Genomic DNA, 57,671 nt, shown 5'->3' with positions numbered 1-57,671 from the left:
AATATAAAAGATACACTGTAATTTCTTTAAGGGGGAATCTTAAAATGGTAGCAGTAATCATCAAAGGAAATGAAGTTGCGGAGAAAAAACGAGCACAATTAACAGAAGAAGTTGTGAAGTTGAAAGAGCAAGGGATTGTACCAGGATTAGCAGTTATTTTAGTTGGAGAAGATCCAGCATCTCGTTCTTATGTAAAAGGAAAAGAAAAGGGCTGTGAACAAGTAGGAATCTATTCAGAGCTAATTGAATTTCCTGAAACCATTACGGAGGAGCGTTTGCTTGCTGAAATCGATCGCTTAAATGGCGATGACCGCATTAATGGCATATTAGTGCAATTACCTTTACCAAAACATATTGAAGAAAAAGCTATCATTGAAAGAATTTCACCAGAAAAAGATGTAGATGGATTTCATCCAATCAGCGTAGGACGTATGATGACGGGACAAGATACATTCCTTCCATGTACACCGCATGGTATTGTAGAGTTAGTAAAAGAAACAAATCTTGATATCTCAGGAAAACATGTTGTAGTAATTGGAAGAAGTAATATTGTCGGCAAGCCAGTGGGACAATTGTTCTTAAATGAAAATGCAACTGTCACATACTGTCATTCTAAGACGCAAAATATGAAAGAGTTAACGAAATTAGCTGATATTTTAATCGTAGCAGTAGGACGACCTAAAATGGTAACAGCTGATTATATGAAAGAAGGAGCAGTTGTAATCGACGTTGGTGTAAACCGTTTAGAAACAGGAAAACTTTGTGGTGATGTTGACTTTGACAACGTGTTAGATGTTGCAGGTTACATTACACCTGTGCCAAAGGGTGTTGGTCCAATGACGATCACAATGCTTCTTCATAATACTGTTGAATCGGCTAAGCGTGCAGGTGTCGTTTGTAAATAATTTGAGTCGGCTATGAGGAGAGAGAAATGGAGAAACAATATTTAACCGTTACAGCGTTAACACGCTATATAAAAACAAAAATAGAATATGATCCGCATTTACAGTCTGTTTGGTTAAAAGGTGAAATTTCCAACTTTAAAAATCATAGCCGTGGCCACATGTATTTTACATTGAAAGATGAAAATGCAAGAATCGCAGCGGTTATGTTTGCGGGTCATAATCGTAATATTAAATTCAGACCTGAAAATGGGATGAAGGTACTCGTGAAAGGGAAAATTTCTGTTTACGAGGCGAGTGGTTCTTATCAAATTTATATTCAAGACATGCAGCCTGACGGAGTCGGAAACCTGCATTTAGCTTACGAACAATTAAAGGTTCGTTTAGAGGAAGAAGGATTGTTTTCTCAAGTTTATAAAAAAACAATCCCTCCTTATGCGAAAACAATAGGTGTGATTACGTCACCAACAGGAGCAGCGATTCGTGATATTATAACAACGATTAAACGTCGTTATCCAATTGGAAATGTTATTGTGTTTCCAGTACTTGTACAGGGGGAGTCAGCAGCTCCCTCAATTGTACAAGCGATCCGTACAGCGAATGAAATGGAAGGGATAGATGTCCTAATCGTTGGGCGCGGTGGAGGTTCTATTGAGGAATTGTGGGCGTTTAACGAAGAAATGGTTGCAAGAGCTATTTTCAAGAGTGAGATCCCTATTATTTCAGCAGTAGGCCATGAAACAGACTTTACAATTGCGGATTTTGTTGCCGATTTAAGAGCACCAACACCAACTGCAGCGGCTGAGCTGGCAGCGCCTAATATTATCGAGTTACAAGAAAAGGTATTACAAAGAACTCTAAGGTTGCAAAGAGCAATGAGAGAGTTAGTACATAAAAAAGAAGAAAAACTACAAGTATTGCAAAAATCTTATGCGTTCCGTTATCCAAGACAAGTATATGAGCAAAAAGAAGAGCAATTGGATAGAGCGTTAGAACAGCTTGTGTTAGCGAAAGAGCGCTATATTGATAAAAAGGTAAATCAGTTAAAACAGCTTTCATTTTATTTAGAGAAGCACCACCCATCTCAAAAAATTATGCAAACAAAGGTAGCAGTTGAAACATTGCAAAAGCAATTGCAACGTGAAATGCAAACGTTACTCCAAACGAAAGAATTTGCCTTTGTAAGAGCTGCTCAAAAACTTGAAGCGCTAAGCCCGCTTAAAGTAATGATGAGAGGGTACGGGCTTGTATATGATGAAGAGAAGCAAGTGTTAAAAAGTGTGAAAGATGTTAGCCTTGGAGATGCTGTTTCAGTTCAATTACAAGATGGAATATTAGATTGTAGCGTATCAGGAATAGAGGAGCGTGAATTGAATAATGGAAAATAAATTAAGCTTTGAAGAGGCAATTTCGCAACTTGAGCACCTCGTTTCTAAATTAGAGCAAGGTGACGTACCTTTAGAAGAAGCAATTTCTTATTTTAAAGAGGGTATGGAATTATCTAAGCTTTGTGATGAGAAGTTGAAGAACGTACAAGAACAAATGGCAGTTATTCTTGGGGAAGATGGAGAGCTTGAACCGTTTACTGCTTTAGGAGATGAAGCATAGTGACAATTGCTTTTGATACTTTTTTGAAAGAAAGTAAAACTTTCGTAGAAGAGAAGCTTGTAAGCTATGCAAATGAATTACAATGTCCAAATGTACTTCGTGAAGCGATGGCATATTCTTTGGAAGCGGGTGGAAAGCGTCTCCGCCCGTTACTTTTATTTGCAACATTACAAGCGTTTGGTAAAGAAAAAAATCTTGGTGTAGGTGCAGCTTGTGCTCTTGAAATGATACATACATACTCGTTAGTTCATGATGATTTACCTTGTATGGATGATGATGATTTAAGAAGAGGGAAGCCCACAAATCATAAAGTATTTGGTGAAGCGATGGCAGTTTTAGCAGGAGATGGTTTGTTGACATATGCTTTTCAAGTTATTATGGCATATGAGCAAAAGGAAATCTCTGCTGAGAAAAAAGTAAGACTTGTACTTGAGCTTGCAAAGGCGGCAGGGCCAGAGGGAATGGTTGGCGGACAAGTAGCAGATATGGAAGCGGAAGGGAAACAGCTTACGATCGATGAGCTAGAGTATATTCATAAGCATAAGACTGGGAAACTACTTGAATTCGCTGTACTTGCAGGGTCGATACTTTCTAATGCCACAGAAGAACAGGAAGAAAAATTACTTGAGTTTGCAAAATATATCGGCCTAGCTTTCCAAATTCGAGATGATATTTTAGATGTGGAAGGAACCGAAGAAGAGATTGGAAAACCGATTGGTAGTGATGTTTCCAACGAAAAGAGCACATATACGACGTTATTTACTGTAGATAGAGCAAAGGATATTTTAGAAGAAACGATTGCAAAAGCAAAAGATGCTATTAGTTCCTTGCAATTACAAGATGAATATTTACTATCTATTTGCGATTTGATTGCAAAACGTAATAACTAATATAACAGCGTTTTCATTTGTTGAGTCATTCATCATTTTATGATATAAATGTAGGAAAAGGTTTTTCTTTTCTTGTTATTGGCAAAAATATATGTAGATTACATTGCCGTTATCACTTCGTGTTAGCGGCTATTTTTTTCATCGCCTAAAGAAATATGGTTTATAATAAGATTAGGGCGCAATAGACTGGTTAATAGCAGGACAAGGTGAAAAATAAAAAAAGAGAATTTCTTGTTTTGTGTAAATGTTTTTTGTAATATTTGACATGTTGACAGATTATGAAATGAAAGTGAGTGATCCATGTGGATCTAACGCAAATTCAAAACCCTAGTTTTTTGAAAGAGATGTCTATCAGTGAACTAGAGGGATTGAGTGAGGATATTCGTAAGTTTTTAATTGAAGAGCTCTCTCAAACAGGTGGACATATTGCGCCTAATTTAGGTGTAGTAGAACTCACAATTGCTCTGCATAAATTATTTGATAGTCCGAAAGATAAATTTTTATGGGATGTAGGACATCAATCCTATGTACATAAAATTTTAACTGGACGTGCAAAAGAATTCGGCACATTAAGGCAATATCAAGGTCTATGTGGTTTCCCAAAACGTTGTGAAAGTGAGCACGATGTATGGGAAACTGGCCATAGCTCGACATCATTATCTGCTGCAATGGGAATGGCTCTAGCACGTGATTTAAAGAAAACGAAAGAATATGTTATACCAATCATTGGTGATGGCGCTTTAACGGGCGGAATGGCTTTAGAGGCATTGAACCATATTGGACATGAAAAAACAGACATGATTGTTATTTTGAATGATAATGAAATGTCAATTGCGCCAAACGTTGGTGCGCTTCATAATGTGCTTGGACGTCTACGTACCGCAGGAAAATACCATTGGGTAAAAGATGAGCTAGAGTATATTTTGAAGAAAATCCCAGCTGTCGGTGGGAAAGTTGCTGCGACAGCAGAGAAAATAAAAGATAGTCTTAAATATTTACTAGTATCTGGTGTCTTTTTCGAAGAGTTAGGCTTTACATATTTAGGTCCAGTCGATGGGCATGATTATGAAAAGTTATTCGAAACGTTGCAATATGCAAAGAAAACAAAAGGCCCAGTGCTTGTTCATGTTATTACGAAAAAAGGAAAAGGTTACAAACCAGCTGAGAGTGATGTTATTGGCACTTGGCATGGAACAGGACCTTATAAAATTGAATCAGGTGACTTCGTTAAACCGAAAGAAGTTGCACCAGCATGGAGTGCTGTTGTTAGTGAAACAGTACTTAAGCTGGCGAGAACGGACGAGCGTATCGTAGCAATTACACCTGCAATGCCTGTTGGATCAAAACTTGAGAAATTCCAAAAAGAATTCCCAGATCGTATGATTGATGTAGGTATTGCAGAACAGCATGCTACAACAATGGCAGCAGGTATGGCAACGCAAGGTATGAAACCATTCTTAGCGATTTATTCAACATTTTTGCAAAGAGCATATGACCAAGTTGTTCATGATATATGCCGCCAAAATTTAAATGTTTTCATCGGAATTGATCGCTCTGGTTTAGTAGGAGCAGATGGGGAAACGCATCAAGGTGTATTTGATATCTCATTCTTACGCCACTTGCCGAATATGGTACTTATGATGCCAAAAGATGAAAATGAAGGGCAACATTTAGTATACACGGCGATGCAATATGAAGATGGACCAATCGCATTACGTTATGCGCGAGGTAATGGACTTGGCGTTCATATGGATGAAGAATTAAAGGCGATTCCAATCGGTTCATGGGAAACGTTAAAAGAAGGTACACAAGCAGCTATTTTAACATTTGGTACGACAATACCAATGGCAATGGAAGCGGCTGAGCGTCTTGAAAAGGCTGGAGTTTCAGTGAAAGTAGTGAACGCTCGCTTCATTAAACCAATGGATGAAGCATATTTACATGATCTCTTAGGAAAAAATATACCAATTTTAACGATTGAAGAAGCTTGCTTAATTGGTGGTTTTGGAACAGGAGTAGTTGAATTTGCGTCTGAGAACGGGTACCATAGTGCGTTAGTTGAACGAATGGGTATTCCAGATCGTTTCATAGAACACGGTAGTGTAACAAAATTATTAGAAGAAATCGGTTTAACGACAGATGCTGTTGTAGACCGTATTCATACAATGATTCCATCAAAACAAAAAAGGGCGTAACAAATGAGTGCGAAAAAAGAAAGAGTAGATGTACTATTAGTAGAGCGAGGGCTTATAGAAACACGTGAGAAAGCAAAACGCGCCATTATGGCCGGCCTTGTATATGCGAATGAGATGAGATTGGATAAGCCAGGGGAGAAAATCCCACAAGATACAGAGATTACGGTGAAGGGGCAAGTTATGCCGTATGTAAGCCGTGGTGGTTATAAACTTGAAAAGGCATTAGAGACATTTCATCTTGATTTACAAGATAAAGTTATGATAGATATTGGTTCATCAACTGGTGGCTTTACCGATTGTGCGCTTCAAAATGGAGCGAAATTATCTTATGCATTAGATGTAGGGTACAATCAACTTGCGTGGAAATTGCGTCAAGATGAGCGTGTTGTCGTAATGGAACGAACGAACTTCCGTTACGTAACACCAGCAGACTTAGAACGTGGTTTACCGCAATTTGCTAGTATCGATGTTTCGTTTATATCATTAAAACTTATATTGCCAGTTTTAAAAACAATGCTTATGCCGAATGGGGATGTAGCAGCGTTAATTAAACCGCAGTTTGAAGCTGGAAGAGAGCAAGTTGGTAAAAAGGGTATCGTTCGCGATCGAAAAGTACATGAGGCTGTCGTAGAAATGATTGTCGACTTTGCTATAAAAGAAGGATACGACGTAGAAGGCTTAACATTCTCACCGATTACGGGCGGGGATGGTAATATTGAATTTTTAATTCATCTGAAATGGCATGGTGAACGTGAGAAGGGCGAAAATCATTCTCCAATTTCTGTTGAGCAAGTAGTTACAGAGGCACATGATGTCCTAAAACAAAAAGGGAAAGGGGAATAACATATGTTGTTCCTCTTTTTGTTGTAATTGTATAATGATTGTAAAAACAATTGTGTACAAGTAACGAATTATAAGTTAACATAAATAAGTGAAGTATACCAATGTTTAAACTATGGTAAGAGATAGTGTGAGGTGCAAATGTATGAATAAAGGTCAGCGCCATATTAAAATCAGGGAAATTATTGCGAACAAAGAAATTGAAACACAAGATGAATTAGTTGATATTCTACGTAATGAGGGATTTAATGTAACGCAAGCGACAGTATCGCGCGATATTAAAGAATTGCACTTAGTGAAAGTGCCATTACATGATGGTCGCTATAAATATAGCTTGCCAGCAGATCAACGATTTAACCCGTTACAAAAATTAAAACGCAATCTAGTGGATTCATTTGTAAAATTAGACACGGCAGGACATATGCTTGTGCTAAAAACATTGCCTGGTAACGCTCATTCACTTGGGGCACTTATTGATCATTTAGAGTGGGATGAGATTATCGGAACCATTTGTGGTGATGATACTTGCTTAATTATTTGCCGTACACCTGAAGATACAGGTGTTGTCTCTGATCGTTTCTTAAATATGCTGTAACAAAAAATCTTGTTTGCTTTCCTCTGTAAAGTGGAAAGCGAACAGGATATTTTTATTGGTTAAAAACGTGAATTCTTAATTGTAATATAATATTTTCTTTGAATAAAATTAGGAAATAGGTGGATTGACCCGTAAAACAAATGTTTGGTACAATGGAGCGGTTAGAAAAGTAATTTATACATACAAACATATAGTATGACTATTTGAATAAAGAACTGAGAAAAGCCCTTCATAGGGGATTAGTTTATAACGAGGTGAATGGGGCATTGTTATCGGAATTATCGATTAGAAACTTTGCTATTATTGAGGCATTAAATATTTCTTTTCAAAAAGGATTAACGGTTTTAAGTGGTGAAACAGGGGCCGGAAAATCGATTATTATTGATGCGATTAGTTTACTTGTAGGTGGCCGTGGTTCAGCAGAATTTGTTCGATACGGAACAGAAAAAGCTGAGATAGAGGGGCTATTTTATGTGGAAGATGATAAGCATCCATGTATTGAAAAAGCAGAAGAGTTGGATATAGAAATAGAAGACGGCATGATTATTTTGAAGCGTGATATCGCTGCAAACGGAAAAAGTGTATGTCGTGTAAATGGAAAACTAGTTACCCTTAGTGTATTAAAAGAAATTGGAAAAACACTTGTTGATATTCATGGACAACACGAAACGCAAGACTTAATGAATGAAGAACGTCATCTATTTATGCTCGATCATTTTGATGGAGAGCGTATCGTTAAACAATTAGATATATACCAAAACGTATATGCTGACTATGAGAAATTAAAAAAACAGTTGAAATCGTTAAGTGAAAATGAACAACAAATGGCACATCGTTTAGATTTAATTCAATTTCAGCATGAAGAAATCCGTAAAGCGGATTTAAAGATAGATGAAGAAAATGACTTAACTGAAGAACGATTGCAAATTTCTAATTTCGAAAAAATTTACAAAGCATTAGGGGACGCGTATCGCTCATTAAGTGCTGACGGACAAGGGTTAGATAATGTACGAAGCGCAATGGGACAAATGGAGAGTATTACACATTTAGATGAAGTGTATCAAGAAAATCATGATTCCATTGCCAATAGTTATTATTTATTAGAAGAAGTTGCCTATCAACTAAGAGAAAAGCTCGATATGATGGAATATGATCCGAATCGCTTAGATGAAATTGAAACGCGTTTAAATGAAATTCGTATGCTAAAGAGAAAATATGGAAATACTGTAGAAGAGATTTTAGCGTATGCTGATAAAATTGAACAAGAAATTTTTACGATTGAAAATAAAGACGTTCATATTGAAACGACGAAGAAACAGTTGAAGGAATTAGAAAGTGTTATTCTGAAAGAAGCAACGTTGTTAAGTAATATGCGTCATGAACTTGCAGAGCATCTTACAAATGCCATTCATCAGGAATTAAAAGAATTATATATGGAAAAAACAAAATTTGAAGTGAGAATTATGAAGCGAGAAGGAAATGCAGAAGAGCCTCTCGTGGAGGGAGCACCGGTAAGGCTTACAGCGGATGGTTACGATCATGTGGAATTTTATATTTCAACAAATCCGGGTGAGCCGCTAAAACCACTTTCAAAGGTTGCTTCTGGCGGAGAGTTATCCCGTATTATTTTAGCTTTAAAAAGCATTTTTTCTAAGCATCAAGGTGTTGCATCTGTTATTTTTGATGAAGTGGATACTGGTGTAAGTGGCCGGGTCGCACAGGCTATTGCGGAAAAGATTTATCGAGTATCAGTAAACTCACAAGTACTTTGTATTACGCACTTACCTCAAGTAGCTTCAATGGCGGATTCGCATTTATTTATTCGAAAACAAGTAGCAAATGATCGAACAATTACATCAGTTACCGTTTTAACTATGGAGGATAAAGTAACAGAAATAGCTCGAATGATTTCTGGTGTGGAAATTACAGATTTAACGACAGAACATGCGAAAGAATTACTTACGCAAGCGCATCATTTTAAACAGACAGCAGAGGCTATCCAGTAATGGATAGCTTTTTTTCTCAAATGATGATTTCTTAATTCTTCCGGTTATAAATAAAGCATTGCAAGGAGAGATTAAAAAGTGAAGCCAAAAGGCTGAATGTGGGGTAGGAGCGAGGAGAGTGAACAAATTGAAATTAGAAAGATTTCGCAAAATAATAGGTATTTTTCTCCTTGTTTCTTTAGTTTTTATTGGGTGTTTTAAACCGCTTCGGACGTTTATTTCATCTCCGAAGCAACTTGTTGTTTTTGAAGGACAACAATCAGAAATAGCTTCATTACCAGTATTTAAAGCTTCATCTACAGATCGTCATGTGTTTACAGTAAGTTCAAATGAACAAAAACAAGGACTTATGGTAAATTCTCATCAAAATGGTGAAGCAGATATGGTGTTTCAGCTTGCTGGTTTTCCAGTGAAAAAAGTAAATGTGAGAGTATTAAAAGATTTCAAAGTTATTCCAGGTGGACAATCAATTGGTGTAAAGTTAAACACAAAAGGGGTACTTGTTGTAGGCCATCATTTAATTCAAACTGAAAAAGGGAAAGTATCTCCTGGTGAAACAGCTGGTGTGCAAATTGGAGATATGATTACTGAAATTAATGGTAAAACAATTGAAAGAATGAGTGATGTAGCACCATTTATTCATAATAGTGGGGAAACAGGCGAACCGCTTAATCTCGTTTTGCTAAGGGATGGAAAGCATATCCGCACTAAATTAACACCACAAAAAGACAGTGGAGAATCGTCTTATCGCATTGGTTTATATATTCGTGATTCGGCAGCTGGAATCGGAACAATGACATTTGTTCATCCTGATTCTATGAAATATGGGGCACTTGGTCATGTTATTTCTGATAATGATACGAAAAAGCCGATTCAAGTCGAAGATGGACAAATTATGCGTTCGACAGTTACATCAATTGAAAGAGGTAGTCATGGGAATCCAGGGGAGAAATTAGCGAGGTTCTCACCTGATCGTGAAGTGATTGGCAATATTACAATAAATAGTCCATTTGGTATTTTTGGCAAATTGAATACAAATATGACAAATGGCGTAATGGATAAAGCAATGCCTATTGCACTATCTCATCAAGTAAAAGAAGGACCAGCAAAAATATTAACGGTTATTGAGCAAGATAAAGTGGAAGCGTTTGATATTGAAGTTGTGAGTACAGTACCGCAAAAGTTTCCGGCAACAAAAGGCATGGTAATAAAAGTAACAGATAAACGTTTATTAGCGAAAACAGGTGGTATCGTACAGGGGATGAGCGGAAGTCCAATTGTACAAAATGGAAAGGTAATTGGCGCTGTTACACATGTATTTGTAAATGATCCAACATCAGGATATGGTGTTCATATTGAATGGATGTTACATGAGGCTGGAATTAACATTTATGATCAAGAAAGAAAAGCGAGCTAATTAATAATTAGCTCGTTTTTCTATTGAAAAATTCGTTGAAATTTTGTAAAAGCTCCGCAAGAGGTGTTTTTTGTTGTAAAATAAAAGGAAAGGGTTGAACGTTTCGTTGTTTTTCTATGATGGAATGTGTTGCGAAAAGGAATAAATAAACGATAAACATATTTTTTTGTGATTTTATCGGAAAGTAACAAACTTTAAAAGGGAATTTTCACACAATTGTCGAACAATTCATGTAGCCTAGAAGGATACACATGTCGGAGAATCGATTCGGTAAGGGAGGAAAAGCTGTGGAGAAAATTAAAGTATGTCTTGTGGATGATAATAAAGAATTAGTATCAATGCTAGAGAGTTATGTAGCTGCTCAAGAGGATATGGAAGTAATTGGTACTGCTTATAATGGTCAAGAGTGTTTAAATTTATTAAAAGATAAGCAGCCGGATGTACTTGTATTAGATATTATTATGCCACATTTAGATGGGTTAGCTGTACTAGAGAAAATGCGCCATATTGAAAGGTTAAGACAGCCTAGCGTAATTATGTTGACAGCGTTTGGACAAGAAGATGTGACGAAAAAAGCAGTTGACTTAGGTGCGTCATATTTCATATTAAAACCATTTGATATGGAGAATTTAACGAGTCATATTCGTCAAGTGAGCGGTAAAGCGAACGCTACTATTAAACGTCCACTGCCATCTTTCCGATCAGCAACAACAGTAGATGGAAAACCGAAAAACTTAGATGCAAGCATTACGAGTATCATTCATGAAATTGGTGTGCCTGCTCATATTAAAGGGTACATGTACTTAAGGGAAGCAATTTCTATGGTGTACAATGACATCGAATTACTTGGATCTATTACGAAAGTATTGTATCCAGATATCGCGAAGAAATATAATACAACAGCAAGCCGTGTCGAGCGTGCAATCCGTCACGCAATTGAAGTAGCATGGAGTCGTGGGAATATCGATTCTATTTCGTCCTTATTCGGTTATACAGTATCTATGTCAAAAGCAAAACCTACGAACTCTGAGTTCATCGCAATGGTTGCGGATAAGCTGAGACTTGAACATAAGGCTAGCTAATCGTTGTTGTATCAAGGTGTTAAGCGTATTTCATAACAAAATTTAATAACCAACGAATTGCGTATGTAGGCAATAAAGTACATAGGTAATTGGCGGTTAATTTAAAAACCTCTTAATTATTGGGATTTTAATTCCAAGAATTAGGAGGTTTTTTGTTGATAGAAAGCACACAATTATCATATTGAGATTTAGGTGATTTATCTCGCATTAATGGACGGTAAGACTCCTGTCTTGAAAATTGGCGGGAGATCAACTGCCTGTAACCGCCCAATTGGTTCGAATAATAATTAATGGGGACGAACAAAATCGACTGATTAAAGTTTTAGTTTATATTATATAAATCACTCCGAAAGAGTAAGATGGATGCTTGATTCTGCAAAGAAGAAGTTAAGTGGAGGTATATTTTTGATAGGATTTCCGTGTTTATTTGTTTTAAATAGCAGACAGCTTCGTTTCAACTTCTTTAAAAGGTGGGATTAAAATTTTTTCGGGTCATAAATTCCGAATATTTAGTACAGTGAAATAGCTCCACATGATATAATTCTTGTGTGAAATATTGTATGGAGAAGGGGTAGCGTGACGCAAATAAAGGTTACGCCAGAACGGCTAGAACAGTCAGCAAAGCTTGTTCTTGAAACTAAAAATAGGTTAGAACAGATACATAAAGATTTATATAACCAAACGGAATACGTAGCTGCAATGTGGAACGGTGCAACGAGTCAAAGGGTTTATCAGATGTTTAATGAAACAAAACCTCAAATGTTTAATGTGTTTCGGGAATTTGATAAGATTGCAGAAGAACTAATGCACGCTGCTGAAAAGTTTCGTAATGCTGATGAACGTTATGATGGTAATTTAGTTGATGGGAATTTATCAGATGAAAAGGTAGAAGAAGGGGCAATGTGCGGCAAACCCTCTGAAAAATCTATGCTTAGAAAAATTTGGGACGGTATATACGTTGGTTCTGGGCAAGTTATTGGGGGGATTGTAGAAGGATTTGATTCACTAGACGATACAGTAACAAAAGAAAATATTAAGTATGCTATAGGTCACCCCATAGAGACAACCTTTACTGCTTGGAATGCTGTTTCGGATTCATTTATGAATGATTTTTGGCATGGTGATGCGGAAAGTCGTACAAAATGGGGAACAAGTATTTTTATGGGACTTGGATTGGGATAGCTTGGGGATAAAGGAATAAGTAAAGTAACTACACTTTCAAAAGGTACCAATCTAACAAAATTCTCAGAAGGTATCTCGTCCGTTTCGAATCAATTACCATTAAAAGAACGATTTGCATTTGCAGGTACTAGTGGCTTTGGTAGCAATCAGATAAAAACTTTTGAAGCTTTACAAGAAGCCCGTGATATATTTATGTTTTCTGAAACTGGTGGAAGAAGTAGAGTTAAAGGTGTACAAGAAGTAATAAAAGATTATGCGGATAAAGTTCTTGATAGAGTTGAAGTGAAAAATGAGTATCCTGATTCGTATACAGCATCTAAAATATTACGTGAAGAACTTAAGGATGCAGGGATTGAACCACCCCCATATTCTAATGCAGCACATCACTTGGTTCCTTGGAAGGATAACAAAGTTATTGAAGCACAAGAATTATTAGAAGAGTTTGGAATCCACCATGACTCTGCTGCTAATGGGGTATTTTTACCATATAAAGTGAATGATTATGTAACTACTGAAGCATTACATATCGGTAGTCATTCAGCAGAATATGCAGATGAAGTGGCTAGAGTGTTAAAAGAAGTTAAAGTATACGGTGGTACTCAAGCTGATGCTATTGCAGCCCTACATGACATAAGGATACGTTTATTAGAGGGGAGTTTAAAATTAAATAAATCGAAATAATTTGTAAATATATTAAATCTCGAAGGAGAATAAAAAATGAAAATTTGGGAATTGAGAAGTTCGTTTGATGATTACCAGTCTTTCCAGCTATTGAAATATAAAGAGGATAAAAAATATTTTGAAGGGAAGTTCAACTCCACTGCAATTTTACTAGATTCATGGGGAGAAATATTTATTGAATGTATAGAAGGAGATAAACCTAGCGACTGTCCGCATTTTTGGGGGGAAACTGGTTCAATAATGATTAGTGAACAAGCAAAAAAATTATTAGAACCTTTAATAGGTGCTGATGTTGAGTTTCTTCCACTTGTTCATAATAAAACAAATGAAGTATATTATGTAGTCCATGTTTTAAATGTACTAGATGCAATTGATAGTAATAAAGCAATCTTTAAAAAATTAATCACAGGTTTAGTAATAGGATGTGAAAAATTCGCATTTATTCCTAACATTGTTCACAATGAAATGATTTTTAAAGTATATATAAATCAAAGAATCCATCCTACTTCCGTTTTTGTATCAGATGAATTTAGAAATGCAGTGTTAGAAAGTGATTTAAAAGGTTTTGAATTTATAGAGGTATGGGATTCAGAAACGGACATGTAAAAAAAGTCCTAAAATAACTGATAGGAGTTAGTAACATAGATGCAAAGGTTTCAGAAATTCTAAGAATGTTAAACAATTATGAGGGAAATGAAAAAGAAATTTTTGAACAGATTCAAGCTGAAGCAATGGTGAAATTTATATGTGGAAAAATCTGATTTTAGAAATTGAAGATATACTGAAAAGTGTTAACTTTAATCTGAACACACCAGCAACAGATACTGAAGTTCATAGATTAAGAGAACGTGTGAAAGAGAAATTTAATGTTGATTTACCGAGTGAATTTGAGGAGTTTATTAAAAACGTAAATGGTTTAGATTTTGGTGGACTAGTTATTTATGGAGTTGACCCTTCTTTACTAGAAACAGAAAGAAACGAACCGATTTGTGGATTTATAGACACGAATAAGATTTGGTATGAAAATGAATTTCAAAAAGAGTATCTTTTCTTTGGAGATTCAAGTATTGCTTGGTTTTGTAAAAACTTATCTGATGGTACTTGCTTAGAACTTGATAAACCATCTGGCACAGTGATGAAAACATATAATGATTTCAATACAATGCTTGAAGAAGCATTGAAAACAGCCCTTCTGTAATAAGGAGGTAGTAAAAATTATGTTTAACTTTTTGAAAAAACATATTGTAGCAGACGAAAGTATTAAATCTAATCAAACCCCTATTTTTTACCTTTTGCCAAAAGAAGAGATAGAGGAAGCAGAAGATTTATTAAAAATGAAATTCCCTAAAGAATTGAAAGTTTTTTATAAAGAAATTGGTTATGGTTTTTTAGAGGCATCAAGTAAGTTCTTTTTTAACAGATTTATGGACCCATTTTCTGTTGCGGATTTTCGTTTGAGACAAGATATCTATGAATATGACCCTAATATAGATGGTGTAGATGATGAAGAATCATTGGTGTTTTTTGAAGTAACAGAACTTAGCTTTTTAACAATTAAATTTAAGCAGGAAAATGAATTAGGTCAATGTCCAATTTACTCTGAGGACGTAAAAATAGCGGATTCTTTAGAGGAGTTTTTAATTAAAATGGATGAAAATCCTGACTACTATATTTAATAGATATCAAGTCTATTTTTGTAGAGTGGTGCATTATTGGTTCATCCTTTTAAGAATTGTTTTCTAGCTTATGTAATTGCGAAGACGAATAATAATTACTTATGAATAACAAAAGTAAGACTTATGTGAATTACGCATAAGTCTTTTTAATATATATAGCCTACAAGTTAAGGGGGGGTTATTGTTTTTATAGTAATTAATATGTACTATATGAAGTGTAAGGCACCATTAGTATGAGTGCTAAATGACAGAACAAGGGAAGGGGATTGCGGTTGGCACTGTTCAAACGCACTAACTTAGATAAAACAGAACTGTTGTTACTATATATTATGAAAGAATTAGAAGCGGATAAAGCACCAGTAAAGTTATCTTATAACCAGTTACAAGACTATTTAAGGGCTAAACGTAATACAACATCAAAGGCAATAAAAGAACTAAAAGAACCGGGGCTATTGTTGGTTACAGTAGGACAGGGGAAAGCTTCAAATACGTACCAACTTAGACTATAGGAATAAGGATATAGTCGTAAATCAAGAAGCTGAATAGAGGGTAACGTGAAACAGTACGTGGATATCATTGAATTCTATTGACGTTTGCCCCTGTGAATATGTATTATATTCTTATACACATTAGTAATGTAATGTTACCAATGAATTAAGAAAAACGAAACCAATAAAGGGCGTGAAATTTAACGTATTTATTGGACGAAAAGAAAATGTTAGAAACGTATATATATCAACGTTTAAAGCTTTCGGTTATACAGTATCTATGTCAAAAGCAAAACCTACGAACTCAGAGTTCATCGCAATGGTTGCGGATAAGCTGAGACTTGAACATAAGGCTAGCTGAGAATAGAAGAAGTAAGGGATTTAAGTTTTAATAAAGCTTAATAATTCTTGAAATGTATACTCGATAGTAAATTTAAAACCAATGAACTTTTTAATTAATGACCAATGAATGTTAGAATTCGTTGGTCTTTTTATTGTACATGTTCGAAGTGAAGGTTAAATTGAATCATGGTATATCCAATGAGGGATTTTAGCAAGCAAGTCATCCGTGATATAATAGAAAATAATAAAAAGTCCTGTGAAACAGGACTGTATTATTCTTCGTCTTTATTTTGTTTTTCTAATTCAACTAACTTTTGAATTAAAATGTGCTGCGGCATATGCATAAGTTGTTCAAGTGGAACACCTAGTGCTTTTGATAGGCGGACTGCAGTGTCTGGAGAAATTTGTAATGGTCTCATAGAAGTACCTCCTTTTTCGTATAGTATAGCATAAGATTGGGGGAGTGAGGATGACTCTTATATTTGCACATCGTGGTGCAGCGGGAACATACCCAGAAAATACGATGATTTCATTTGAAGCAGCTGAATCTTTTAAGGCAAATGGAATTGAGCTTGATGTTCAATTAACGAAAGACGGAAAGGTTGTCGTCATTCATGATGAAACAGTGGACCGGACAACGAATGGAAAAGGTGCGGTTCGAAATTATTTATATGAGGATTTATGTAAATTAGATGCGAGCTATAAATTTGGTGATAAAGTAGGATTTTGTAAAATACCTCTTTTAGAAGAGGTGTTACAATGGATTGAAAAAACAGAGTTGCTACTTAATATTGAACTTAAAAACAATAAAATTCCATACAGAGGTTTAGAAGAAGAAGTTATAACGCTTGTACGGAAATTTAATTTAGAAGATCGTGTTATATTTTCTTCATTTAATCACTACAGTATGAAAAGGTGTCATATGATGGCTCCTGATATTCAAACAGCGATTTTATATCGCGAAGGCCTGCATAGCCCGTGGGCATATGCAAAAAAGATGGGAGCTACTGCGGTGCATCCGAATTATCGTTACCTTCAAGATGCCATTGCTGAATTAACGATGGAAAGTGATGTAGAAGTTCGGCCCTATACAATTAATGAAGAAACACTTATGCGTAAATATTTTGATATGAACATATCGGCGATTATTACTGATTATCCTGAAACGGCAAGAACGTTATTGCAAATAAAAAAATGAGACCGCTTGTAACGGTCTCATTTTTTTATTTGTAAATAGTAGAGATTTCCTATCCTATCTTCGAAAGCGAGCTTGTACTTTATTTCGTTTACGATCTCGGTGTAAGACGAAACCACCAAAGATATAAAATCCGAGCGCGAAGCAGAGAGCCCCGATTAAAAATTGTAACCATAGTATAGAGAGTGGAGGAAATAAAATCCCGAATACGGTATCTCTCATTAACTTAATGCCAAACACAGCTAATGAAATAGGGATGAGTGCTAATAATAGAGCAAGGTAACGCTGCATATAAACGCTCCTTTTCAGATTATTTTGTTTATTTTAATGATGTTATATGAAAAGGGGGTTTGTCAAGAGGGGGCTGAACGAGTAAGATAAGGGTGTGAAAAATTTTGCAGAGATACTCCGAGAGGAAGTGTAATATATGAAACAAAAAGTTTTAATTGTTGGTGCAGGTGAAGGTGGTAGTACACTGCTGCGTCTGTTACAGAGTTCGAATATATTTCAAATTATAGGGATTATTGATATAAATCCGATAGCAAAAGGGTTACAGATGGCAAAGGAATACGGGATTGCAATTGGAGAGAGTGTGACTCCATTTCTTTCTATGCACATTGATGTAATGTTTGATATGACAGGTGACGATGATTTACATAAAGATTTATTAAAGAAAAAGCATAAAGATACTCTTCTTATACCAGGTGATATTGCAAAGATTGTTACGAGATTAGCACATGAGAAGGAAGATTTAATTGGAAAGTTAGAAGAGCAAACGCAGCAAGGTGATTTGATTTTAAATTCTACGCATGACGGTATGATTGTGATTGATCGAGAGGGACAAGTTCGCCTATTTAATAAAAGTGCAGAGCGTATTATCGGGTATAAAAAAGAAGATGCGGTAGGGAAATATATTTTAGAAGTTATTCCGACTAGTAAGTTGCTTCGTATTATACGTACGAAACAAATAGAAGTAAATTATGAATTGACGCTTGAGAATGGAAAGAAAATTATTACAACCCGTATTCCAATATTAAAAGAGGGAGGAGAAGTGCAAGGGGCATTTGCGATTTTTAAAGATATAACAGAGGTTGTAGATCTTGCGGAAGAAGTTACAGATTTAAAGGAGATTCAAACGTTACTTGAGGCGATTATTAACTCGTCTGAGGAAGCTATTTCGGTCGTGGATGAAAAAGGTCGAGGATTAGTAATTAACCCTGCATATACGAAATTAACAGGTTTAACAGAAGAGGACATTATTGGAAAGCCGGCTACAACCGATATTGTAGAAGGTGAAAGTATGCATATGAAAGTTCTTCGAACACGTAGGGCGGTACGAGGAATACATATGAAGATTGGCCAAAAAAAGCGAGACGTAATTGTAAACGTAGCACCGGTCATTGTAGATGGAATATTAAAAGGAAGCGTTGGTGTAATTCGTGATGTATCAGAAATTCAAAAGTTAACAAATGAATTGAATCGAGCGAGGCAAATTATTCGAACGTTAGAAGCAAAATATTCATTTGATGACATTGTCGGAAATTCAGATGAAACAACGGCTGCTATTGAACAGGCGAAACTGGGGGCGAATACACCAGCAACAGTGTTGTTACGCGGGGAGTCGGGGACAGGTAAAGAATTGTTTGCGCATGCTATCCATAATGGAAGTAATCGGAAATATAATAAGTTTGTTCGTGTAAACTGTGCGGCTATTTCGGAGACGTTGTTAGAAAGTGAATTGTTTGGTTATGAGGAAGGGGCGTTTTCTGGCGCGAAAAGAGGGGGAAAACGTGGATTCTTTGAGGAAGCGAATAACGGCAGCATCTTTTTAGATGAAATAGGGGAACTATCTGCAAATACGCAAGCGAAACTCCTTCGCGTTTTGCAAGAGAAAGAAATTGTAAAAGTTGGTGGAACGAAAGCAATTCCTATCAATGTCAGAGTAATTGCAGCGACGCACGTGAATTTAGAAAAAGCCATTCTAGAAGGGAAGTTTAGGGAGGATTTATATTATCGATTAAATAAAATTCCAATTCAAATCCCATCTCTTCGTCAGCGTAAAGGGGATATACCGGCAATCGCAGACAGGTTAATTCAAAAAATTAACCAAGATTATGGCCGAAATATAGAGGGACTCACTAATTCGGCTATTTCATATTTACAATCATATGAATGGCCAGGAAATGTGAGGGAACTTGAAAATATTTTGGGGAGAGCTATAATCTTTATGAATTATAACGAGACCTCTATAGATGTACAACATTTACCGCCATTACATAACGAAGAGCAGGTGGAGTCAAAGCAAGCTCATTTATTACCTGAGTTAGAAGAAAAGCCACTTGAGCATTTAGTGACGGAGTTTGAAGGGAATATCATTCATGAATATTTAGAGAGATTTGGTGGAAATAAAACACAAACAGCCAGAGCGTTAGGGATTTCGGTTCGAAATTTATATTACAAGCTAGAAAAATATGAGTGTGCAAAAAATAGCATGCAATAAATTGCGTACCATGCAATTTATTGCATGGTATACAAAAAGTGACAAAATAAGACAGAATCTTTTGTTATTTTCCAAAGTATTGATTTTACTGTGTTTTGAATGCGTTTTCATTATTGGTAAGACCACTTTAAAAAGTTGGCACGGTATTTGCTTAATAAAAAGACGAGGGACGACGGAAAGGGTTGATTACAAAATATGAAGTTAGAACACTTAATTGATCAAGCGGCAGGCCAGCCTAAAAAAACTGTGGCTGTAGCAGTAGCTGAAGATCATGAAGTAATTGAAGCTGTAGCGAAAGCAATTACATTACAGCTAGCTCAATTTCGTCTATATGGAAATCAAGAAAAAATAATGGGGATGCTACAAGAACATAGTTTACAAACTTCAGAACATATTGAAGTGATTGCAACACAGTCAAGTGCTGAGGCTGCAGAACTTTCTGTTAAAGCTGTAAGAAATGGCGAAGCAGATGTGCTTATGAAGGGGAACATCCCAACAGCAAATATTTTGAAAGCTGTATTAAATAAAGAGTGGGGACTTCGTAAAGGTAGCGTACTTTCACACGTTGCAGCATTTGAAGTTCCAAACTACAATCGTCTCATTTTTGTTACAGATGCAGCAATGAACATTGCACCTGATGTAACACAAAAAGCTGCTATTATACAAAATACTGTAGAAGTTGCCCGGGCAATAGGAATTGATTTGCCGAAGGTAGCCCCAATTGCAGCGGTAGAGGTTGTGAATCCTGCGATGCAAGCGACAATTGATGCAGCGATGTTAACTCAAATGAATCGCCGCGGGCAAATTAAAAATTGTGTCGTTGATGGACCACTTGCTTTAGATAATGCAGTATCACAAATTGCAGCAGAACATAAAGGCATAGTAAGTGACGTAGCAGGTAAGGCAGACATTTTACTCGTCCCAACAATTGAAGCTGGAAATGTGCTATATAAATCACTCGTATACTTTGCGGATGCAAAAGTAGGAGCAATGATTGCTGGCGCAAAAGCACCGATTGTTTTAACATCTCGTGCTGATTCAGCAGAAACAAAAGTATATTCATTAGCATTGGCAGTTGCCACTGCTTCAAAATAAACCAAATAGGGTAAAACATTAGGGGGAAACGACAATGGCATTAGAAATCTTCGAATACTTAGAAAAATATGATTATGAGCAAGTAGTATTTTGTCAAGATAAAGAATCAGGTTTAAAAGCAATCATTGCAATTCATGATACAACACTTGGACCTGCTCTTGGTGGAACAAGAATGTGGACATATGATTCTGAAGAAGCGGCGATTGAAGATGCATTGCGTCTTGCAAAAGGGATGACATATAAAAACGCAGCAGCTGGTTTAAACTTAGGTGGTGCGAAAACAGTAATTATCGGTGATCCACGTAAAGATAAGAGCGAAGCAATGTTCCGTGCATTAGGTCGTTATATTCAAGGACTAAACGGACGTTACATTACAGCTGAAGATGTTGGTACAACAGTAGATGATATGGATATTATCCACGAAGAAACTGACTTTGTAACAGGTATTTCACCATCATTCGGTTCTTCTGGTAACCCATCTCCAGTAACTGCATACGGTGTTTATCGTGGTATGAAAGCTGCTGCGAAAGAGGCTTTCGGTACTGATAATTTAGAAGGAAAAGTAATTGCTGTTCAAGGTGTTGGTAACGTAGCATATCACCTATGCAAACATTTACACGCTGAAGGTGCAAAACTAATCGTTACAGATATTAATAAAGAAGCTGTACAACGTGCAGTAGAAGAATTCGGTGCAACAGCAGTTGAGCCAAATGAAATTTACGGTGTTGAATGTGATATTTACGCACCATGTGCATTAGGCGCAACAGTTAATGACGAAACTATTCCACAACTTAAAGCAAAAGTAATTGCAGGTTCTGCAAATAACCAATTAAAAGAAGATCGTCACGGCGACATCATTCATGAAATGGGTATTGTATACGCACCAGACTATGTAATTAATGCAGGTGGCGTAATTAACGTAGCAGACGAGTTATATGGATACAATAGAGAACGTGCATTAAAACGCGTAGAATCAATTTATGACACAATTGCAAAAGTAATCGAAATTTCAAAACGCGATGGCATTGCAACTTATGTAGCAGCTGATCGTCTAGCTGAAGAGCGCATTGCAAGCTTGAAAAACTCTCGTAGCACATACTTACGCAACGGTCACGACATTATTAGCCGTCGCTAATCATTCATATATTACTTTTACAAAAGGTGTGGTTACCTCTTATGAGGTTTCCACCTCCTTTTGAATTTATTAGTGGAGGTAGCAACAGTGTCTGTAAATCGAATTCTTGTTATTAATCCGGGTAGTACATCCACAAAAATTGGTGTTTTTGATAATGAAAGACCCGTTTTAGAAGAAACTATTCGTCATGACGAAGAACAGATTGGAAAATATAAGCGAATTATCGACCAATATGAGTTTCGTAAAGAAACGATCTTAGAAGTTCTACATTCTCACGGTATTAACATTTCAAAATTAAACGCAGTTTGTGGCCGTGGGGGATTACTTCGTCCAATCGAAGGCGGAACATACACAGTAAACGATGCGATGTTAGAAGATTTAAAAAATGGTTTTAGCGGTCATCACGCTTCAAACCTTGGGGGCATTTTAGCATATGAAATAGCTTCTGGATTAAATATTCCGGCATTCATTGTAGACCCTGTCGTTGTAGATGAAATGGAGCCTATTGCTCGTATAAGTGGTATTGCTGGTATGGAACGCAAAAGTATTTTCCATGCATTAAATCAAAAAGCAGTTGCTCGTAAAGTAGCTGAACAGTTAAATCACAAATATGAGGATTTAAATTTATTAGTTACACATATGGGCGGCGGTATTACAGTTGGTGCTCATAAAAAAGGAAGAGTAATCGATGTAAATAACGGTTTAAACGGAGAAGGCCCATTTAGTCCAGAGCGCGCTGGTACAGTACCAGTAGGGCAACTAGTAGAAATGTGTTTCTCTGGTGAGTATTACCGAGATGAAATGATTAAAAAACTTGTCGGACAAGGTGGACTTGTAAGTCTTATCGGTACAAATGATGCGATTAAAGTAGAACAAATGGTTGAAAAAGGTGATCCTGAAGCAACTCTTATTTATAAAGCTATGGCATATCAAGTTGCAAAAGAGATTGGCGGAGCTAGCGCTGTACTTCACGGGAAAATCGATGCAATTGTATTAACTGGTGGACTTGCTTACAGTAAAATCCTTGTTGATGAAATAAAAGAACGAGTAGACTGGATTGCAGATGTTATCGTACATCCAGGAGAAGATGAATTACAAGCATTAGCAGAAGGGGCACTTCGTGTACTACGTGAAGAAGAAGCTCCAAAAGAATATATTGTACGTGAAAAAGAAACGGTAGCTAGGGGTTGAGATAATGGCAAAAGAATATGATTTAGTCATCGTTGGCGGCGGTACTGGTGGATATGTTGCTGCAATTCGTGCATCACAACTAGGGTTAAAAACTGCACTTGTTGAAAAAGAAAATCTTGGTGGTACTTGTTTACACAAAGGATGTATTCCTAGTAAAGCCCTTTTACGTAGTGCGGAAGTATACGCAACTGCTAAAAAAAGCGAAGAGTTCGGAGTTATTGCAAGTAATGTAGAACTAAACTTTGCGAAAGTACAAGAGCGTAAAGAGAAGATTGTAACGCAACTTCATAAAGGTGTTCAGCACTTAATGAAACAAGGTAAAATTGATGTGTTTGAAGGTATTGGCCGTATTCTTGGCCCATCTATTTTCTCTCCGATGCCAGGGACAATTTCAGTTGAACTTGCAAGTGGAGAAGAGAATGAAATGTTAATTCCAAAAAATGTACTTATTGCAACAGGTTCTCGTCCGAATTCATTACCAGGTTTAGAATTAGACGGAGAGTATGTAATGTCTTCCGATCATGCCCTAAAAATGGAAACGCTTCCTAGCTCGATTATTATCGTTGGTGGCGGTGTAATTGGTATTGAGTGGGCATCTATGCTTGCTGACTTCGGTGTAGAAGTTACAGTATTAGAGTATGCGAAAACGATACTACCACTAGAAGACCAAGACGTTTCAAAAGAAATGCAACGTCTATTCAAGAAAAAAGGTATTAAAGTGGTAACTGGTGCAAAAGTATTACCAGAAACATTGGTAAAAGATAATGGAGTAACAATTCAAGCTGAACATAACGGTGAGAATAAAGAATTTAAAGCAGAAAAAATGCTTGTATCTGTAGGACGACAAGCCAATACGCAAAATATTGGTTTAGAGAATACGGATATCGTTGTGGAAAAAGGATACATTCAAACAAATGAGTTTTATCAAACGAAAGAATCTCATATTTACGCAATCGGTGATGTAATCGGTGGCTTACAGCTTGCTCACGTTGCTTCTCATGAAGGAATTGTTGCAGTAGAACATATTGCTGGTAAAGAAGTTACACCAATTGATTATTCTATGGTATCAAAATGCGTATATAGCAGTCCGGAAGTTGCTTCTGTCGGTTTAACAGAACAAGAAGCGAAAGAAAAAGGCTATAAGCTAAAAGTAGGTAAGTTCTCATTCCGTGCAATCGGAAAAGCGCTTGTATACGGCGAATCAGATGGTTTCGTAAAACTTGTAGTTGATGAAAAAACAAATGATATTCTCGGTGTTCATATGATTGGACCGCATGTAACAGATATGATTTCTGAAGCGGGTCTTGCAAGAGTACTTGATGCAACACCTTGGGAAGTAGCACATACAATTCATCCGCATCCATCATTATCTGAGGCGATTGGTGAAGCAGCATTAGCTGTAGATGGAAAAGCGTTACACGCATAAAAATGTGGATTTAGGAGGTTATGAAAAATGGCAGAAGTAAAAGAAAAGCGCCATGAAGAGCTTGGCTTAAGTGATGAGCAAGTATTAGAAATGTTCCGTACGATGTTACTTGCACGTAAAATTGACGAACGTATGTGGTTATTAAACCGTGCTGGTAAAATTCCATTCGTAATTTCTTGCCAAGGACAAGAGGCAGCACAAGTTGGAGCAGCATTTGCTCTTGATAGAGAGAAAGATTATGCATTACCATACTACCGTGATATGGGTGTTGTACTAGCGTTTGGTATGACAGCGAAAGAACTGATGCTATCTGGTTTCGCGAAAGCTGGAGATCCAAACTCTGGTGGTCGTCAAATGCCTGGTCACTTCGGTCAAAAGAAAAATCGTATTGTGACAGGTTCATCTCCAGTAACAACGCAAGTACCACATGCAGTTGGTATTGCATTAGCTGGAAAAATGGAAAAGAAAGATTTAGTAACGTTTGTTACATTCGGTGAAGGTTCTTCCAACCAAGGTGATTTCCATGAAGGTGCAAACTTTGCTGGCGTACACAAGTTACCTGTTATTTTTATGTGTGAAAATAATAAATACGCGATCTCTATTCCAGTTGAAAAACAATTAGCATGTAAAAATGTATCAGACCGTGCAATTGGATACGGTATGCCTGGATATACAGTAGACGGAAACGATCCGCTTGCAGTATATAAAGCTGTAAAAGAAGCAGCAGACCGTGGCCGCCGTGGTGAAGGTCCAACTTTAATTGAAACAGTATCATATCGTTTAACAGCACATTCAAGTGACGATGATGATCGTGTTTATCGTGATAAAGAAGAAGTAGAAGAAGCGAAGAAAAATGATTCAATTGTAACATTTGCTGCTTATTTAAAAGAGGTTGGCGTGTTAACTGAGGAATCTGAAAAACAAATGTTAGACGAAATTATGCATATCGTAAACGAAGCAACAGAATATGCAGAAAATGCTCCGTATGCAGCACCTGAAGATGCATTGAAGCACGTATACGCAGAATAGGGGGGAACGTTTCATGGCTGTAATGTCTTATATTGATGCTATTACATTAGCAATGCGCGAGGAAATGGAACGCGATGAGAAAGTATTCGTTTTAGGTGAAGATGTTGGTAAAAAAGGTGGCGTATTTAAAGCGACACACGGATTATATGATCAATTTGGTGAAGATCGTGCGCTAGATACACCACTTGCAGAATCTGCAATCGCTGGGGTCGCAATTGGTGCAGCAATGTATGGAATGCGTCCAATCGCTGAAATGCAGTTTGCGGATTTCATCATGCCAGCAGTAAACCAAATTGTTTCTGAGGCAGCAAAAATTCGTTACCGTTCTAATAATGATTGGACTTGTCCAATTACAGTTCGTGCGCCATTTGGCGGCGGTGTTCACGGTGCATTGTATCATTCGCAATCTGTAGAAGCGATGTTTGCAAACCAACCTGGTTTAAAAATCGTTATCCCTTCTACACCATATGATGCAAAAGGCTTACTAAAAGCTGCAATTCGTGATGAAGATCCAGTATTATTCTTTGAGCATAAACGTGCATATCGCTTAATTAAAGGTGAAGTGCCAGAAGATGATTACGTATTACCAATCGGAAAAGCAGATGTAAAACGTGAAGGTGATGATATTACTGTTATCACATACGGATTATGTGTTCATTTTGCTCTTCAAGCGGCTGAAAAGTTAGCGCAAGATGGCATCTCTGCACACATTCTTGATTTACGTACTGTATATCCATTAGATAAAGAAGCAATCATTGAAGCAGCTTCTAAAACAGGTAAAGTTCTTCTTGTAACAGAAGACAATAAAGAAGGAAGTATTATGAGTGAAGTGGCAGCAATTATTGCTGAAAACTGTCTGTTTGATTTAGATGCACCAATCGCACGTCTTGCAGGTCCAGACGTTCCAGCAATGCCATATGCACCAACAATGGAAAAATTCTTTATGGTAAATCCAGATAAAGTTGAAAAAGCAATGCGCGAGCTTGCGGAATTTTAATCGGGGGGACTATACATGGCTGTAGAAAATATTACAATGCCTCAGCTCGGGGAGAGCGTTACAGAGGGTACAATTAGTAAATGGCTTGTTAATGTTGGCGATCACGTAAACAAATATGATCCGCTTGCAGAAGTAATGACTGATAAAGTAAACGCTGAAGTACCATCTTCTTTCACTGGTATTGTGAAAGAGTTAATTGCTGCTGAAGGTGATACGTTAGCTGTAGGTGAAGTAGTTTGTGTGATTCAAGTAGAAGGCGCAGATGAAGTAGCAGCAACAGCTGTTGAGGAAAAAACAAAAGAAGAATCAAAGGCAGAAGTAGCTACGCCTGAAAAAGCACCGAAAGCAAAACAACCAACTGATGGAAAACCTCGTTTTTCACCAGCTGTGTTAAAACTTGCGGGTGAGCATAACGTTGATTTAGATCTAGTAGAGGGTACGGGAGCAAACGGCCGTATCACTCGTAAAGATATTTTAAAGCTAGTGGAATCTGGAAATATTCCGCAAGCAGGTGCGGCGAAGAAAGAGGAAACGGTAGCAGCTGTAGTAGAAGCGCGTCCAGAAGCACCAAAAGCAGCGCCAGTAGCGCAAAAAGTAGAATCTGCGAAACCAGTTTCTGTACCAACAATGCCTGGCGATATCGAAATTCCAGTAACAGGTGTGCGTAAAGCAATCGCAGCGAACATGTTACGTAGTAAACACGAAGCGCCACACGCTTGGATGATGATTGAAGTAGATGTGACAAACCTTGTGTCATACCGTAATTCAATTAAAGGTGATTTCAAAAAGCGTGAAGGCTTTAACTTAACGTTCTTTGCTTTCTTCGTAAAAGCAGTAGCACAAGCGTTAAAAGAATACCCTCAAATTAATTCAATGTGGGCTGGCGATAAAATCGTTCAGAAGAAAGATATTAACCTTTCTATCGCTGTTGCAACAGAGGACGAACTATTTGTACCAGTAATTAAACATGCGGACGAGAAGACAATTAAAGGCATCGCTCGTGAAATTACAGAACTTGCAGGAAAAGTACGTACGAAATCGTTAAAAGCGGACGAAATGCAAGGCGGAACATTTACAATTAATAACACAGGATCATTCGGTTCTGTTCAATCTATGGGTATTATTAATTACCCACAAGCGGCTATTTTACAAGTTGAATCAATTGTAAAACGCCCAGTAATTATGGATAATGGCATGTTTGGTGCTCGTGACATGGTTAACTTATGTTTATCACTTGATCACCGTGTACTAGATGGCTTAATTTGTGGTAAGTTCTTAGGACGTGTAAAAGAAATTTTAGAAAATACGTCAGAACATAATACATCTGTATATTAAATAAAAAGCTCGCTTATGCGAGCTTTTTATTATCTTATTTCTTCATCTACATCCTACTATATGTATAATACCTTTCCCATTAATCTTACAATGAACGATTATGTATTAGGAATTTATGAAAATACATTGCTGATATATGGTATATGGATATAAAATAAGAAAAGAATAATTTTTTTGGCAAATCTTACTGACGAAACTGTAGTATAATATATTGTATTGTATGAAAAAGAGAGTTATTCTATATAAGTGTTTTATAGATAATGTGTAATCAGTCGTCAAAACATGAGGAATGTTGACTCCTGGTTTTTTATTTTGCTGTAACAATGTTTCAGGAGGATGTCATGAAAAGAAGTACCGAGTTTCTAAAAAGTTTAGATGTAAAATTAATTTTAATTTTGTTAGCATTATGTGTTACAAGTATAGCTGCTATATATAGCAGTCAACAAACTGGCCAATATGGAGAGGCAAACTTTGCGATGAAACAAGGTTTGAACTACATAATTGGGGTTGTATTGTTATTGCTTGTTGCAAGCATCGACTTAGATCAATTACAAAAATTGTCTTGGCCACTTTATATCGTTGGATTTGCTTCACTTATTCTTTTGAAAATACTACCGGTTTCCAATTTCACACCTGAAAAATTAGGTGCAAAAAGATGGTTTGTATTTCCACTAGTTGGACAAATTCAGCCATCTGAGTTTTTCAAAATTTCATTGCTTCTCGTAGTAGCAAGTATAGCAGTGAAACATAATGCGCAGTATATGGCAAGGACATTTCAAACGGACTTAAAATTAGTAGGTAAAATTATGCTAGTATCCCTCCCGCCTATGGCTGTTGTATATAGCCAACCGGATACGGGGATGGTGTTCTTATACGCTGCTGCCATTGCATGTATTTTATTTATGTCAGGTATTCAGAAGAAATTGATAGCGTTATGTACAGTTATTCCAGTCACCATACTATCCACGTTAATATTTATTTACGTAAGGTATGAGGATTTCTTCTTTAATAAGTTAGTTACGCTACTAAAACCGCACCAACAATCACGTATTTTAGGTTGGTTAGATCCATTTGAACATACAGATCAAGGTTATCAAACACAGCAATCAATTTTAGCTGTAGGTAGTGGCGGTATGGAAGGGAAAGGGTTTGGCGAAGGGAATGTTTATATCCCTGAGAAGCATACAGACTTTATTTTCGCTACAATTGCCGAAGAAGGTGGATTTATCGTAGCAGCGTTAGTTGTATTCTTGTTCCTCTTACTACTATATAGAACAATTATTATCGGTTATTCTGCTGATAATTTATTCGGTACATTATTATGTGCTGGATCGATTGGGATATTAACGGTTCAAATATTCCAAAATATCGGTATGATTGTTGGATTAATGCCTGTAAAAGGGATTGCATTACCTTTCTTATCGTATGGGGGAAGTTCCTTGTTCTCGAATATGATTATGATGGGTCTCATATTATCGGTACGAAAAACGTATAAAAAGTATATGTTTTCCGTTAAGTAAAAAAAGCTGGTTCGTTTTTAAACGAACCAGCTTTTTTACATATATACTCATAAACGTTGCAAACTAAAACAGACTCGCAGTTTGGGATGTAAGGAGTGCAAAGTGATGCATATGCATATTTTTGAAGGAGCACGGCATCTTTCTAATAGTGAATGGGTTATTCGGGCTATTATAGCATACATATTTTTAATATTAGTTGCGAAAGCAATGGGGCAAAGGTCCATCGCACAACTTCGCTTTTTAGATGTTGTATTGGTGTTATTGCTTGGCGGGAATATTTCTAACGCATTGTCTGATGAAAAAGTAGGATTAATGGGCTCGATGATTACAACGTTTATACTCGTTGTACTTCATATTATAAGTTCAGTTTTAATGTTGAAATGGGATAGATGGAGACGCTTTTTAGAGCCAGCACCTATCATTCTTATACACAATGGCTCCATTGATTTTAGCAATTTGAAAAAAGCGAGAATTACGGTGGAATATTTATTTTCAGAACTTCGTATGCGAAATGTGAGCGATATTCAAACGATCAAATTAGCATTATGGGAAGCGAACGGTGTCGTTTCTATATTTCGGTATCCAGAATATGAGGCAGTTTCCCGACTTGATCTAAAAGTGGCAGGAAAAAAATCTCCAGTTTCTTTTATATTAGTAAAGGATGGGAGCATTCAGCAAGATGTTCTTGCTTTATTAGGGAAAACAGAAGAATGGGCGAGAGAATTTCTAGAGAAAAACGCAGAAGTTGAATCCATTTTGTTAGCTACAGTTGATGAAACACATAAAATAAATATTTTGTTAAAAAAATGAAAAATATACGCATTTTGTCGTTTCATACATATGATACAATAGTGTGGACAACGAAAAAGGAGGGATACGATGGGATATGTAGAAGAATTACGGAAAATAGTTGGTCATCGCCCTTTAATTTTAGTTGGTGCTGTTGTACTCGTTATAAATGAAAATAGATATGTATTATTACAACAAAGAACAGAGCCTTACGGAAAATGGGGGCTGCCTGGCGGATTAATGGAGCTTAGTGAATCACCAGAAGAAACTGCTTTTCGTGAAGTATACGAAGAAACAGGAATAAAGGTGAAGAACCTACGATTAATCAATGTGTTTTCTGGAGCGAACTATTTTACAAAATTAGCAAACGGTGATGAATTTCAATCTGTAACGACCGCTTATTATACGGACGAATACGATGGAGATTTTGTTATGAACAAAGAAGAAGCGGTTCAGCTTAAATTCTTCCCTCTAACAGAACTACCTGACTATATTGTTGGGTCGCATAAAAAAATGATTAGTGAATATATGAAGATTATGGAAAAAAAGATATAATAATAGTGAAAGAAATACAAAAACACAGTTCTGGTTGGTAGTCCAGACGCATGATTTCATGTCAGTAACCTTCCCCTCCGGGATGTCCCGTATTTCTAATTTTTTTAGGGGGGGCTGTCAATGGATTTGACAGTATATCACGATGGCCAATTTTTTGTTGGAATCATTACATGTAAAGAAAAAGGGAAGTTGTATGGAGCGAGGTATATTTTTGGAACGGAACCTTCAGACGAAGAAGTGCTTATATTTGTGAACGGTTCAATGTTAGCGTATTTTCAGCACTTTGCAAAATGTGGCGTGGAAGTGAAAGAAAAACAGCGTCCCAAAAATATAAAGCGGATCATACGACAAGCAGCAAAAGAAGTAAATGTAAACCGCTTTACTAAGGCGCAAGAGGCAATTAGCTTATCTTATGAACTGCATAAACAAGAAAAGAAAGTGCAATCTAAGGAGAAGCGAGAGGCTGAAAAACAAAGAAGACGTTTAATCAAAGTACAAAAAGCAAAGCAAAAACATCGTGGTCATTAAGAAAAGGTGTTAGAGCAAGAGCTCTAACACCTTTTCTATGCTGAAATACAAGTAAACTTACTTGTATTTCATAAACATTAACTGGTAAGATACAAATAGGTAGTTTTAGAGGAGGGAAAAGATTGATTAATTTTAACTTTTTTATGAATGATGTTGTCCGCCAAGCGCGTGAAGAGATTGTCTCTGCTGGATATACAGAATTGACGACGCCAGAAGCAGTAGACGAAGCGTTTAAAAGAAATGGAACAACACTTGTAATGGTAAACTCTGTATGTGGTTGTGCAGGCGGTATTGCTCGTCCTGCTGCTGCGCATTCCGTACATTATGATAAACGACCTAACCATCTTGTAACGGTGTTTGCAGGTCAAGATAAAGAAGCGACAGCAAGAGCTCGTGAATATTTCGAAGGGTACCCACCATCTTCTCCATCATTTGCTTTATTAAAAGATGGAAAAATTGTAACAATGGTAGAACGTCATGAAATTGAAGGTCATGAACCGATGCAAGTTATTGCAAAACTACAATCTTATTTCGAAGAGAATTGCGAAGAACTATAAAAATAAGCAAAAAGGCGGTACGTCCACACTCAAGTGGATGTGCCGCCTTTTTTATTTAGTATTAAAACTTATGGGATATGCATAGTTATGTTTTTTATACAGTATTTTATACATACAAAATGGTATTTGTACTGATAATTTATTTATTTTTATTTTATATATTGCATAAAAATAAAAGTGCTGATACAATACAAACATCGAATAAATATTCTATTAAACTTTTAAATATACATTATTAGGGGGAAGAAAGATGAAGAAGTTATTATCAATATCATTTGCACTTATTTTAATTGTAAGTATGTTCAGTGCTTGTAGTAATGGGGAAGAAAAGGTTACTGGGAAAAATAAGAAAGTACTGGTTATGGGGACTTCAGCAGATTATAAACCATATGAATACGTAGAAGCTTCAAAAAGTGATGAAATTATTGGCTTTGATGTTGATGTTGCTAAATATATCGGAAAAGAACTTGGTTATGAAGTGAAAGTGAAAGATATGGATTTTGGTGGTTTATTAGCATCTCTTAGCTCAGGAAAAGTTGATTTCGTAATGGCAGGTATGACGCCAACTGCAGAGCGTAAAAATAATGTTGATTTCACAGATATTTATTTTGTTGCGAAAAACATGGTTGTTTCTAAAAAGGACTCTAACATTAAATCTGTAGAGGATTTAAAAGGGAAAAAAGTAGGGGTACAAACAGGATCTATTCAAGAAGAGAAAGCTGCAGAATTTAAAAAACAAGTAGATTTCAAAGTTGAGGGACGTGACCGTATACCAGAAATCGTACAAGAAATTAAAGCTGGTCGTTTTGACGCTGCAATTATAGAAGACACAGTTGCTAAAAATTATTTAGAGAAAATGAAAGATTTACAAGGAATTGAAATTAAAGAAGCGCCAGAAGAAGTTGGAGCAGCAATTGCCCTTCCGAAAAATAGTGATAAAACAGCTGAATTTAATAAAGTAATTAAAAAAATGCAAGAAAATGGAGAAATGGATAAATTAGTGAAGAAATGGTTTGGCAGCGAAAAATAAGCTGCCTTTCACTTTTCTGTGAGGGGAATGAAAAGAATGAACTTAGATTTTTCGGCGATTACGCCTTCGATACCGTATATATTAAAAGGCTTAGAAGTTACTTTGAAAATTGTAGCAGTATCAGCTTTAGCAGGGTTTATTTTAGGAACGCTATTAGCACTTTGCAAAATTGCTAGAATACGAGCATTAAATATAGCGGCAGATCTTTATACATCAATTTTCCGTGGTACACCACTTGTATTGCAATTAATGATTATTTATTTCGGTGTCCCGCAAATAATTGGTTATGAAATACCAGCATTCGTAGCAGCTGTACTTGCATTTAGCTTAAATTCAGGTGCATATATGTCAGAAGTAATCCGTGCTGGCATTCAAGCGGTTGATAAAGGACAAACAGAAGCGGCGATGGCTTTAGGAATTCCATACGGAAAAATGATGCGAAATATCATTTTTCCTCAAGCTTTAAAAAATATATTACCGGCACTTGTAAACGAGTTTGCGACACTTACGAAAGAATCGGCTGTAGTAACAGTAATAGGCGCAACGGATTTAATGCGCCGTGCTTACATCGTAGGCGGGGAGACATTTAAATATCTTGAACCATTACTTTTTGTTGGACTCATTTATTATATGCTAGTCATTATTCTTACATTAGTCGGTAAGGCAATTGAAGGGAGAATGAAGAAAAGTGATTAAAATTGAAAACCTTCATAAATCATTTGGAAAAAACGAAGTATTAAAAGGAATTACAACAACGATTGGAAAAGGGGAAGTAGTAGCAATTATTGGACCGTCTGGATCAGGGAAATCAACATTTTTACGTTGTATGAATGTGTTAGAAGCACCGACAAATGGTCACATTTGGATTGGAGCGGAAGAAGTAACGAATCCGAAAACGAATATTATGCACGTCCGTGAAAATGTCGGAATGGTATTTCAGCATTTCCACCTATTTCCTCACATGACTGTATTAGAAAATATTACGTATGCTCCTATCAATGTAAAAGGAGTAACGAAACAAGAAGCTGAAAAGAAAGCCGAAAAACTTTTAGAAAAGGTCGGCTTATTAGATAAAAAAGATACGTATCCGAATCGTCTTTCTGGCGGACAAAAGCAACGTGTAGCAATTGCAAGAGCGTTAGCAATGGAACCAGAAGTAATGTTATTTGATGAACCGACATCAGCACTAGATCCAGAGATGGTAAAAGAAGTGTTAGAAGTTATGAAATCATTAGTTACGACAGGAATGACAATGGCAATTGTTACACATGAAATGGGATTTGCAAAAGAAGTAGCAGATCGTGTTCTCTTTTTAGATGGTGGAAAACTTGTAGAAGATAGTGCGCCAGCACAATTTTTTGCAGCACCGAAAAGTGAGCGTGCGCAACAATTTTTACAAAAAATATTGTAATATGTAAAGGATACGTGAATAATAAGTAGAAAAGGATGACATTGTGTCATCCTTTTTTTATACTAACTGTAAATACGTTTATACATATAGGAGCAATGCTATGTTCAAAATTGGATACCGTACAGTAAAAACAGCAATAGGGACAGGCGCAGCCGTTTTTATTGCTCAGTTATTAGGATTAGAATTTTATAGTTCAGCGGGTATTTTAGTTATATTATGTGTACAAAATACGAAACGTAAATCACTTCAAGTATCGTTACATCGTTTTTTAGCTTGTGTATTATCAATGGTGTTCGCATTTTGTATTTTTGAAACAATTGGATATACACCACTAGCAATTAGCCTATTATTACTTACATTTATTCCGACTGCAGTTATGCTTAAAATTCAAGAAGGTATTGTCACGAGTTCAGTTATTGTGATGCATCTATATTCATTGAAACAAATTACATGGCTTATTGTTGGAAATGAAATTGCGATATTAACGATAGGGATTAGCGTGGCTCTCTTAGTGAATATGTATATGCCAAGTAGTGAAAATAAGCTAAAAGAGTATCAAGGTAAAATAGAAAGTAATTTTAAAACGATTTTGTTTGAAATGGTTGTGTATTTACGAAATCGAGAAAGTAGTTGGAGCGGGGCAGAACTTATTGAAACTGAACAGATGCTAAATGAAGCTAGAGATTTATCGTTTAAGAAACTTGAGAATGCATTTATGCGAGAAGATGACTATTACTATCGCTATTTCAATATGCGCATGCAACAATTCGAAATTTTAGAGCGAATGATTCCGTTAGCAGCTTCTTTATCGTGGACATATGAACAAGCTGACATGATTGCGGATGTGGTTGAAAACATTAGTAATGCTATTAGCCCTCAGAGTACCGGGGTTATTTCTTTAAGACAGCTTCAAGAAATGAGAGAATTATTTAGAGAGATGCCATTGCCGGCTACACGTGAAGAATTTGAGATACGTGCGAAACTTGTTCAACTTGTATACGAAATGGAACAATATTTACTCATTAAAAGTCGTTTTAAGGGAAAGGATAATATAAAAGAACTTATATAGAAGGTAGGAATTATTTATGCCGTATCTTCTCTCTTTCCTATTATGTCTTTCTTTATCGCCTATTTGGCCCCTTGGTGATAATCCACGTGCCGGTGATCCTTTTATTATTGTAAATAAAGCGACGAATAAACTAGCTTATATTGACGATGGGAAGATTCAAAAGGTTTTTCCAGTCGCGACAGGAAAAACAAATGAATTAACCCCAGAGGGAACTTTTGATATTGTAATGAAAGCAAAGGATCCGTATTATATTGCAAAAGATATTCCAGGGGGATCACCGAAAAATCCACTTGGATCTAGGTGGATGGGATTTAATGCACGAGGAACTGATGGGAGTAAGTATGGAATACATGGAACAAACCAACCGAGTTCAATTGGAAAGTATATTTCACAAGGGTGTATAAGAATGAAGAAAAATGATGTGGAGTATTTATTTGATCGTATTCCAATTGGAACGAAAGTGTGGATTGTAAAATCGAAAAAGTCATTTCAGCAATTGGCAAAAGAAAAAGGAGCCATTGCATATGAAAAAGCCAACGAAAAAGTTGGTTTTTTCTATTGTAATAAGTTGTCTTGACATGTGTACATAACCATGCGTTAATGAGAGTATAGAAAGATCAAATTAGATAAAGGAGTTGCTCATATGTACTTGAATCCAAAACTTTCGTATATGCAGTTTTTTATGGGATTTCTATTTATTATTACATTCATATTGGCAACTTTTAATATATGTTCTTATCTTGTAGCGATTGTATGTATGGCATTACTTAATCTTACTTTTGTTATTGGGGCATTTCAGCAGAAACAATATACAAGTTTTGTGATAGCACTTGTAATGTCATTTTTCTTTAGTATTGTAGCGATTGTGCTTTACATAAAATAAACCATCTCGATTTCGAGATGGTTTATTTTATTATGTGTAAAAAGTAAAAAAAGGACGAACAGATCGTCCTTTTTACCAAAACATACTTGCGCCAGCAAGTAATGTTGTTACAAGCATAGAAATTAGCATTACATAAATCATAACTTTTTGAGCTTTTTTATGCATCGTTAAACCTCCTTGCAAATCAGTACAATATCATTGTAACGAGAAATGATATTGTGGACAAGGGGGAGAGAAATGACAAAATTCGAGAAGTGTGTGTAAAGTATAACAGGAAATTTGTATGTACGTAGAGAATATATAAGAATGATAGGGTATAAGTTTTTTGTTATGCAAGCTGAAGAATGGAGATACGATGATGAAAATATATGAAACAAATCGTTTACATTTAAGGGAAATTGATGAGTCGTATGCTGAAAAAGTTCTTCAATATTACGACAGAAATCGTGAATTTTTAAAAGCCTGGGAAGAGTATAGACCGGATGATTTTTTTACGTTAGATTATCAAAAGAAAAAGTTACAAAAGGATAGAAAAGAGATCGCAGAAGGTAAAATCATCAGGCTTTGGATTTTTAAAAAAGGTGATGATACGAAAATAATTGGATGTATTTCATTTAATTTAATTGTTCGTGGAATTTACCAATCTTGTGTACTCGGCTATAAATTAGATAAGGAAGAGTTAAACAAAGGTTATACGACAGAAGCGCTTAGAAAAGCGATTCAAGTTGCTTTTGAGGAATTTCAATTACATCGTATAGAAGCACCGATTATGCCACGAAATTTAGCATCTATACAAGTCGTGACGAAGATAGGTTTTCAGTATGAGGGCGTGTCTAGGAAGATGTTAATGGTTAATGGAGTGTGGGAAGATCATATGCGCTGGGTATTGTTAAATGAGTAATAGAAAGCAGATGGTTATCTAGACATATAAACCGTCTGTTTTTTGTCTTGTATTTCGAAACTTTTGCGAAATTCTGTTATAATTAATAGTGTTACATACATAATGGTAGTGCAGGAGGCGCAGTCTTATGATTAATCAAGAACGTTTAGTAAACGAATTTATGGAGTTAGTACAAGTAGATTCTGAAACGAAATTTGAAGCAGAAATTTGCAAAGTATTAACAAAGAAATTTACAGATTTAGGTGTAGAAGTATTTGAAGATGACACAATGGCTGTTACTGGGCATGGTGCAGGTAACTTAATTTGTACATTACCAGCAACAAAAGATGGTGTTGATACAATTTACTTTACTTCTCATATGGATACAGTAGTTCCTGGTAATGGAATTAAGCCTTCTATTAAAGATGGATATATCGTATCAGATGGTACTACGATTTTAGGTGCAGATGATAAAGCAGGATTAGCATCCATGTTCGAAGCAATCCGTGTTTTAAAAGAGAAGAATATCCCTCATGGTACAATTGAATTTATTATTACAGTTGGAGAAGAATCTGGTCTTGTTGGTGCAAAAGCATTAGATCGTGAGCGCATTACTGCGAAATACGGTTACGCATTAGATAGCGATGGAAAAGTTGGTGAAATCGTTGTTGCAGCTCCAACACAAGCGAAAGTGAATGCGATTATTCGCGGGAAAACAGCTCATGCTGGTGTAGCACCAGAAAAAGGTGTATCTGCAATTACTATCGCAGCGAAAGCAATTGCGAAAATGCCACTTGGCCGTATTGATTCTGAAACAACTGCAAATATTGGACGTTTTGAAGGTGGTACACAAACGAATATCGTTTGCGATCACGTACAAATCTTTGCAGAAGCGCGTTCTTTAATCAATGAAAAAATGGAAGCGCAAGTTGCGAAAATGAAAGAAGCATTTGAAACAACTGCAAAAGAAATGGGCGGTCATGCAGACGTTGAAGTAAACGTTATGTATCCAGGATTTAAATTTGCTGATGGCGATCACGTTGTAGAAGTTGCAAAACGTGCAGCTGAAAAAATTGGTCGTACACCTTCTCTTCACCAAAGTGGTGGCGGAAGTGATGCAAACGTAATTGCAGGACACGGTATTCCAACAGTTAACTTAGCAGTTGGTTATGAAGAAATTCATACAACAAACGAAAAGATTCCTGTTGAAGAATTAGCAAAAACAGCAGAATTAGTTGTTGCAATTATTGAAGAAGTAGCGAAGTAATGTAATAGAAAAAGCGTGTAAATCACAACTGATTTACACGCTTTTTATTTTGATTCGATTGCTTTTACAAGGCGGATAAGCCAATACAAGAAAATCCATGGCAGTATGTAAGTTGTTACTACATGGACTAGGCGAGGGAGAAAACCAGCTATGTTCATATCAAAAATAGGAAGAAGTAAATAATTGATTGCGACGATTAGTATAATTACGAGAAACGTATAATTGAGTTTATCAGTCGATTTCATAATAATCACCCCTGATTACAAATATATCCACTTTATTTAAATTATAGCAATAAATATGATAGAAAAGAACAAGTAATAATTATAATTATTGTGCAAAATTTGATATAATAAAAGAACGAACGTTCTGATTAGGGGGGTGAGTACTATGCGAGAAATGTATCCCAAAAAAGGTCGTGTTATTTTACATGTAGATATGAATTGTTTTTTCGCATCTGTTGAAATTGCTCATGACCCATCATTACAGGGGAAGCCGTTAGCAGTTGCTGGAAATGAAAAAGAAAGAAAAGGAATTATCATCACATGTAGTTATGAGGCGAGAGAATATGGAATACGTACAACGATGCCACTTTGGGAAGCGAAAAGGTTATGTCCACAATTAGTTGTAAGGCGTCCTAATTTTACATTATATCGTGAAGCTTCATTTCAAATGTTTCAAATCCTTTCCCGTTTTACGGAAAAAATACAACCAGTATCAATAGATGAGGGATATTTAGATATTACAGATTGTTACGCACTCGGTTCGCCTCTTGAAATAGCAAAGATGATTCAGCAAGCGTTATTAACAGAGTTACAGTTGCCGTGTAGCATCGGAATTGCTCCAAACCTTTTCCTAGCAAAAACAGCTTCTGATATGAAAAAGCCTCTCGGTATTACCGTGCTCCGAAAACGAGATATTCCAGAAATGATTTGGCCGCTTCCGGTTGGAGCGATGCATGGAATTGGAGAAAAAACAGCTGAGAAATTAAAAGATATTCATATACAAACAATTGAACAGTTAGCAAAAGGAAATGAACATATCATTCGCGCTAAAATTGGAAAGCATGGTGTTGATTTACAAAGGCGGGCAAAAGGTATGGATGATAGGCAAGTTGATCCGAGTCAAATGGGTCAACATAAAAGTGTTGGTAACTCGATGACTTTTTCAAAGGATATGGATGAAGAGAAAGAATTACTTGATATGTTAGAAAGGCTATCAAAATCAGTGAGTAAAAGATTACAAAAGCGAACTCTTGTCAGTTATAATATTCAAATTATGATTAAATATCATGATAGGCGGACAGTAACGAGGAGTAAGCAATTGAAAAATGCCATTTGGGAAGAACGAGATATTTTTCAAGCAGCCTCTCGTTTATGGAAGCAACATTGGGACGGTGATTCCGTTCGTTTATTAGGTGTTACAGCTACTGAAATAGAGTGGAAGACTGAATCGGTGAAACAATTAGATTTGTTTTCATTTGAAGAAGATGCGAAAGAAGAGCCGCTACTTGCTGTTATTGATCAAATTAATGATAAGTATGGAATGCCGCTTTTACAACGAGGTAGTCAATTATTACGTAAGCAAGAAAAGTCTTTTCAGCAAAAATTAGAAAGTAAGTTTATGTAGAAGGTGTCATGAAGCTGTACATATCATGACACCTTTCATTTTTAACTTGCTTCTAAATCTAATGAAGTTTTCCAACCAGCTGCAGTAACGCCAGATTCTAATAGCATTCTGCTCACTATTTTTTCAATTAAGACTGCTGTATTTGTGCTGCAGTGTAATGTCGCTTGTATACACACTTTTTGATTAGAATCTACGTCCTCACTATACAATTCTTTTAAACCAATGCCTTCAGAACTTACCATATGCATAAGTAAAAAACGAATATGGGCTTCATGTTCTTCTGAACAAGTGAGAGAAAGTAAGTAGTTCGTTTGTTCAGGTGATTCTTCTTTTGATTTCTGATTCATAAAGAGAGCGATTGGGCGAAGTAGTATGTTTGCTAGTAAAACACCAGCTGCACCTAATATAGCTGCAATGAGGAAACCAGCGCCTGTAAGAGTACCAACAGCAGCTGCGCACCATAGGGTAGCCGCAGTATTAAGCCCCCTAATACTAAAACCATCGCGGATAATAACGCCGCCTCCTAAAAAACCAATCCCACTGACGACTTGAGAGGCAATACGTGAAGGGCTAGCATCGTGATCAATCATGACGGATAATAAAACAAATATACAGGCACCAAGTGATACGAGAGCATTTGTCCGTAGCCCAGCCATCCTATGTCTCCATTGTCGTTCCATTCCGATGCAAGCACCTACAATAATTGCAATAAATAATCTTAGTACAATGTCATACCATACCATCATGGTCACCTCCATACATATAAGTCCAAGTTATGTTTTTGAGAATGAGCGGGAAGCACCCGCTCATTCTCATTTTTATAACCAGCTATGAAACTTTTTAATATAAAGTTTTTTCAGGAATTGTGTTAAGAAAGCATAGCCTAATAGTATTCCTACTAACCAAGGGAAATAGCTAAGTGGTAATGCTTGTAATCCAACGGCTGCTCCAAGTGGTGAGAATGGAATATAAATTCCGATTATCATAATACAAGCGGTTAATAAAAGAACCGGTACTGATGCGGTACTTTGAATAAATGGAATCTTCTGTGTTCTTATCATGTGAACAATTAAAGTTTGTGTTAGCAATCCAACGACAAACCAACCAGATTGGAATAATGATTGTTCGCTAGCTGTATTTGCACCGAAGACGTTCCACATGACCACATAGGTGATGATATCAAATATGGAACTAATGGGACCGATGCAAATAATGAAGTTCCGTAAATTTGCAGTATCCCATTTTCTTGGTTTTTCTAAAAACTCTTTATCCATTTTGTCCCATGGGATAGACAGTTGTGAAATATCATAAAGTAAGTTTTGAATTAAAAGGTGAATGGCAAGCATCGGCAAGAAAGGAATGAAGGCACTTGCTACTAACACACTAAATACATTTCCGAAGTTAGAGCTCGCTGTCATTTTAATGTATTTCAAAATATTACCGAATGTAGTGCGTCCTTCTAAAATACCTGCTTCTAATATCATTAAACTTTTTTCAAGTAGAATAATATCGGAAGACTCTTTTGCAATATCAGTTGCAGTATCAACAGATATGCCAACGTCAGCTTCCCGTAACGCTACGGCGTCGTTAATGCCATCTCCCATATAACCTACAGTGTGTCCGTTTCCTTGTAATACTCGTATAATGCGGGATTTTTGCATTGGATTTAGTTTAGCAAAAACAGTTGTTTCTTCGGCTAGCTTTGCTAATGCTTTATCAGGTAAAGCATCGATTTCGTAACCAAGGATAGGCTCGCCAATATTTAATCCAACTTCTTTACATACCTTTTTTGTCACGATTTCGTTATCACCAGTTAAAATTTTTACTTGTACACCATGTTTTTGTAATGCTTGAATGGCAGTAGCGGCAGATGGTTTCGGCGGATCTAAAAAGCCAATATATCCAGCGAGAATCATATCATTTTCATCTTGTACGGCGTACTCTTTATTATTTGTTGATCTATTTTTTTTATAAGCTACAGCAATAACGCGCATACCTTCACTATTCAAAGTTTCACTTAGTTGTTTTACATGTAAGCGCATGTCATCGGTAAGAGAAGCAATTTTGCCATCTATTTCAGTGTAGTTGCAAATAGATAAAATTTCTTCTACAGCCCCTTTACAGACCATTGTATGTTCACCTGAATTGTTTTTTACAATGACGGACATACGCCGACGAGCAAAGTCAAATGGAATTTCATCTAGCTTTTGAAAAACAGATGGATCAAATTTTTGATTTTCTTCTGTATGTTTTATAACGGCTTTATCTATTAAATTTTTCAATCCTGTTTGATAGAAGCTATTTAAATAGGCAAAGTGTAATACACGATTACATGTATTACCATTAGGATCTAAGTGGCGAACAAGTACAACTTTATCTTCTGTTAAAGTTCCTGTTTTATCGGTACAAAGAATGTTCATAGCACCTAAGTTTTGAATAGAATTCAGCTGTTTTACAATTACTTTCTGTTTAGACATGTTAACGGCACCTTTAGCTAAATTAGCAGTCACAATCATTGGTAACATTTCAGGTGTTAGACCAACTGCGATTGCAATAGCGAAGAAGAAAGCTTCTTGCCAATCCCCTTTTGTGAATCCGTTAATGAGAAGAACGATAGGTGCCATAATAAGCATGAATGTAATTAAAAGCCAGCTTACTTTGTTTACACCTTTATCAAAGCTTGTTTCTACGCGCTTACCGATTACTTTATTTGCTAAAGAGCCAAAATACGTATCGGTACTTGTGGAGATGACAACCGCTCTTGCACTACCACTTACAATATTTGTCCCCATGAAGCAAAGATTTTCCATATCGAGTGGATTGTAATTTTTTTTCGTGCTTTTCGGTAATAGATGTTTATTTTCTGTATGGTAGCAGTTTTCGTATTTTTCTACAGGAAGTGCTTCTCCTGTTAAAGAAGATTGGTTCACAAATAAATCTTTAGCCGATAAAATACGCACATCAGCTGGAACAATGTCTCCGGCTGAAAGTGAAATAATATCGCCAGGTACAAGTTCCTCAATTGGAATTTCCGTTGTATCAGTTTGCTTTAAAATTTTTACATTTTTTGTTTCGTGTACAAATCCATCTATTCTAAAGACACTCGCCGTTGTTCGAACCATAGCCTTTAACTGCTCTGCAGCTTTTTGAGAACGAAATTCTTGTAAAAAGCGAATCGTTGCACTTAGCATTACCATTACAGATACGACAATCGTTCCTTGTATGTCATCTGTGAAAAAAGAAAGTGCGCCGAGAGCTAATAAAACAAAAATAAATGGATTTTTAAATGCCAGCAGAAATTGAATGTACCACGGTGATGTTTTATTATGAGCTATTTCATTAAGGCCATATAAAGAAAGTCTACGAGACGCTTCTTCTTTAGAGAGTCCATTTTCTGTTGTTTCTAAAAGTCGTAACGCTTTGTTTGCATCCTGCGTTGCGACTTCCACTAATAATTTGTGATTTGTTTTCATACAATCTTGATCGTATGAATGTTTCGTTTCTTGTTTTTGTAAATTTAACATCGGTAGTTCCTCCTTTTTCATGAAGGAGGAAACAAGCTGTTACTCGACTATTTAAAATTAGGAGGAACAGTTTCTTTCCTACCTACATGATGAAATATTAACGTAAAACATATGGGTATCTGGGCCGAATCATCAATTGCCAACTGTTCCTCACCTCCGTACAATTTAGTAGTTTCTGAATATGCTATGTTTGTTTCATAGTAAGGTGCATATATACGTAAAAAGACCTTTACTCAAAACGAGTAAAGGTCTGAATTCGTAGTTAAAAGAGTCCACGACAAAGACTGTTAGTAAATATAGATTAAAACAGTTTTGTGTATGACAAAATATACGCACCTCTCCCTCGTTGAGTTTTAGCACTGTATAGCATAGGTACTGAAACCAGCTACGTTAAAAAAGGCCTTCATTCCGACCTTTCCTGTTGACCCATTGGCGTCTCTCGACATTTTTGGGCAGCAGCGTTTCTCTATACAGGAGCCTCACCTAACAGAGACCATATTCAATTACACGTTGAATGTTAGCACTGAAATTTTGTAGTGTCAATATATTTTTTGAAAACTCAAATAGATTTATCTTGGCTATATAGTAGGAAATAAGAGGGGGTTTTTGGAAATAATTTTGGAAAATAAATACCGTAATAAACATAAAAAAAGCACTGATTACAGTGCTTTTTTTATAGATTATGAGATTGTAACATTTTCAAAAATAACAATTTCTGAACGATTTGTTGTTGAAACACGTTGTGCATAATATGTTAAAGCTGAAGAAATATATGTTGGTAACGAATCATTTGTATGTGTTGTTGTATATTCATGGATTAATTCTTTCAAAGTCGTCCATTCTAATTGTGCTGGGTGATCAGACACGAAAGAACTTACCCAGCGATCAAATGAAGATGAAAAATCAGTTTGTAAACGAAATGCTTCTTTCATAATAAAACGCTCCCTTAAAATGTAGTATAATCATTTTAACATAAAACACGAACGATTGCTAAGTTTTTTAAGTATAACGTTCGTGATATATAGTTGTCTAGATGATTGGTTATGTAAATTCGATTTGCCATTTGAAATAACATTCCGTAAGATGAAAGATAGATTATATAAAGAGCTGGAGGAAAGAAAGTGGAATTTGTATTTTTAGGAACTGGTGCAGGTGTTCCTTCAAAAGGAAGGAATGTTTCGGCAATTGCTTTGCAATTGTTAGAAGAACGAGGACAGACTTGGTTATTTGATTGTGGTGAGGCGACGCAACATCAAATATTACATACATCAGTACGTCCACGCCGCATTGAAAAAATATTTATTACGCATTTACATGGGGATCATATTTTTGGTTTGCCTGGTTTATTAGGAAGTCGTTCGTTTCAAGGAGGGACTACACCTTTAACAGTGTATGGACCAAAAGGAATTAAACAGTTTATTGAAGTCGCATTATCAGTAAGCACGACACATGTAAAATACCCGCTTGAAATTGTTGAGATAACAGAAGAAGGTACTGTGTTTGAAGATAATGAATTTCATGTGGAAACGAAAAGGTTGTCACACGGTATTGAATGTTTTGGATATCGGATTATAGAGAAAGATATACAAGGCGCCCTTTTAGTTGATAAATTGCTGGAGATGGGCGTGAAACCAGGTCCACTCTTTAAACGTTTAAAAGATGGAGAAGTGGTTGAATTGGAAAATGGTACGATACTAAACGGAAAAGATTTTATCGGCCCACCTCAAAAGGGAAGAATTATTACCATTTTAGGTGATACGAGATATTGTGAAGCGAGTAGAAAGCTAGCACAAGACGCTGACGTACTTGTTCATGAAGCAACTTTTGCAGCAGAAGATGAACAACAAGCTTATGATTATTTTCATTCCACATCTAAGCAAGCTGCAAGTATTGCACTTCAGGCAAATGTAAAACGATTAATATTGACTCATATTAGTTCTCGTTATCAAGGAGATACATATAAGGAATTATTGAAAGAGGCAAGAGAGCTATTTTCTAATACAGAAATAGCTACAGATTTAAAATCATTTCCAGTGGACAGATAATAATGTTGTGAAAAAATGGTGACGAAAGGTTGCCATTTTTTTATTTCTAAAAAAAAATAAAAATAAAACTGTTATCATTTTATGCTTATATAGGATGAAACAGAAAATTTTAATGATGTAAAGATATAAGATGAAACTACATAGTATCGAGTGTTTAGAAAAACTGTTATATAAGTCGGACGACATACAAGTAGTACAAATAGCAAAAATGGATTTTTATTCAGAACTTTTAAAATTTATTAAAAGTAAGCGTTTTATTAAAAACAAGCTATAATGAGGACAGATTATAATTTACTGTAGGCTACATGTGTTTGAGACGTTTATCATAACAAGTGAAGTTGAATAAATTGTGAGAGAGCAACATGGAAATTATAATAGGAAGGACATTACTATTATTTGTATGAAGCCTTTTTCACTTTTTAGCTTTAAGGCATCAAAAGGTATGAAAGCAATGGGTGTTTCACTTGTTTATGCTATGCTTGTAAGGGGTTCTGTGTTAAACTTTGGATTGCTACAAGACTTTACTGTAGATTATCTTATATTATGTGTAAATGAAGGTAATGCTAAGTTTCTTATTTCATATTATAACTGGTATTATTTCAGGATATATCGCTTCACTGTTATTCAAAAACGATCCAATTCGTATAGCGGAACAAATTCGTAGTACAACTGGAAAAGCAACCGATTTGGTAGCTTAATAGAATAGTAAAAAATTTTTTCATAGAGGTTTAGGGGGAGTTATGATGAAGTATCGCTCAGTATTTGATATTATCGGTCCAGTTATGATTGGTCCATCAAGTTCACATACAGCAGGCGCAGCAAGAATGGGGCAAGTTGCTCGCCAGCTGTTTCGTCATGAACCAGAAAGAGTAAGCATTTCATTATATGGATCATTTGCAAAGACGTATCGTGGGCATGGTACAGATGTAGCGCTAATAGGTGGGATATTAGGGTTTGAAACAGATGACTTACGTATTCCAGAGGCGCTAGAGATAGCAAAAGAGCGCGAAATTGAAGTGGAATTTATTGAAGAGGATGCCAATGCACCTCACCCAAATACAGCGAGAATTCGTTTGTATAAAGGTGAAGAAGAAATTGAAGTTGTTGCTTGCTCAATTGGTGGCGGTAAAATTGAAGTTGTAGAATTAAACGGATTCGATCTTCAATTATCAGGCACGAGTCCAGCACTACTTATTGTAAATAACGATCGCTTCGGTGCTATTGCAGCAGTAGCTTCAATCCTTGCGAAACACGAGATTAACATTAGTACAATGAGTGTTTCTCGTAAGGAAAAAGGAAGAAGAGCGCTTATGGTCATTGAAACAGATGAAATATTAGCAGATGAAGTGATTGAAGAAATAAAAGCGCAACAAAATATTTGTCAAGTAACTATTATGGAATAATTGCAGGGGGGACACACCATGTTTCGGAACGCAGCGGAACTAGTGGCGCAAGCTAAAGAACAAAATGTAAAAATCGCAGAAATTATGATTCAATGTGAAATGGAAACAAGAAGTATTTCACGTGAAGAAGTAATTGCTGGTATGGAAAAGAACTTAGTCGTGATGGAGCAAGCGGTAGAACGTGGTATTCGCGGAGTGAAATCACCAACTGGTTTAACTGGTGGAGATGCTGTAAAAGTTCAGGCGTATATGAAGAGTGGAAAAGGCTTATCTGGAGATACGATTTTGGACGCAGTGAGTAAAGCTGTTGCAACAAATGAAGTAAACGCAGCGATGGGAATTATTTGTGCAACACCAACAGCAGGGTCTGCTGGAACAGTGCCAGGTGTACTATTTGCACTAAGAGAAAAATTGCAGCCTACACGTGAAGAAATGATTGAATTCTTATTTACAGCGGGAGCTTTCGGTATGGTTGTTGCAAATAACGCTTGTATTTCTGGTGCAGCGGGAGGATGCCAAGCTGAAGTTGGTTCAGCAAGTGGAATGGCAGCTGCAGCTGCAGTTGAAATGGCTGGTGGAACACAAGAACAAGCAGCTACAGCGATGGCAATTTCATTAAAGAACATGCTTGGTTTAGTATGCGATCCTGTTGCAGGACTTGTAGAAGTACCTTGCGTAAAACGTAATGCAGCAGGAGCTGCAAATGCGATGATTTCAGCTGATTTAGCATTAGCTGGTGTAACGAGTACTATTCCATGTGATGAAGTAATTGAGGCGATGTTTAGAATCGGACAAACGATGCCAGTAGCACTTCGTGAAACAGCTGAAGGTGGACTTGCAGCAACACCGACTGGTCGTCGTCTACAAGAAGAGATTTTTGGGAAGACGAATAACTAAAAATATATGTTTATAAAAAATGGAGCTCAAGTAAGATTGAGCTCCATTTTTTATTTTTCTTTTGTTAATTGTTCTAACGTTTTCCCAAGATTATGTGATCGTTGCGCTGCCTGTGTAATACAGGAAATAAGCGCTTGTTGAAATTGGTGTTCTTGTAATATTTCAATGCCCGCTTCGGTCGTTCCACCAGGAGAGGTAATTTCCTTTCGCAAAATAGACGGGTGTTTTTCACTTGCTTTTAGCATTTCAGCAGCACCAATCATCGTTTGGAGAATAAGTGACTTTGCAACATCTTCTTTTAAACCGATTTTTTTTGCAGCTTCTTCCATCGCTTCTACTACGTAATAAATATAAGCAGGCCCGCTTCCGGATAATGCAGTGACAGCATGCATATCTTCTTCCTCTACAACAGAGACGAGACCAATCGTTTCAAATAAAGCTATGGCAGTTTGAATATGTTCTTTTGTTGCATGTTTAGAAGGCGAGATAGCAGTAGCTGATTTTAAAATAGCTGCAGATGTATTTGGCATGGCACGAATAATCGGAACGTCCTTTTGCAGTAGATTTCTAATTGAATGAGTAGAAACACCTGCTAATAACGAAATAATGAGCAGGTTATTATGTATGTCTTCTTTAAAAGGGGTAAGGGCTTCTGCAACATCTTTTGGCTTCATTGCTAGAAAAAGAATATTTGTATTAGTAAGTAGTTCTTTTTTATTATGTGTACCTTTGACACCGTATTTGTTATGTAGCTCCTGTAACCTTGTCTCATTAGAACGATTACTTACAGTAATTTGTTCGCCTTTCACAACATTTGCATGTAACAAGCCACCAATAATCGCTTCAGCAATAGAGCCCGCACCGAGAAAGGAAATGTTTTGAATAGACATGATGTTCCTCCTTTAATTTTGGTTAGAAATTCTTATAAATGTACATACATTCGTTTTTTTCTAGGAAACACCTCTTTTTATCTGAAAATAATGACAAATATATAAGGAAGTTGTAAACTGAAGAAGTATTCATTTTTGAACCGGAAAGAGACAGGGGGGCTAAGCATGACGGCGATTCACCGAATGGAGATTCCTGTGCCATTTGCAGTTGAAACTGTGAATGTGTTTTTAGTTGAGGGGGAGACATTAACATTAATTGATACAGGGACGAATACAGAAGAGGCAAGAAATGCGTTAGAAAGTCAGTTAGGTACATTAGGATATACGATAGAAGATATTAAAACAGTAGTTATTACGCATCATCATGCAGATCATTGTGGGCTTTTAAATATATTTTCTGAGAAGACGAACATTATTGGACACCCTTGGAATGAGCCGTGGATCACGCAAAATCCAGAATTTTTAAAGCGATATCATGATTTTTTTAGAGAGACGGCTTTACAATTTGGTGTTCCAGCAGCATTTTTGAAAGACGAGGCGTTATTGACGACAAGGACATTGAAATATTCTTGTAATAGATCGTTAACGCATACTGTGAGAGAGGGAGATCGTATTGATTCAATGCCTGGTTTTACAGTAATTGAAACACCGGGTCATGCTTCCACTCATATTTCATTATATAGAGAATCTGATGGAATACTAATTGGAGGGGATGCTCTCATTAGTCATATTTCTTCGAATCCAATATTAGAACCACCATATGAAGGACAAACAGAAAGGGCGCGCCCGTTATTACAATATAATCAAACGTTAAAGCGTTTAAGTGAAATGAATATTTCACGCATTTTATCAGGACATGGAGAAGATGTTCTAAATGTGAAACAACTTATTGAAACGAGATTACAAAAGCAAGAAACACGTGCATTTAAAGTGCTTGAGTTATTAAAGGAAAAACCAATGACAGCATTTGAAGTATGTGTAAAACTATTTCCGGTATTATATAAGGAACAATTACCGCTTACTATTTCAGAAACGGTTGGACAATTAGACTTTTTAGCATATAATCAACAAGTGATGATTGATGAATCTTCGCAACAATTGATTTATTATGTAAAGTAGGTGACAGCAATGACGGGACGTTTACAAAATAAAGTAATCGTCATTACAGGTGCTTCTAGTGGAATTGGAGAGCAAGTTGCAATGCAAGTTGCAGAGCAGGGAGCGACTCCAGTATTAATGGCTAGAACAGAAGAGAAATTAAAAGCGCTAGCAGACAAAATTAAAGAAACTTATAATACGCCTTGCTATTATTATGTATTAGATGTAAGTGAAGAGATGGGGGTAAAATCTGTTTTTTCAAAAGTGTTACAAGAGGTAGGACGTATTGATATATTAGTAAACAATGCGGGATTTGGTATTTTTAAAACGTTTGAAGATGCGTCAATGGATGAAGTGAAAGATATGTTCCAAGTAAATGTATTTGGATTAGTAGCTTGTACGAAAGCAGTACTACCTTATATGGTAAAAAGAAACGAAGGACATATTATTAATATTGCATCACTTGCTGGGAAAATTGCAACGCCGAAATCGAGTGCGTATGCAGCGACGAAACATGCAGTATTAGGATTTACGAATAGTTTACGCATGGAGTTGTCTAGTACGAATGTTTTCGTAACAGCGATTAATCCAGGTCCGATAGATACAAACTTTTTTGAAATAGCTGATCAATCCGGTACATATGTGAAAAATATGGGACGATACATGTTAAAACCAACATATGTAGCAGAGCAAATTGTAAAATCGATGCAAACGAAAAAGCGTGAAGTAAACTTACCGAAATGGATGGGCATTGGTCCGAAACTGTATGCCTTATTCCCAGGTTTATTTGAGCGCGTAGCAGGTAAATCATTAAGTAAAAAATAGGAGATTTCCATATGGAAATCTCCTATTTTTTTATCCCGCTTTAATGGGCAGTAAGACCCCCACCTCAAAATGCAGCGAAAGCAAAGAAGTTAGGTGGGGGTCGGGCTGCCCATAAAAGTCCGATTGGTGAGGGCTGATAATCAGTGGGTGATGAAGAAAACCCCCACTGATTAAAGTTTCACTTTATTTTCCAGTCACATAATCGTAAACGATATCCTCAACTGCCTCGTATACATCAATTTTAGTATTTGAATGAATAATCGTTTGAATATGTTTAACAAGCATTTCCTGATCCTCATTTGACATAGGACTACATTGATATTGCTGAAAACTTTTTATAATCATTTTCTCAATTAATTTTTCATTCATGTTTTCCCCGCCTGTATGTACGTATGTATTGTTTTATTGTACTTGAAGTGAAATGAAAAAACTACTATGCAATATTTATGTATAAAAATTCGGTTGCGCATATTATTTTTCTAGTAAAATTAAGTTTTTTAAGTTTATAAAATTTATAAATATTTAATTGACTCTATAAATATACAATATTATAATCATACTTAATTTAAAGAATCGATATGAGGAGGAGCATATGAAGGTCGCGATTATTGGAGCAACTGGGTATGGAGGTATTGAATTAATTCGGTTATTAGAGCAACATCCATATTTTTCGATAGCATCTCTCCATTCTTTTTCACAAGTTGGCGAGTGTATAACAAATGTATATCCGCATTTTCAAAATGTTCTTGTTCATACGTTACAAGAAATTGATGTGGAGGAAATAGAGAAGGAAGCAGAAATTGTATTTTTAGCAACCCCAGCAGGAGTATCAGCAGAGTTAACTCCCAAATTATTAGCAGTAGGCTTAAAAGTAATTGACCTATCTGGAGACTTTCGTATGAAAGATCCTTTCATATATGAACAGTGGTATAAAAGGGCAGCTGCAAAAGAAGGAGTCCTTAGGGAAGCTGTATATGGGTTAAGTGAATGGAAAAGGTCCGAAATTCAAAAGGCAAATTTAATTGCAAATCCAGGATGTTTTGCTACAGCTGCATTATTAGCGATATTACCGTTAGTTCGTAGCGGCATAATTGAAGAAGATTCCATTATCATTGATGCGAAATCAGGAGTATCTGGAGCAGGCAAAACGCCAACAACGATGACTCACTTTCCTGAGTTATACGATAACTTGCGTATTTATAAAGTAAATGAGCATCAACACGTTCCTGAGATTGAGCAAATGCTCGCGGAATGGAATAGAGAAACGAAGCCAATCACGTTTAGTACACATTTAATACCGATATCACGTGGGATTATGGTTACACTTTATGCGAAAGTAAAACGAGAAATGGAAATAGAACAACTTCAAAAATTATATGAAGAAACGTATGAACAATCGCCTTTCATTCGAATTCGTCTGCAAGGAGAGTTTCCAAGTCCGAAAGAAGTGAGGGGCTCAAATTATTGTGATATGGGGATAGCTTACGATGAAAGAACAGGAAGAGTGACAGTCGTTTCTGTTATAGACAATATGGTGAAAGGTGCGGCTGGGCAAGCAATTCAAAATGCAAACATAATAGCGGGACTAGAAGAAACAACAGGTTTACAACATATGCCGCTTTATCTATAAGGGGGACATGATGATTAAAGTAGCGTCTATTACAAAAGTAGAAAATGGTTCGATTGTAACTCCAAAAGGTTTCTCGGCCATTGGCACTGCAATTGGTTTGAAAAAAGAGAAAAAGGATTTAGGGGCAATCGTTTGTGATACACCAGCATCATGTGCTGCTGTTTATACAACAAATCAAATACAAGCAGCTCCCTTGCAAGTAACGAAGGATAGTATAACGACTGAGGGGAAATTACAAGCTATTATCGTCAATAGTGGAAATGCAAATGCTTGTACGGGAATGAAAGGATTACAAGATGCTTATGAGATGCGTGCATTAGGGGCGAAACATTTTGGAATGAAAGACAATTACGTTGCAGTAGCTTCAACAGGTGTAATTGGTGTTCCGCTGCCGATGGATATAATCCGAAATGGGATTGCTACTCTTATCCCGGCGAAGGAAGAAAGGGAAGCTCATTCTTTTTCTGAAGCGATCTTAACGACGGATCTTATAACGAAAGAAACTTGTTATGAAATGGTGATTGATGGGAAGAAAGTGCTGATTGCTGGTGTTGCGAAAGGTTCAGGGATGATTCATCCAAATATGGCAACGATGCTAAGTTTTATTACGACAGACGCTCATATAGAGCATGACGTATTACAAACAGCATTATCACAAATCACGAATCATACATTCAATCAAATTACGGTAGATGGAGATACTTCTACGAATGATATGGTCATCGTTATGGCAAGTGGATTATCAGAAACGAAACCAATTGATATGGAACATGCAGATTGGGAAACTTTCGTAGTTGCTTTACAGAAGGTATGTGAAGATTTAGCGAAAAAAATTGCACAAGATGGTGAAGGTGCTACGAAGTTAATAGAAGTAAATGTGTTAGGAGCTCGAACGAATGAAGAGGCAAAGAAAATTGCAAAGCAAATAGTCGGTTCGAGTCTTGTGAAAACAGCAATACATGGTGAAGATCCAAACTGGGGGCGAATTATTAGTACCATTGGACAAAGTGAAGTCGCGATTAACCCAAATACAATTGATATTACTCTTCAATCTATTGCGGTGCTGAAAAATAGTGAACCTCAAATGTTTTCTGAAGAGGAAATGAAAATGAGGTTACAAGAACATGAAATTATGATTGATGTGTATTTACATTTAGGAGAAGAGACCGGATCAGCTTGGGGCTGTGACTTAAGCTATGAATATGTGAAAATAAACGCTTGTTATCGTACATAAGGAGAGGGAAGATGAGCGATTATATTGTAGTGAAATGCGGCGGTAGTATGTTGGATCAATTAAATGATGTGTTTTTTGATTGCATAAAGAAATTACAACAGAAGTATAAAGTAGTGATTGTTCATGGTGGTGGCCCAGAAATTGATGCCCAATTAAAAGATTGTAACATCAACGCAGAAAAAAGAGATGGATTACGAGTAACACCAAAAGAAGTTATGGATGTTGTTCAAATGGTGCTATGCGGAAGTACGAATAAAAAACTCGTAATGAATTTACAAAAGCATAATTTACTTGCAGTAGGTTGTTCAGGATGTGACGGCAATCTACTTCAAGTTCAACCTGTCAGCGAGGAGATAGGATATGTGGGAGAAGTAAGTTATGTCGAAACGGCCTTACTAAAAGGATTAATAAATATGAATTATATTCCTGTTATTGCTCCGGTCGGCATAAATGATAATGAGATTTATAACATAAATGCAGATACCGCCGCAGCTGGAATTGCAGCCGCATTATCTGCAAAAGAACTCATTTTTATTACAGATGTAGATGGGGTATTACATGAAGGAAAGTTAGTAAAGAAAACCGACGAATTTGAGATTGTTAATTTTATAGAAAACGGTGTTATTACCGGTGGGATGATTCCGAAAGTACAGGCTGCACTAGCATCATTAAAAATGGGAGTGCAAAAGGTTAGTATCGTAAATGGGACGAAGGATTTTACCGAGGTTACAGGTGAGTGTATTGGAACAACGGTAACGAGGGGCGTGAGTATTGCATGATAAGTCATCTTTTTCAAACGTATGGGAGAAGAAAGATTGAGTTTGTAAAGGGGGAAGGAACGAAAGTCATTGATAATAACAGTAAGCAATATTTAGATTTCACATCAGGAATTGGTGTATGTAATTTAGGACATTGTCATCCTACTGTTATGAAAGCTGTACAAGAGCAACTGCATGAAATATGGCATATATCTAACCTGTTTACAAACAGCTTACAAGAAGAAGTCGCGTCATTATTAACAGAAAACATAGCATTAGATTATGTGTTCTTCTGTAATAGCGGGGCAGAGGCGAATGAAGCTGCTTTGAAGCTAGCCCGTAAGCATACTGAAAAATCTCTCGTCGTAACATGCGAGCAATCTTTTCACGGTAGAACATTCGGAACGATGAGTGCGACGGGACAAAATAAAGTGAAAGAAGGGTTTGGTCCGCTCCTTCCCTCTTTTTTACATACGCCTTTTAACGATATAAAGGCATTAGAGGAAGTAATGAATGAAGAAGTTGCGGCAGTAATGATAGAAGTTGTTCAAGGAGAGGGAGGAGTCATACCTGCTGATCTATCTTTTTTGAAAGCGATTGAAGCATTATGTAAGAAGTTCGGGTCCTTATTTATTATAGACGAAGTCCAAACAGGAATCGGAAGAACAGGGACATTATTTGCTTACGAACAAATGGGAATAACACCTCATATCGTTACTACTGCTAAGGCGCTTGGAAATGGCATTCCAGTTGGAGCAATGATTGGCCGGAAAGAACTTGGAATATCGTTTCCTGCAGGGTCACATGGTTCAACGTTTGGTGGAAATTATATTGCAATGGCTGCGGCGAAAGAAGTATTGCAAATAACTAAGAAACCATCGTTTTTAAAAGAAGTAAAGGAAAAGGGCGAGTACGTATTACAGAAGTTGCAAGAGGAATTACAACATGTCGAATGTATTCAAAATATACGTGGTAAGGGGCTTATGGTTGGAATTGAATGTACGCATGAAGTTGCAAGTTGTATAGAACAACTAGAAAAAGAGGGACTTCTCGTATTACAAGCAGGGCCTAATGTTATAAGACTATTACCGCCACTCATTGTAACGAATGAAGAGTTAGAACAGGCAGTATATATGATAAAAAAAGTAGTTTGTACAAAAAACGTATCAATTATATAAGGGGGAAGTTTCATGTCAATTGTACAAGTACCGAAATTAAATACGAAAGATCTTTTAACATTAGAAGAACTAACGCAAGAAGAAATTATTTCTTTAATTGAGTTCGCTATATATTTAAAAAAGAATAAGCAAGAGCCTTTACTACAAGGGAAAATATTAGGCCTTATCTTTGATAAGCACTCGACTCGTACTCGTGTATCTTTTGAAGCAGGAATGGTACAGCTCGGGGGACATGGTATGTTTTTAAGTGGAAAAGAGATGCAAATGGGCAGAGGAGAAACTGTTTCAGATACTGCGAAAGTATTATCGCAGTATATTGACGGGATCATGATACGTACATTCTCACACGCGGATGTAGAAGAGCTTGCAAAAGAATCGAGCATTCCTGTTATTAACGGTTTAACTGACGATCATCATCCTTGTCAAGCATTGGCAGACTTAATGACAATATACGAAGAAACAAATACATTTAAAGGAATAAAATTGGCCTACGTAGGTGACGGAAATAATGTATGTCATTCATTGTTGTTAGCGAGTGCAAAAGTTGGAATGTATATGACTGTTGCAACACCTGTAGGGTATGAACCGAATGAGGAAATTGTAAAAAAAGCGTTAACGATTGCTGAAGAAACAGGAGCGAAAATTGAAATTTTGCATAACCCTGAACTAGCGGTGAATGAAGCAGATTTCATTTATACTGACGTTTGGATGAGCATGGGGCAAGAGGGCGAAGAAGAGAAATATACGTTGTTTCAACCATACCAAATCAATACCGAACTTGTTAAGCATGCGAAGCAAACATATCGTTTCTTGCACTGTTTACCTGCCCATCGTGAAGAAGAAGTAACAGGCGAAATTATAGATGGGCCAAAATCTATCGTATTTGAGCAAGCCGGTAATCGATTGCATGCGCAAAAAGCATTATTAGTAAGTTTATTTAAAAATGTAGAAGAACTTTCCTAAATGATGTACACCTCCAGTTGTGAGACACAAATAACAATTGGAGGTGTATTTTTTTTATTGAAATGTCATATGTATATTTAGTTAACCATTTCGATATCATCTATAATAAAAGAGAAAATGAAATTTGTTTTTCGGAGTGGGTAAGGGCATACTAGGTATAAAAATATAGTTAAAGAGATGATGAGAGTGAAAACAACTAAGAAAACATATTCGTTTTTTCAGCGGATGTGGAGAATATTAAAGTTTCAATATTATAAGTTGCTTCGATCACCAGAAGGAGCGAAGAAAGTATCGTTAGGTTTTGCGATTGGTTTTGGTTTAGAGATGTTGGTTATATATACAGCATCGCTCGTCTATTTAATATTTTATCCAATCGTCAGGTTAGCAAAGGGATCTTTTCCTGCCGCGGTGATTGGCAATATTATTGGAAAAATATCGTTTCTCCCAGTAGTTTTATTTCCGCTTGCGTATGCGCTAGGGAAAATGATTTATCCATTTCATGTGCAAAAAATACATCATGAACCCTTTACGATATCGGACTTGTTTTCAAGTCACATTTTTACGATATTAAAGAGCTTATTACAGAGTGAAGTGTATGTGTTAATTGGAATGACGATTTTAGGGGTTGTGTTTGGTGTAGTTTCATATTTCGTTGTGCATTATTTATATGAAAAGAACCGTAAGTTACGTTTGAAGAACAGAAAGAAAAGAGTGAGAGAACCACTCATGCAAATATAAAGAGTGTCACACTCATTTTCTCCTTTGAATATGTTTAAGAAAAAGGAGGAGAGAATGAATGTATTATTATTACGTACCGCAAGTATATCCATATGTAAATTATTATCCGGTTTATGATACGAGTAGGCAATATGAATTATATCGACAACAACAACTACCGCAAATACCATCGCAACAACCTACGCAAGATCAAAAACCATATTTAACGACATGGCCATATTCAAATGTATACTATGGTAATTATTACGAATCATAAAGCTGCTTCTATTTAGAAGCAGCTTTATGCGTTTGTTTTCAAAATTAAATTTTGAATGGTTTGAAGAGAGTGAATGAGTTTTTCACGTTCTTCCTCAGATAACGTTTGGAAATTTTCTTTTAATTTGTCTAAAATGAATTGTTGATACTGATTTACTAACAATTTCCCTTCAGCTGTCAGGGAAATTAAAATGACCCGTCGATCTTTTTCGCTATAATGACGCTCTATTAGTTCTTCTTGGATCAGTTTGTTTAATAGAGGTGTCATGTTAGGCCGTGAAATCGCTAGCCGCTTGCCGATTTCGGAA

General features: G+C 36.4%; 61 protein-coding genes, 2 pseudogenes and 1 riboswitch (2 of these 64 cut by a window edge). Of the genes and pseudogenes, 53 read left to right on the top strand and 10 right to left on the bottom strand.

Annotation, left to right across the window (positions count from 1 at the left end):
* The 17 genes and pseudogenes from nusB to ACTFSI_RS03225 all read left to right on the top strand — a co-directional run.
* Positions 1-21: the end of a N utilization substance protein NusB gene (gene nusB / locus ACTFSI_RS03305; protein ID WP_000830249.1), read on the top strand. The gene continues 372 nt to the left of window position 1, outside the view; 21 of the gene's 393 nt are visible here — the last part of the coding sequence; its start codon lies beyond the left edge, outside the window; its stop codon occupies positions 19-21.
* Positions 22-44: 23 nt separating this feature from the next.
* Positions 45-905, top strand: a complete 861-nt coding sequence (folD, locus tag ACTFSI_RS03300; protein ID WP_000226728.1) for a bifunctional methylenetetrahydrofolate dehydrogenase/methenyltetrahydrofolate cyclohydrolase FolD — start codon at positions 45-47, stop codon at positions 903-905.
* Positions 906-931: 26 nt separating this feature from the next.
* Positions 932-2,290 (top strand): exodeoxyribonuclease VII large subunit, encoded by a 1,359-nt coding sequence (gene xseA / locus ACTFSI_RS03295; protein ID WP_000415266.1) that lies wholly within the window; start codon positions 932-934, stop codon positions 2,288-2,290.
* A complete protein-coding gene (xseB, locus tag ACTFSI_RS03290; protein WP_000428423.1) occupies positions 2,280-2,510 on the top strand; it encodes an exodeoxyribonuclease VII small subunit in 231 nt (76 codons plus the stop codon). The genes xseA and xseB overlap by 11 nt, the downstream gene beginning before the upstream one ends.
* Positions 2,510-3,400, top strand: coding sequence for a (2E,6E)-farnesyl diphosphate synthase (gene ispA / locus ACTFSI_RS03285; protein WP_000150362.1), 891 nt, complete (start codon positions 2,510-2,512; stop codon positions 3,398-3,400). Before xseB ends, ispA begins: the two co-directional genes overlap by 1 nt.
* Before the next feature lie 302 nt (positions 3,401-3,702).
* Complete coding sequence (gene dxs / locus ACTFSI_RS03280) at positions 3,703-5,595, top strand: 1-deoxy-D-xylulose-5-phosphate synthase (RefSeq protein WP_000366459.1); 1,893 nt, start codon at positions 3,703-3,705, stop codon at positions 5,593-5,595.
* Positions 5,596-5,598: 3 nt separating this feature from the next.
* Positions 5,599-6,438, top strand: a complete 840-nt coding sequence (locus tag ACTFSI_RS03275) for a TlyA family RNA methyltransferase (RefSeq protein WP_001274741.1) — start codon at positions 5,599-5,601, stop codon at positions 6,436-6,438.
* A 142-nt stretch (positions 6,439-6,580) separates the two neighbouring features.
* On the top strand, positions 6,581-7,030 hold the full coding sequence (gene argR, locus ACTFSI_RS03270) for an arginine repressor ArgR (protein WP_001032581.1): 450 nt from the start codon (positions 6,581-6,583) through the stop codon (positions 7,028-7,030).
* A gap of 266 nt (positions 7,031-7,296) precedes the next feature.
* Complete coding sequence (gene recN, locus ACTFSI_RS03265) at positions 7,297-9,036, top strand: DNA repair protein RecN (protein WP_000947749.1); 1,740 nt, start codon at positions 7,297-7,299, stop codon at positions 9,034-9,036.
* 118 nt (positions 9,037-9,154) lie between these two features.
* A complete protein-coding gene (gene spoIVB / locus ACTFSI_RS03260) occupies positions 9,155-10,453 on the top strand; it encodes a SpoIVB peptidase (protein WP_440045235.1) in 1,299 nt (432 codons plus the stop codon).
* Between the two features lie 287 nt (positions 10,454-10,740).
* Positions 10,741-11,535, top strand: a complete 795-nt coding sequence (gene spo0A, locus ACTFSI_RS03255; RefSeq protein WP_014297988.1) for a sporulation transcription factor Spo0A — start codon at positions 10,741-10,743, stop codon at positions 11,533-11,535.
* 576 nt (positions 11,536-12,111) lie between these two features.
* Positions 12,112-13,398 (top strand): annotated as a pseudogene (locus ACTFSI_RS03250) (WXG100 family type VII secretion target).
* 36 nt (positions 13,399-13,434) lie between these two features.
* Positions 13,435-14,004, top strand: coding sequence for an imm11 family protein (locus tag ACTFSI_RS03245; RefSeq protein ID WP_070806819.1), 570 nt, complete (start codon positions 13,435-13,437; stop codon positions 14,002-14,004).
* 139 nt (positions 14,005-14,143) lie between these two features.
* Entirely contained in the window at positions 14,144-14,596 is a 453-nt protein-coding gene (locus tag ACTFSI_RS03240; RefSeq protein ID WP_000265782.1) for a YrhA family protein, read from the top strand.
* A 19-nt stretch (positions 14,597-14,615) separates the two neighbouring features.
* Positions 14,616-15,074, top strand: a complete 459-nt coding sequence (locus ACTFSI_RS03235) for an SMI1/KNR4 family protein (RefSeq protein WP_440045234.1) — start codon at positions 14,616-14,618, stop codon at positions 15,072-15,074.
* Between the two features lie 272 nt (positions 15,075-15,346).
* Entirely contained in the window at positions 15,347-15,583 is a 237-nt protein-coding gene (locus ACTFSI_RS03230) for a GntR family transcriptional regulator (protein ID WP_440045233.1), read from the top strand.
* Between the two features lie 241 nt (positions 15,584-15,824).
* A pseudogene (locus ACTFSI_RS03225) lies at positions 15,825-15,923 on the top strand (sporulation initiation factor Spo0A C-terminal domain-containing protein); the annotation flags it as partial.
* 253 nt (positions 15,924-16,176) lie between these two features.
* On the opposite strand, the gene ACTFSI_RS03220 reads toward ACTFSI_RS03225, so the two are convergent.
* Positions 16,177-16,323, bottom strand: coding sequence for a YycC family protein (locus ACTFSI_RS03220; protein ID WP_001247671.1), 147 nt, complete (start codon positions 16,321-16,323; stop codon positions 16,177-16,179).
* Positions 16,324-16,373: 50 nt separating this feature from the next.
* Here ACTFSI_RS03220 and ACTFSI_RS03215 point away from each other — a divergent pair, with 50 nt between their 5' ends.
* Positions 16,374-17,102 (top strand): glycerophosphodiester phosphodiesterase, encoded by a 729-nt coding sequence (locus tag ACTFSI_RS03215; protein WP_440045232.1) that lies wholly within the window; start codon positions 16,374-16,376, stop codon positions 17,100-17,102.
* Between the two features lie 54 nt (positions 17,103-17,156).
* Here the strand turns inward: ACTFSI_RS03215 and ACTFSI_RS03210 are convergent, their stop codons facing one another.
* The gene (locus ACTFSI_RS03210; protein WP_001190187.1) at positions 17,157-17,390 is read right to left on the bottom strand and encodes a DUF2627 domain-containing protein; all 234 of its coding nucleotides are present in this window, start codon (positions 17,388-17,390) and stop codon (positions 17,157-17,159) included.
* A gap of 136 nt (positions 17,391-17,526) precedes the next feature.
* Here ACTFSI_RS03210 and ACTFSI_RS03205 point away from each other — a divergent pair, with 136 nt between their 5' ends.
* The 19 genes from ACTFSI_RS03205 to ACTFSI_RS03115 all read left to right on the top strand — a co-directional run bounded on the left by ACTFSI_RS03205 (position 17,527) and on the right by ACTFSI_RS03115 (position 36,149).
* A complete protein-coding gene (locus ACTFSI_RS03205) occupies positions 17,527-19,599 on the top strand; it encodes a sigma-54 interaction domain-containing protein (RefSeq protein ID WP_277616087.1) in 2,073 nt (690 codons plus the stop codon).
* A gap of 195 nt (positions 19,600-19,794) precedes the next feature.
* On the top strand, positions 19,795-20,694 hold the full coding sequence (gene yqiS, locus ACTFSI_RS03200) for a phosphate butyryltransferase (protein WP_000763079.1): 900 nt from the start codon (positions 19,795-19,797) through the stop codon (positions 20,692-20,694).
* 34 nt (positions 20,695-20,728) lie between these two features.
* Positions 20,729-21,829, top strand: coding sequence for a leucine dehydrogenase (locus tag ACTFSI_RS03195; protein ID WP_001162675.1), 1,101 nt, complete (start codon positions 20,729-20,731; stop codon positions 21,827-21,829).
* Between the two features lie 87 nt (positions 21,830-21,916).
* On the top strand, positions 21,917-23,020 hold the full coding sequence (buk, locus tag ACTFSI_RS03190) for a butyrate kinase (RefSeq protein WP_000115774.1): 1,104 nt from the start codon (positions 21,917-21,919) through the stop codon (positions 23,018-23,020).
* Between the two features lie 4 nt (positions 23,021-23,024).
* Entirely contained in the window at positions 23,025-24,446 is a 1,422-nt protein-coding gene (lpdA, locus tag ACTFSI_RS03185) for a dihydrolipoyl dehydrogenase (protein WP_440045231.1), read from the top strand.
* Positions 24,447-24,473: 27 nt separating this feature from the next.
* Complete coding sequence (gene bfmBAA, locus ACTFSI_RS03180; protein ID WP_000852555.1) at positions 24,474-25,475, top strand: 3-methyl-2-oxobutanoate dehydrogenase subunit alpha; 1,002 nt, start codon at positions 24,474-24,476, stop codon at positions 25,473-25,475.
* A gap of 13 nt (positions 25,476-25,488) precedes the next feature.
* Positions 25,489-26,472: a 3-methyl-2-oxobutanoate dehydrogenase subunit beta gene (gene bfmBAB / locus ACTFSI_RS03175; protein ID WP_000290076.1), complete on the top strand. Its 984-nt coding sequence runs from the start codon at positions 25,489-25,491 to the stop codon at positions 26,470-26,472.
* A gap of 15 nt (positions 26,473-26,487) precedes the next feature.
* Positions 26,488-27,807: a dihydrolipoamide acetyltransferase family protein gene (locus ACTFSI_RS03170; RefSeq protein ID WP_000257636.1), complete on the top strand. Its 1,320-nt coding sequence runs from the start codon at positions 26,488-26,490 to the stop codon at positions 27,805-27,807.
* Positions 27,808-28,148: 341 nt separating this feature from the next.
* Positions 28,149-29,327 carry an FtsW/RodA/SpoVE family cell cycle protein gene (locus ACTFSI_RS03165; RefSeq protein WP_000831200.1) on the top strand — a complete coding sequence of 393 codons (1,179 nt, stop codon included), beginning with the start codon at positions 28,149-28,151 and terminating at the stop codon, positions 29,325-29,327.
* Between the two features lie 105 nt (positions 29,328-29,432).
* Entirely contained in the window at positions 29,433-30,137 is a 705-nt protein-coding gene (locus ACTFSI_RS03160) for a DUF421 domain-containing protein (RefSeq protein WP_044793833.1), read from the top strand.
* Between the two features lie 69 nt (positions 30,138-30,206).
* Entirely contained in the window at positions 30,207-30,671 is a 465-nt protein-coding gene (locus ACTFSI_RS03155) for an NUDIX hydrolase (RefSeq protein ID WP_014481752.1), read from the top strand.
* 120 nt (positions 30,672-30,791) lie between these two features.
* Complete coding sequence (locus ACTFSI_RS03150) at positions 30,792-31,199, top strand: YjdF family protein (RefSeq protein WP_000366594.1); 408 nt, start codon at positions 30,792-30,794, stop codon at positions 31,197-31,199.
* A gap of 143 nt (positions 31,200-31,342) precedes the next feature.
* Entirely contained in the window at positions 31,343-31,756 is a 414-nt protein-coding gene (locus tag ACTFSI_RS03145; RefSeq protein WP_001998211.1) for a BrxA/BrxB family bacilliredoxin, read from the top strand.
* A 250-nt stretch (positions 31,757-32,006) separates the two neighbouring features.
* Positions 32,007-32,786, top strand: a complete 780-nt coding sequence (locus tag ACTFSI_RS03140) for a transporter substrate-binding domain-containing protein (protein WP_000735480.1) — start codon at positions 32,007-32,009, stop codon at positions 32,784-32,786.
* A 36-nt stretch (positions 32,787-32,822) separates the two neighbouring features.
* On the top strand, positions 32,823-33,482 hold the full coding sequence (locus ACTFSI_RS03135) for an amino acid ABC transporter permease (protein ID WP_001046919.1): 660 nt from the start codon (positions 32,823-32,825) through the stop codon (positions 33,480-33,482).
* The gene (locus ACTFSI_RS03130; RefSeq protein WP_044793835.1) at positions 33,475-34,197 is read left to right on the top strand and encodes an amino acid ABC transporter ATP-binding protein; all 723 of its coding nucleotides are present in this window, start codon (positions 33,475-33,477) and stop codon (positions 34,195-34,197) included. Before ACTFSI_RS03135 ends, ACTFSI_RS03130 begins: the two co-directional genes overlap by 8 nt.
* Before the next feature lie 100 nt (positions 34,198-34,297).
* Positions 34,298-35,266, top strand: a complete 969-nt coding sequence (locus ACTFSI_RS03125; RefSeq protein WP_000472677.1) for an aromatic acid exporter family protein — start codon at positions 34,298-34,300, stop codon at positions 35,264-35,266.
* Between the two features lie 16 nt (positions 35,267-35,282).
* Positions 35,283-35,843, top strand: a complete 561-nt coding sequence (locus ACTFSI_RS03120) for a L,D-transpeptidase (RefSeq protein WP_001146556.1) — start codon at positions 35,283-35,285, stop codon at positions 35,841-35,843.
* Positions 35,844-35,909: 66 nt separating this feature from the next.
* Positions 35,910-36,149, top strand: a complete 240-nt coding sequence (locus ACTFSI_RS03115; RefSeq protein ID WP_000281163.1) for a DUF3894 domain-containing protein — start codon at positions 35,910-35,912, stop codon at positions 36,147-36,149.
* Between the two features lie 72 nt (positions 36,150-36,221).
* Here the strand turns inward: ACTFSI_RS03115 and prli42 are convergent, their stop codons facing one another.
* Positions 36,222-36,314, bottom strand: a complete 93-nt coding sequence (prli42, locus tag ACTFSI_RS03110) for a stressosome-associated protein Prli42 (protein WP_000549038.1) — start codon at positions 36,312-36,314, stop codon at positions 36,222-36,224.
* A 190-nt stretch (positions 36,315-36,504) separates the two neighbouring features.
* Between prli42 and ACTFSI_RS03105 the strand changes: the two genes are divergently transcribed.
* Complete coding sequence (locus ACTFSI_RS03105) at positions 36,505-37,050, top strand: GNAT family N-acetyltransferase (RefSeq protein ID WP_001993297.1); 546 nt, start codon at positions 36,505-36,507, stop codon at positions 37,048-37,050.
* A 127-nt stretch (positions 37,051-37,177) separates the two neighbouring features.
* Positions 37,178-38,296 carry a tripeptidase T gene (locus tag ACTFSI_RS03100; protein ID WP_000609808.1) on the top strand — a complete coding sequence of 373 codons (1,119 nt, stop codon included), beginning with the start codon at positions 37,178-37,180 and terminating at the stop codon, positions 38,294-38,296.
* 44 nt (positions 38,297-38,340) lie between these two features.
* Here the strand turns inward: ACTFSI_RS03100 and ACTFSI_RS03095 are convergent, their stop codons facing one another.
* A complete protein-coding gene (locus ACTFSI_RS03095) occupies positions 38,341-38,541 on the bottom strand; it encodes a hypothetical protein (protein ID WP_000842873.1) in 201 nt (66 codons plus the stop codon).
* A gap of 145 nt (positions 38,542-38,686) precedes the next feature.
* On the opposite strand from ACTFSI_RS03095, the gene ACTFSI_RS03090 reads away from it, so the two are divergent.
* The gene (locus ACTFSI_RS03090; protein ID WP_440045230.1) at positions 38,687-39,925 is read left to right on the top strand and encodes a DNA polymerase IV; all 1,239 of its coding nucleotides are present in this window, start codon (positions 38,687-38,689) and stop codon (positions 39,923-39,925) included.
* Between the two features lie 41 nt (positions 39,926-39,966).
* On the opposite strand, the gene ACTFSI_RS03085 is transcribed toward ACTFSI_RS03090, so the two are convergent.
* The 3 genes from ACTFSI_RS03085 to ACTFSI_RS03075 all read right to left on the bottom strand — a co-directional run bounded on the left by ACTFSI_RS03085 (position 39,967) and on the right by ACTFSI_RS03075 (position 44,381).
* Positions 39,967-40,668, bottom strand: a complete 702-nt coding sequence (locus ACTFSI_RS03085; protein ID WP_000262358.1) for an MgtC/SapB family protein — start codon at positions 40,666-40,668, stop codon at positions 39,967-39,969.
* Positions 40,669-40,743: 75 nt separating this feature from the next.
* Entirely contained in the window at positions 40,744-43,449 is a 2,706-nt protein-coding gene (gene mgtA, locus ACTFSI_RS03080; RefSeq protein WP_000933488.1) for a magnesium-translocating P-type ATPase, read from the bottom strand.
* Positions 43,450-43,779: 330 nt separating this feature from the next.
* Positions 43,780-43,947: riboswitch (M-box (ykoK) riboswitch) on the bottom strand.
* Positions 43,948-44,129: 182 nt separating this feature from the next.
* The gene (locus tag ACTFSI_RS03075; RefSeq protein WP_000656494.1) at positions 44,130-44,381 is read right to left on the bottom strand and encodes a DUF3932 family protein; all 252 of its coding nucleotides are present in this window, start codon (positions 44,379-44,381) and stop codon (positions 44,130-44,132) included.
* 189 nt (positions 44,382-44,570) lie between these two features.
* Between ACTFSI_RS03075 and rnz the strand changes: the two genes are divergently transcribed.
* The 4 genes from rnz to sdaAA all read left to right on the top strand — a co-directional run bounded on the left by rnz (position 44,571) and on the right by sdaAA (position 47,794).
* On the top strand, positions 44,571-45,494 hold the full coding sequence (rnz, locus tag ACTFSI_RS03070; RefSeq protein WP_000397444.1) for a ribonuclease Z: 924 nt from the start codon (positions 44,571-44,573) through the stop codon (positions 45,492-45,494).
* A gap of 560 nt (positions 45,495-46,054) precedes the next feature.
* Positions 46,055-46,192 carry a hypothetical protein gene (locus tag ACTFSI_RS03065; RefSeq protein ID WP_154214285.1) on the top strand — a complete coding sequence of 46 codons (138 nt, stop codon included), beginning with the start codon at positions 46,055-46,057 and terminating at the stop codon, positions 46,190-46,192.
* A gap of 45 nt (positions 46,193-46,237) precedes the next feature.
* Entirely contained in the window at positions 46,238-46,897 is a 660-nt protein-coding gene (gene sdaAB, locus ACTFSI_RS03060; RefSeq protein ID WP_000877446.1) for an L-serine ammonia-lyase, iron-sulfur-dependent subunit beta, read from the top strand.
* 18 nt (positions 46,898-46,915) lie between these two features.
* The gene (gene sdaAA / locus ACTFSI_RS03055) at positions 46,916-47,794 is read left to right on the top strand and encodes an L-serine ammonia-lyase, iron-sulfur-dependent, subunit alpha (protein ID WP_000489463.1); all 879 of its coding nucleotides are present in this window, start codon (positions 46,916-46,918) and stop codon (positions 47,792-47,794) included.
* A gap of 50 nt (positions 47,795-47,844) precedes the next feature.
* Here the strand turns inward: sdaAA and proI are convergent, their stop codons facing one another.
* Entirely contained in the window at positions 47,845-48,684 is an 840-nt protein-coding gene (gene proI, locus ACTFSI_RS03050) for a pyrroline-5-carboxylate reductase ProI (RefSeq protein WP_138321128.1), read from the bottom strand.
* Between the two features lie 165 nt (positions 48,685-48,849).
* Between proI and ACTFSI_RS03045 the strand changes: the two genes are divergently transcribed.
* Entirely contained in the window at positions 48,850-49,803 is a 954-nt protein-coding gene (locus ACTFSI_RS03045) for an MBL fold metallo-hydrolase (protein WP_440045229.1), read from the top strand.
* Between the two features lie 9 nt (positions 49,804-49,812).
* Positions 49,813-50,607 carry an SDR family NAD(P)-dependent oxidoreductase gene (locus tag ACTFSI_RS03040; protein WP_000147803.1) on the top strand — a complete coding sequence of 265 codons (795 nt, stop codon included), beginning with the start codon at positions 49,813-49,815 and terminating at the stop codon, positions 50,605-50,607.
* A gap of 183 nt (positions 50,608-50,790) precedes the next feature.
* Here ACTFSI_RS03040 and ACTFSI_RS03035 read toward each other — a convergent pair whose 3' ends face one another.
* Positions 50,791-50,976, bottom strand: a complete 186-nt coding sequence (locus ACTFSI_RS03035) for a YqzH family protein (protein WP_001003230.1) — start codon at positions 50,974-50,976, stop codon at positions 50,791-50,793.
* Positions 50,977-51,199: 223 nt separating this feature from the next.
* Here ACTFSI_RS03035 and argC point away from each other — a divergent pair, with 223 nt between their 5' ends.
* From argC to ACTFSI_RS03000, 7 genes are all read left to right on the top strand, one after another.
* A complete protein-coding gene (argC, locus tag ACTFSI_RS03030; RefSeq protein WP_000861224.1) occupies positions 51,200-52,237 on the top strand; it encodes an N-acetyl-gamma-glutamyl-phosphate reductase in 1,038 nt (345 codons plus the stop codon).
* A 10-nt stretch (positions 52,238-52,247) separates the two neighbouring features.
* Positions 52,248-53,471, top strand: coding sequence for a bifunctional glutamate N-acetyltransferase/amino-acid acetyltransferase ArgJ (argJ, locus tag ACTFSI_RS03025; RefSeq protein ID WP_138321130.1), 1,224 nt, complete (start codon positions 52,248-52,250; stop codon positions 53,469-53,471).
* An 11-nt stretch (positions 53,472-53,482) separates the two neighbouring features.
* Positions 53,483-54,250 (top strand): acetylglutamate kinase, encoded by a 768-nt coding sequence (gene argB / locus ACTFSI_RS03020; RefSeq protein ID WP_001286781.1) that lies wholly within the window; start codon positions 53,483-53,485, stop codon positions 54,248-54,250.
* On the top strand, positions 54,247-55,407 hold the full coding sequence (gene argD / locus ACTFSI_RS03015; protein ID WP_440045228.1) for an acetylornithine transaminase: 1,161 nt from the start codon (positions 54,247-54,249) through the stop codon (positions 55,405-55,407). The genes argB and argD overlap by 4 nt, the downstream gene beginning before the upstream one ends.
* Positions 55,408-55,419: 12 nt before the next feature.
* Positions 55,420-56,370 carry an ornithine carbamoyltransferase gene (gene argF / locus ACTFSI_RS03010; RefSeq protein ID WP_440045227.1) on the top strand — a complete coding sequence of 317 codons (951 nt, stop codon included), beginning with the start codon at positions 55,420-55,422 and terminating at the stop codon, positions 56,368-56,370.
* 177 nt (positions 56,371-56,547) lie between these two features.
* A complete protein-coding gene (locus tag ACTFSI_RS03005; protein ID WP_002028428.1) occupies positions 56,548-57,108 on the top strand; it encodes a DUF2062 domain-containing protein in 561 nt (186 codons plus the stop codon).
* A 58-nt stretch (positions 57,109-57,166) separates the two neighbouring features.
* Positions 57,167-57,364: a hypothetical protein gene (locus ACTFSI_RS03000; RefSeq protein ID WP_000291952.1), complete on the top strand. Its 198-nt coding sequence runs from the start codon at positions 57,167-57,169 to the stop codon at positions 57,362-57,364.
* A 24-nt stretch (positions 57,365-57,388) separates the two neighbouring features.
* Here the strand turns inward: ACTFSI_RS03000 and ACTFSI_RS02995 are convergent, their stop codons facing one another.
* On the bottom strand, positions 57,389-57,671 hold the 3' portion of the coding sequence (locus ACTFSI_RS02995; RefSeq protein ID WP_000445817.1) for a MarR family winged helix-turn-helix transcriptional regulator. It continues 164 nt past the right edge of the window; 283 of the gene's 447 nt are visible here — the last part of the coding sequence; its start codon lies beyond the right edge, outside the window; its stop codon occupies positions 57,389-57,391.

The sequence above is a fragment of the Bacillus cereus group sp. MYBK101-2 genome, assembly GCF_051918845.1.
GTDB classification, from domain to species: domain Bacteria; phylum Bacillota; class Bacilli; order Bacillales; family Bacillaceae_G; genus Bacillus_A; species Bacillus_A paranthracis.
This window is presented reverse-complemented; position numbering and strand designations above follow the sequence as displayed.

Excerpts from the sequence above, each read along its gene's own strand:
- folD (WP_000226728.1), top strand. The coding sequence starts at position 45 with ATGGTAGCAGTAATCATCAAAGGAAATGAAGTTGCGGAGAAAAAACGA.
- xseA (WP_000415266.1), top strand. The coding sequence starts at position 932 with ATGGAGAAACAATATTTAACCGTTACAGCGTTAACACGCTATATAAAA.
- xseB (WP_000428423.1), top strand. The coding sequence starts at position 2,280 with ATGGAAAATAAATTAAGCTTTGAAGAGGCAATTTCGCAACTTGAGCAC.
- ACTFSI_RS03275 (WP_001274741.1), top strand. The coding sequence starts at position 5,599 with ATGAGTGCGAAAAAAGAAAGAGTAGATGTACTATTAGTAGAGCGAGGG.
- argR (WP_001032581.1), top strand. The coding sequence starts at position 6,581 with ATGAATAAAGGTCAGCGCCATATTAAAATCAGGGAAATTATTGCGAAC.
- ACTFSI_RS03245 (WP_070806819.1), top strand. The coding sequence starts at position 13,435 with ATGAAAATTTGGGAATTGAGAAGTTCGTTTGATGATTACCAGTCTTTC.
- ACTFSI_RS03240 (WP_000265782.1), top strand. The coding sequence starts at position 14,144 with ATGTGGAAAAATCTGATTTTAGAAATTGAAGATATACTGAAAAGTGTT.
- ACTFSI_RS03235 (WP_440045234.1), top strand. The coding sequence starts at position 14,616 with ATGTTTAACTTTTTGAAAAAACATATTGTAGCAGACGAAAGTATTAAA.
- ACTFSI_RS03220 (WP_001247671.1), bottom strand. The coding sequence starts at position 16,323 with ATGAGACCATTACAAATTTCTCCAGACACTGCAGTCCGCCTATCAAAA.
- ACTFSI_RS03215 (WP_440045232.1), top strand. The coding sequence starts at position 16,374 with ATGACTCTTATATTTGCACATCGTGGTGCAGCGGGAACATACCCAGAA.
- ACTFSI_RS03210 (WP_001190187.1), bottom strand. The coding sequence starts at position 17,390 with ATGCAGCGTTACCTTGCTCTATTATTAGCACTCATCCCTATTTCATTA.
- ACTFSI_RS03205 (WP_277616087.1), top strand. The coding sequence starts at position 17,527 with ATGAAACAAAAAGTTTTAATTGTTGGTGCAGGTGAAGGTGGTAGTACA.
- yqiS (WP_000763079.1), top strand. The coding sequence starts at position 19,795 with ATGAAGTTAGAACACTTAATTGATCAAGCGGCAGGCCAGCCTAAAAAA.
- ACTFSI_RS03195 (WP_001162675.1), top strand. The coding sequence starts at position 20,729 with ATGGCATTAGAAATCTTCGAATACTTAGAAAAATATGATTATGAGCAA.
- lpdA (WP_440045231.1), top strand. The coding sequence starts at position 23,025 with ATGGCAAAAGAATATGATTTAGTCATCGTTGGCGGCGGTACTGGTGGA.
- bfmBAA (WP_000852555.1), top strand. The coding sequence starts at position 24,474 with ATGGCAGAAGTAAAAGAAAAGCGCCATGAAGAGCTTGGCTTAAGTGAT.
- bfmBAB (WP_000290076.1), top strand. The coding sequence starts at position 25,489 with ATGGCTGTAATGTCTTATATTGATGCTATTACATTAGCAATGCGCGAG.
- ACTFSI_RS03170 (WP_000257636.1), top strand. The coding sequence starts at position 26,488 with ATGGCTGTAGAAAATATTACAATGCCTCAGCTCGGGGAGAGCGTTACA.
- ACTFSI_RS03165 (WP_000831200.1), top strand. The coding sequence starts at position 28,149 with ATGAAAAGAAGTACCGAGTTTCTAAAAAGTTTAGATGTAAAATTAATT.
- ACTFSI_RS03160 (WP_044793833.1), top strand. The coding sequence starts at position 29,433 with ATGCATATGCATATTTTTGAAGGAGCACGGCATCTTTCTAATAGTGAA.
- ACTFSI_RS03155 (WP_014481752.1), top strand. The coding sequence starts at position 30,207 with ATGGGATATGTAGAAGAATTACGGAAAATAGTTGGTCATCGCCCTTTA.
- ACTFSI_RS03150 (WP_000366594.1), top strand. The coding sequence starts at position 30,792 with ATGGATTTGACAGTATATCACGATGGCCAATTTTTTGTTGGAATCATT.
- ACTFSI_RS03145 (WP_001998211.1), top strand. The coding sequence starts at position 31,343 with ATGAATGATGTTGTCCGCCAAGCGCGTGAAGAGATTGTCTCTGCTGGA.
- ACTFSI_RS03140 (WP_000735480.1), top strand. The coding sequence starts at position 32,007 with ATGAAGAAGTTATTATCAATATCATTTGCACTTATTTTAATTGTAAGT.
- ACTFSI_RS03135 (WP_001046919.1), top strand. The coding sequence starts at position 32,823 with ATGAACTTAGATTTTTCGGCGATTACGCCTTCGATACCGTATATATTA.
- ACTFSI_RS03125 (WP_000472677.1), top strand. The coding sequence starts at position 34,298 with ATGTTCAAAATTGGATACCGTACAGTAAAAACAGCAATAGGGACAGGC.
- ACTFSI_RS03120 (WP_001146556.1), top strand. The coding sequence starts at position 35,283 with ATGCCGTATCTTCTCTCTTTCCTATTATGTCTTTCTTTATCGCCTATT.
- ACTFSI_RS03115 (WP_000281163.1), top strand. The coding sequence starts at position 35,910 with ATGTACTTGAATCCAAAACTTTCGTATATGCAGTTTTTTATGGGATTT.
- prli42 (WP_000549038.1), bottom strand. The coding sequence starts at position 36,314 with ATGCATAAAAAAGCTCAAAAAGTTATGATTTATGTAATGCTAATTTCT.
- ACTFSI_RS03105 (WP_001993297.1), top strand. The coding sequence starts at position 36,505 with ATGATGAAAATATATGAAACAAATCGTTTACATTTAAGGGAAATTGAT.
- ACTFSI_RS03100 (WP_000609808.1), top strand. The coding sequence starts at position 37,178 with ATGATTAATCAAGAACGTTTAGTAAACGAATTTATGGAGTTAGTACAA.
- ACTFSI_RS03095 (WP_000842873.1), bottom strand. The coding sequence starts at position 38,541 with ATGAAATCGACTGATAAACTCAATTATACGTTTCTCGTAATTATACTA.
- ACTFSI_RS03090 (WP_440045230.1), top strand. The coding sequence starts at position 38,687 with ATGCGAGAAATGTATCCCAAAAAAGGTCGTGTTATTTTACATGTAGAT.
- ACTFSI_RS03085 (WP_000262358.1), bottom strand. The coding sequence starts at position 40,668 with ATGGTATGGTATGACATTGTACTAAGATTATTTATTGCAATTATTGTA.
- mgtA (WP_000933488.1), bottom strand. The coding sequence starts at position 43,449 with ATGTTAAATTTACAAAAACAAGAAACGAAACATTCATACGATCAAGAT.
- ACTFSI_RS03075 (WP_000656494.1), bottom strand. The coding sequence starts at position 44,381 with ATGAAAGAAGCATTTCGTTTACAAACTGATTTTTCATCTTCATTTGAT.
- ACTFSI_RS03065 (WP_154214285.1), top strand. The coding sequence starts at position 46,055 with ATGCTAAGTTTCTTATTTCATATTATAACTGGTATTATTTCAGGATAT.
- sdaAB (WP_000877446.1), top strand. The coding sequence starts at position 46,238 with ATGAAGTATCGCTCAGTATTTGATATTATCGGTCCAGTTATGATTGGT.
- sdaAA (WP_000489463.1), top strand. The coding sequence starts at position 46,916 with ATGTTTCGGAACGCAGCGGAACTAGTGGCGCAAGCTAAAGAACAAAAT.
- proI (WP_138321128.1), bottom strand. The coding sequence starts at position 48,684 with ATGTCTATTCAAAACATTTCCTTTCTCGGTGCGGGCTCTATTGCTGAA.
- ACTFSI_RS03045 (WP_440045229.1), top strand. The coding sequence starts at position 48,850 with ATGACGGCGATTCACCGAATGGAGATTCCTGTGCCATTTGCAGTTGAA.
- ACTFSI_RS03040 (WP_000147803.1), top strand. The coding sequence starts at position 49,813 with ATGACGGGACGTTTACAAAATAAAGTAATCGTCATTACAGGTGCTTCT.
- ACTFSI_RS03035 (WP_001003230.1), bottom strand. The coding sequence starts at position 50,976 with ATGAATGAAAAATTAATTGAGAAAATGATTATAAAAAGTTTTCAGCAA.
- argC (WP_000861224.1), top strand. The coding sequence starts at position 51,200 with ATGAAGGTCGCGATTATTGGAGCAACTGGGTATGGAGGTATTGAATTA.
- argJ (WP_138321130.1), top strand. The coding sequence starts at position 52,248 with ATGATTAAAGTAGCGTCTATTACAAAAGTAGAAAATGGTTCGATTGTA.
- argB (WP_001286781.1), top strand. The coding sequence starts at position 53,483 with ATGAGCGATTATATTGTAGTGAAATGCGGCGGTAGTATGTTGGATCAA.
- argD (WP_440045228.1), top strand. The coding sequence starts at position 54,247 with ATGATAAGTCATCTTTTTCAAACGTATGGGAGAAGAAAGATTGAGTTT.
- argF (WP_440045227.1), top strand. The coding sequence starts at position 55,420 with ATGTCAATTGTACAAGTACCGAAATTAAATACGAAAGATCTTTTAACA.
- ACTFSI_RS03005 (WP_002028428.1), top strand. The coding sequence starts at position 56,548 with ATGATGAGAGTGAAAACAACTAAGAAAACATATTCGTTTTTTCAGCGG.
- ACTFSI_RS03000 (WP_000291952.1), top strand. The coding sequence starts at position 57,167 with ATGTATTATTATTACGTACCGCAAGTATATCCATATGTAAATTATTAT.